43 protein-coding genes and 5 pseudogenes are annotated in these 50,594 nt (G+C 71.4%); 32 read left to right on the top strand and 16 right to left on the bottom strand.

What is annotated here, in order from left to right:
* The first annotated feature begins 8 nt into the window (after positions 1-8).
* Together J7E91_RS34400 and J7E91_RS34395 are read left to right on the top strand one after the other, a co-directional pair.
* Positions 9-1,076, top strand: coding sequence for an aminotransferase class I/II-fold pyridoxal phosphate-dependent enzyme (locus J7E91_RS34400; protein WP_251016699.1), 1,068 nt, complete (start codon positions 9-11; stop codon positions 1,074-1,076).
* A 38-nt stretch (positions 1,077-1,114) separates the two neighbouring features.
* On the top strand, positions 1,115-2,230 hold the full coding sequence (locus J7E91_RS34395; RefSeq protein WP_214911196.1) for an MBL fold metallo-hydrolase: 1,116 nt from the start codon (positions 1,115-1,117) through the stop codon (positions 2,228-2,230).
* Here the strand turns inward: J7E91_RS34395 and J7E91_RS34390 are convergent.
* Together J7E91_RS34390 and J7E91_RS34385 are read right to left on the bottom strand one after the other, a co-directional pair.
* A complete protein-coding gene (locus tag J7E91_RS34390) occupies positions 2,187-2,822 on the bottom strand; it encodes a DedA family protein (protein ID WP_374224825.1) in 636 nt (211 codons plus the stop codon). The genes J7E91_RS34395 and J7E91_RS34390 overlap by 44 nt on opposite strands.
* A gap of 41 nt (positions 2,823-2,863) precedes the next feature.
* Positions 2,864-3,643 carry an MBL fold metallo-hydrolase gene (locus J7E91_RS34385; RefSeq protein ID WP_214911194.1) on the bottom strand — a complete coding sequence of 260 codons (780 nt, stop codon included), beginning with the start codon at positions 3,641-3,643 and terminating at the stop codon, positions 2,864-2,866.
* A 218-nt stretch (positions 3,644-3,861) separates the two neighbouring features.
* Between J7E91_RS34385 and J7E91_RS34380 the strand changes: the two genes are divergently transcribed.
* The 4 genes from J7E91_RS34380 to J7E91_RS34365 all read left to right on the top strand — a co-directional run bounded on the left by J7E91_RS34380 (position 3,862) and on the right by J7E91_RS34365 (position 8,481).
* On the top strand, positions 3,862-4,266 hold the full coding sequence (locus J7E91_RS34380) for a hypothetical protein (protein WP_028813023.1): 405 nt from the start codon (positions 3,862-3,864) through the stop codon (positions 4,264-4,266).
* Between the two features lie 140 nt (positions 4,267-4,406).
* Positions 4,407-6,566 (top strand): alkaline phosphatase family protein, encoded by a 2,160-nt coding sequence (locus J7E91_RS34375; RefSeq protein WP_308377553.1) that lies wholly within the window; start codon positions 4,407-4,409, stop codon positions 6,564-6,566.
* Positions 6,567-6,634: 68 nt separating this feature from the next.
* Positions 6,635-8,011 (top strand): amino acid permease, encoded by a 1,377-nt coding sequence (locus J7E91_RS34370; protein ID WP_214911192.1) that lies wholly within the window; start codon positions 6,635-6,637, stop codon positions 8,009-8,011.
* A complete protein-coding gene (locus tag J7E91_RS34365) occupies positions 8,008-8,481 on the top strand; it encodes an NUDIX hydrolase (protein WP_214911190.1) in 474 nt (157 codons plus the stop codon). Before J7E91_RS34370 ends, J7E91_RS34365 begins: the two co-directional genes overlap by 4 nt.
* A gap of 70 nt (positions 8,482-8,551) precedes the next feature.
* On the opposite strand, the gene J7E91_RS34360 is transcribed toward J7E91_RS34365, so the two are convergent.
* The 4 genes from J7E91_RS34360 to J7E91_RS34345 form a co-directional block, all read right to left on the bottom strand.
* Positions 8,552-9,340 (bottom strand): amino acid ABC transporter ATP-binding protein, encoded by a 789-nt coding sequence (locus J7E91_RS34360; RefSeq protein WP_214911188.1) that lies wholly within the window; start codon positions 9,338-9,340, stop codon positions 8,552-8,554.
* Between the two features lie 10 nt (positions 9,341-9,350).
* Positions 9,351-10,181: an amino acid ABC transporter permease gene (locus tag J7E91_RS34355; RefSeq protein WP_214911186.1), complete on the bottom strand. Its 831-nt coding sequence runs from the start codon at positions 10,179-10,181 to the stop codon at positions 9,351-9,353.
* The gene (locus J7E91_RS34350; RefSeq protein ID WP_214911184.1) at positions 10,148-10,990 is read right to left on the bottom strand and encodes an ABC transporter substrate-binding protein; all 843 of its coding nucleotides are present in this window, start codon (positions 10,988-10,990) and stop codon (positions 10,148-10,150) included. Before J7E91_RS34350 ends, J7E91_RS34355 begins: the two co-directional genes overlap by 34 nt.
* A gap of 221 nt (positions 10,991-11,211) precedes the next feature.
* On the bottom strand, positions 11,212-11,505 hold the full coding sequence (locus J7E91_RS34345) for a hypothetical protein (RefSeq protein WP_214911182.1): 294 nt from the start codon (positions 11,503-11,505) through the stop codon (positions 11,212-11,214).
* Positions 11,506-11,737: 232 nt separating this feature from the next.
* On the opposite strand from J7E91_RS34345, the gene J7E91_RS34340 reads away from it, so the two are divergent.
* Positions 11,738-12,151 (top strand): hypothetical protein, encoded by a 414-nt coding sequence (locus J7E91_RS34340; protein ID WP_214911180.1) that lies wholly within the window; start codon positions 11,738-11,740, stop codon positions 12,149-12,151.
* Between the two features lie 12 nt (positions 12,152-12,163).
* On the opposite strand, the gene J7E91_RS34335 is transcribed toward J7E91_RS34340, so the two are convergent.
* Entirely contained in the window at positions 12,164-12,973 is an 810-nt protein-coding gene (locus J7E91_RS34335; RefSeq protein ID WP_214911178.1) for a helix-turn-helix domain-containing protein, read from the bottom strand.
* 114 nt (positions 12,974-13,087) lie between these two features.
* Between J7E91_RS34335 and J7E91_RS34330 the strand changes: the two genes are divergently transcribed.
* Positions 13,088-13,393 (top strand): 4a-hydroxytetrahydrobiopterin dehydratase, encoded by a 306-nt coding sequence (locus J7E91_RS34330; RefSeq protein WP_214911176.1) that lies wholly within the window; start codon positions 13,088-13,090, stop codon positions 13,391-13,393.
* A 76-nt stretch (positions 13,394-13,469) separates the two neighbouring features.
* On the opposite strand, the gene J7E91_RS34325 is transcribed toward J7E91_RS34330, so the two are convergent.
* Positions 13,470-13,952 carry a hypothetical protein gene (locus tag J7E91_RS34325; protein ID WP_214911174.1) on the bottom strand — a complete coding sequence of 161 codons (483 nt, stop codon included), beginning with the start codon at positions 13,950-13,952 and terminating at the stop codon, positions 13,470-13,472.
* 62 nt (positions 13,953-14,014) lie between these two features.
* On the opposite strand from J7E91_RS34325, the pseudogene J7E91_RS37185 reads away from it, so the two are divergent.
* From J7E91_RS37185 to J7E91_RS34315, 3 genes and pseudogenes are all read left to right on the top strand, one after another.
* Positions 14,015-14,293: pseudogene (locus J7E91_RS37185) on the top strand (helix-turn-helix transcriptional regulator); the annotation flags it as partial.
* A gap of 7 nt (positions 14,294-14,300) precedes the next feature.
* Positions 14,301-14,546 carry a WYL domain-containing protein gene (locus J7E91_RS37180; RefSeq protein WP_308377555.1) on the top strand — a complete coding sequence of 82 codons (246 nt, stop codon included), beginning with the start codon at positions 14,301-14,303 and terminating at the stop codon, positions 14,544-14,546.
* 94 nt (positions 14,547-14,640) lie between these two features.
* Positions 14,641-15,543, top strand: a complete 903-nt coding sequence (locus J7E91_RS34315) for a trans-aconitate 2-methyltransferase (protein WP_214911171.1) — start codon at positions 14,641-14,643, stop codon at positions 15,541-15,543.
* A 24-nt stretch (positions 15,544-15,567) separates the two neighbouring features.
* On the opposite strand, the gene J7E91_RS34310 is transcribed toward J7E91_RS34315, so the two are convergent.
* The 3 genes from J7E91_RS34310 to J7E91_RS34300 all read right to left on the bottom strand — a co-directional run bounded on the left by J7E91_RS34310 (position 15,568) and on the right by J7E91_RS34300 (position 18,935).
* Entirely contained in the window at positions 15,568-16,047 is a 480-nt protein-coding gene (locus J7E91_RS34310; RefSeq protein ID WP_214911169.1) for an RICIN domain-containing protein, read from the bottom strand.
* A gap of 144 nt (positions 16,048-16,191) precedes the next feature.
* Positions 16,192-17,028, bottom strand: coding sequence for an aldo/keto reductase (locus tag J7E91_RS34305; protein WP_214911168.1), 837 nt, complete (start codon positions 17,026-17,028; stop codon positions 16,192-16,194).
* Between the two features lie 107 nt (positions 17,029-17,135).
* Positions 17,136-18,935 (bottom strand): long-chain fatty acid--CoA ligase, encoded by a 1,800-nt coding sequence (locus J7E91_RS34300; protein ID WP_214911166.1) that lies wholly within the window; start codon positions 18,933-18,935, stop codon positions 17,136-17,138.
* Between the two features lie 280 nt (positions 18,936-19,215).
* On the opposite strand from J7E91_RS34300, the gene J7E91_RS34295 reads away from it, so the two are divergent.
* Positions 19,216-20,286 carry a bile acid:sodium symporter family protein gene (locus J7E91_RS34295; RefSeq protein ID WP_214911164.1) on the top strand — a complete coding sequence of 357 codons (1,071 nt, stop codon included), beginning with the start codon at positions 19,216-19,218 and terminating at the stop codon, positions 20,284-20,286.
* A gap of 118 nt (positions 20,287-20,404) precedes the next feature.
* Complete coding sequence (locus J7E91_RS34290) at positions 20,405-20,818, top strand: (2Fe-2S) ferredoxin domain-containing protein (RefSeq protein ID WP_214911162.1); 414 nt, start codon at positions 20,405-20,407, stop codon at positions 20,816-20,818.
* Between the two features lie 80 nt (positions 20,819-20,898).
* Here the strand turns inward: J7E91_RS34290 and fdhD are convergent, their stop codons facing one another.
* From fdhD to J7E91_RS37165, 5 genes and pseudogenes are all read right to left on the bottom strand, one after another.
* A complete protein-coding gene (gene fdhD, locus J7E91_RS34285) occupies positions 20,899-21,738 on the bottom strand; it encodes a formate dehydrogenase accessory sulfurtransferase FdhD (RefSeq protein WP_214911200.1) in 840 nt (279 codons plus the stop codon).
* A gap of 34 nt (positions 21,739-21,772) precedes the next feature.
* A pseudogene (locus J7E91_RS34280) lies at positions 21,773-22,407 on the bottom strand (2Fe-2S iron-sulfur cluster-binding protein).
* Positions 22,404-23,663 (bottom strand): annotated as a pseudogene (locus J7E91_RS34275) (NADH-quinone oxidoreductase subunit F); the annotation flags it as partial. The pseudogenes J7E91_RS34280 and J7E91_RS34275, both read right to left, overlap by 4 nt.
* 733 nt (positions 23,664-24,396) lie before the next feature.
* Entirely contained in the window at positions 24,397-25,206 is an 810-nt protein-coding gene (locus J7E91_RS37170) for a molybdopterin oxidoreductase family protein (RefSeq protein WP_374224824.1), read from the bottom strand.
* Positions 25,207-25,209: 3 nt separating this feature from the next.
* Positions 25,210-25,731: pseudogene (locus tag J7E91_RS37165) on the bottom strand (2-dehydropantoate 2-reductase); the annotation flags it as partial.
* Positions 25,732-25,946: 215 nt separating this feature from the next.
* On the opposite strand from J7E91_RS37165, the gene J7E91_RS34265 reads away from it, so the two are divergent.
* The 19 genes and pseudogenes from J7E91_RS34265 (at position 25,947) to J7E91_RS34175 (ending at position 50,577) form a co-directional block, all read left to right on the top strand.
* Positions 25,947-26,894: a beta-ketoacyl-ACP synthase III gene (locus tag J7E91_RS34265; RefSeq protein ID WP_214911158.1), complete on the top strand. Its 948-nt coding sequence runs from the start codon at positions 25,947-25,949 to the stop codon at positions 26,892-26,894.
* A gap of 137 nt (positions 26,895-27,031) precedes the next feature.
* Positions 27,032-27,712: a GntR family transcriptional regulator gene (locus tag J7E91_RS34260; RefSeq protein ID WP_214911156.1), complete on the top strand. Its 681-nt coding sequence runs from the start codon at positions 27,032-27,034 to the stop codon at positions 27,710-27,712.
* Between the two features lie 187 nt (positions 27,713-27,899).
* Entirely contained in the window at positions 27,900-29,081 is a 1,182-nt protein-coding gene (locus tag J7E91_RS34255; protein WP_214911154.1) for an ROK family transcriptional regulator, read from the top strand.
* A 125-nt stretch (positions 29,082-29,206) separates the two neighbouring features.
* Complete coding sequence (locus J7E91_RS34250) at positions 29,207-30,751, top strand: sugar ABC transporter ATP-binding protein (RefSeq protein ID WP_374224823.1); 1,545 nt, start codon at positions 29,207-29,209, stop codon at positions 30,749-30,751.
* Complete coding sequence (locus J7E91_RS34245; protein WP_214911150.1) at positions 30,748-31,794, top strand: ABC transporter permease; 1,047 nt, start codon at positions 30,748-30,750, stop codon at positions 31,792-31,794. The genes J7E91_RS34250 and J7E91_RS34245 overlap by 4 nt, the downstream gene beginning before the upstream one ends.
* A gap of 75 nt (positions 31,795-31,869) precedes the next feature.
* Positions 31,870-32,910: a substrate-binding domain-containing protein gene (locus J7E91_RS34240; protein WP_214911148.1), complete on the top strand. Its 1,041-nt coding sequence runs from the start codon at positions 31,870-31,872 to the stop codon at positions 32,908-32,910.
* 58 nt (positions 32,911-32,968) lie between these two features.
* Positions 32,969-34,234: a Gfo/Idh/MocA family protein gene (locus J7E91_RS34235; protein WP_214911146.1), complete on the top strand. Its 1,266-nt coding sequence runs from the start codon at positions 32,969-32,971 to the stop codon at positions 34,232-34,234.
* Between the two features lie 14 nt (positions 34,235-34,248).
* The gene (locus J7E91_RS34230) at positions 34,249-35,253 is read left to right on the top strand and encodes a sugar phosphate isomerase/epimerase (protein ID WP_214911144.1); all 1,005 of its coding nucleotides are present in this window, start codon (positions 34,249-34,251) and stop codon (positions 35,251-35,253) included.
* Positions 35,254-35,674: 421 nt separating this feature from the next.
* Positions 35,675-39,418 carry a ThuA domain-containing protein gene (locus J7E91_RS34225; RefSeq protein WP_214911142.1) on the top strand — a complete coding sequence of 1,248 codons (3,744 nt, stop codon included), beginning with the start codon at positions 35,675-35,677 and terminating at the stop codon, positions 39,416-39,418.
* Positions 39,419-39,536: 118 nt separating this feature from the next.
* Complete coding sequence (locus J7E91_RS34220) at positions 39,537-40,679, top strand: inositol-3-phosphate synthase (RefSeq protein WP_214911140.1); 1,143 nt, start codon at positions 39,537-39,539, stop codon at positions 40,677-40,679.
* Positions 40,676-41,977: a UbiA family prenyltransferase gene (locus tag J7E91_RS34215; RefSeq protein WP_214911137.1), complete on the top strand. Its 1,302-nt coding sequence runs from the start codon at positions 40,676-40,678 to the stop codon at positions 41,975-41,977. Before J7E91_RS34220 ends, J7E91_RS34215 begins: the two co-directional genes overlap by 4 nt.
* Positions 41,974-42,876 (top strand): sugar phosphate isomerase/epimerase, encoded by a 903-nt coding sequence (locus tag J7E91_RS34210; protein WP_214911135.1) that lies wholly within the window; start codon positions 41,974-41,976, stop codon positions 42,874-42,876. Before J7E91_RS34215 ends, J7E91_RS34210 begins: the two co-directional genes overlap by 4 nt.
* A complete protein-coding gene (locus tag J7E91_RS34205) occupies positions 42,870-43,658 on the top strand; it encodes an EboA domain-containing protein (protein WP_214911133.1) in 789 nt (262 codons plus the stop codon). Before J7E91_RS34210 ends, J7E91_RS34205 begins: the two co-directional genes overlap by 7 nt.
* Positions 43,658-44,509 carry a TatD family hydrolase gene (locus J7E91_RS34200; RefSeq protein WP_214911131.1) on the top strand — a complete coding sequence of 284 codons (852 nt, stop codon included), beginning with the start codon at positions 43,658-43,660 and terminating at the stop codon, positions 44,507-44,509. Before J7E91_RS34205 ends, J7E91_RS34200 begins: the two co-directional genes overlap by 1 nt.
* 17 nt (positions 44,510-44,526) lie before the next feature.
* Positions 44,527-45,735: a metabolite traffic protein EboE gene (gene eboE / locus J7E91_RS34195; protein WP_214911129.1), complete on the top strand. Its 1,209-nt coding sequence runs from the start codon at positions 44,527-44,529 to the stop codon at positions 45,733-45,735.
* Positions 45,732-47,150, top strand: a complete 1,419-nt coding sequence (locus J7E91_RS34190) for a nucleotide pyrophosphatase/phosphodiesterase family protein (RefSeq protein ID WP_214911127.1) — start codon at positions 45,732-45,734, stop codon at positions 47,148-47,150. The genes eboE and J7E91_RS34190 overlap by 4 nt, the downstream gene beginning before the upstream one ends.
* 42 nt (positions 47,151-47,192) lie before the next feature.
* Positions 47,193-48,221: a sugar phosphate isomerase/epimerase gene (locus J7E91_RS34185; RefSeq protein ID WP_214911125.1), complete on the top strand. Its 1,029-nt coding sequence runs from the start codon at positions 47,193-47,195 to the stop codon at positions 48,219-48,221.
* A 157-nt stretch (positions 48,222-48,378) separates the two neighbouring features.
* Positions 48,379-48,648 (top strand): annotated as a pseudogene (locus J7E91_RS34180) (succinate--CoA ligase subunit alpha); the annotation flags it as partial.
* A 387-nt stretch (positions 48,649-49,035) separates the two neighbouring features.
* Entirely contained in the window at positions 49,036-50,577 is a 1,542-nt protein-coding gene (locus tag J7E91_RS34175; RefSeq protein ID WP_214911123.1) for an aldehyde dehydrogenase family protein, read from the top strand.
* Positions 50,578-50,594 lie beyond the last annotated feature (17 nt).

Here is a 50,594-nt window from a genome sequence, read left to right as displayed (position 1 = left end):
GGCCGGCCCTGCGCGGGGCCGCCGCCGCGTACTGGTGGCGGCGCGGGCTGCACGTCGAGGCGCGCTGCGTGGCAGCCGCGTCCGGCGCCCAGCCGCTGCTGTTCGCGCTGATGGCGGCCGTCGGCGGCGACGTCCTGCTGCCGCGGCCCTGCCCCGCCTGGTGGGTGCCGCAGGCCACGATGCTCGGCCGGGCGGCCTACCACGTGCCCACGCCGGCCGAGTGCGGCGGCGTACCCGATCCGTTCGCGCTGCTGGAGACCGTACGACGGGTCCGTGACGAGGGTGGCGACCCGCGCCTCCTGCTGCTCTGCGTCCCCGACGACCCGACCGCCACCGTCGCCCCGCCCGAACTCGTGCACGAGGTCTGCGAGGCGGCGGTCTCCGAGGGCCTGCACATCATCAGCGACGAGACCTGGGGCGACACGCTGCACCGCCCCCAGGAGACGGTGTTCGTCAGCCCCGCCGAGATGTTCCCGGGTCAGGTGACCGTCCTCGCCGACCTGGCCGGGGCCTACACGCCGGCGAGCTGGCCCGCCGCCGTCGCCCGCTGTCCCCTCACCGGCCACGGCGCCGCACTGCACGCCAGGACCCTCGACCTGCTGACCGCGATCGGCGCCGTCGTCGCCGGGCCCGTCGCGGAGGCGGCGACGTACGCGCTCGGTGAGCCGGAGCCGGTGGCCGTCAGGCTCCGGACCGCCGCCGCGCTGCACGCGCGCGTGGCCGCCGCCGCGCACCGCGCGGTCCTCATCTCCGGCGCGCTCGCCCGCCCGCCCCAGGCCGGCCGCCACCTGTACGCCGACCTCGGGCCGCTGCGCGCCGGCCTCGCCGCCCGTGAGGTCACCGACTCGATGGAGCTGGAGGAGTACCTGAGCGCACGCCTCGACACCCCCGCTCCCGGCGGTCACCGGTTCGGCGACGAAATGGCCACGCTGCGCGTACGGATCGCGACCGCTCCGCTCCTCGGGGCAACCCCGGAGCAGCGTCTGGAGTCACTCACGTCGGCACAGCCACTGGAACTGCCGCATGTGGCCCGAGCGTTGAGCACGTTCACCCAGGCCTTCGACGAACTTCGCTGACCCCAACCCGGCTTACGCCACCGAACGGAGCCCCCTCGATGACGGAGACGCAAGTGACGCAGACCGAGCAGCAGACCGAGCGGCAGACCGTACGCTCCCTCGCCGGCCCCGGCACGCTCTCTCCGCCACGCCCCCTGGGTGAAATCCGCACCTGGCCCCGGTCGTTCGCCGACCGCCTCACCACCCCGCTCCCCGGCCTCAAGGCGTTCGCGAGACTCGCCCGCGAGGGCGCCCTGCGCCCGGGACCCGAAGGCCTCCGTGACATCGCGCTGGTGCCGTACGAGCCGGGCCCGCTGCCCGCCGTCGACACCTCCACCCTCGCCGTCACCTGGGCGGGTCACGCCAGTTGGGTCGTACGCATAGGCGGGCTCACGATCCTCACCGACCCCGTCTGGTCGCAGAAGATCCTCGGTACGCCCGCCCGCGTCACGCCCGTCGGCGTCCGCTGGGAGGATCTGCCGCAGATCGACGCCGTGGTCATCAGCCACAACCACTACGACCACCTGGACGCCCCCACCCTCAAGCGGCTTCCGCACGACACGCCGCTCTTCGTCCCGGCCGGCCTGGCCCGCTGGTGCCGGCGCCGCGGCTTCACCCGGGTCACCGAGCTCGACTGGTGGGAGGGCGCCGAACTGGGCGGGGTCCGCTTCGACTTCGTCCCCGCGCACCACTGGAGCAAGCGCTCCCTCACCGACACCTGCCGCTCCCTGTGGGGCGGTTGGGTACTCAGCGACCAACAGGGCTACGGACAGCGGGTGTACTTTGCGGGCGACACCGGCTACGGCCACTGGTTCAAGGAGATCGGCGCCCGCCACCCCGGCATCGACCTCGCGCTGCTCCCCGTCGGCGCGTACGACCCGCGCTGGTGGCTCAGCGACGTACACGCGGATCCGGAAGAGGCCGTGCAGGCGTGCGGGGACCTCGGCGCGGCGCGCATGGCGCCCATGCACTGGGGCACGTTCGTGCTCTCCGCCGAGCCGGTCCTGGAGCCGCTGACCCGGGTACGGGCGGCCTGGCAGCAGGCGGGCCGGGCGCGCGACCGGCTGTGGGACCTGCCGATCGGCGGCTCGCGCGTGCTGGAGCCCCTGACGGACCGGGCCGGTGGGCCCGCTAAGTACCCCGTAACCGGCGCCACACCGCCGGCGCCCCGCTGATGACCAGCGTCAGCGCCACCGCCGCGACCACGCCCTGCCACGGCTCGGGGAAGAGCGAGCCGCCAAGGATGCCGATGAGCTGGTACGCCGCCGCCCAGGCGAGACAGGCCGGTACGTCGCCCCGGGCGAACCGGCGCATCGGCATCCTCGACAGCAGGCACGCCACCATCACCGGGATCCGGCCGGCCGGGACGAGCCGGGAGAGCACCAGGACCTGTGACCGGTGCTCGTGGAGCTTGCTCCGTGCCTGCTCAAGGCGGTCGGGCGCGGCCCGGGCGCGCAGCGCCTCCAGCAGGCGCGAGCCGTTCTTCGAGCGGACCCCGCGCAGCCCGAGCCAGTACAGACCTGTGTCGCCCAGGAACGCGGCGGACGCCGCCAGTGCGAAGACGACGAGCAGCGCGAACGGGTCGCTGTGGTGAAAGGCCACCACGGCGGCCGTACTGACCAGCGCGCCCGTCGGTACCACCGGCACCAGTGATCCCAGCAGCACCAGCACGAACAGCGCCGGATAGCCGACCGCCTGCTGGGTCGACTCCGGGGGCACCTGGCTCACCTGCCCGACCTGTCCCACCAAGCCCACCACGCCCACCATGCCCCCCACGTCCCGCGCCGTCTCGATCAGACCGGCCTGGATCACCGGCGGCCCGCCGGCCGGACACTCTCGCCGTGCCGGAGCCGGTGCACCGCGACGTCCGGTGCGAGCCGCGCCGCCTGCCGCACGAACTCGTCGCCCGGCGAGTGGAACTCGTGCGGCCTGACCCCGTCCATCCCGATCGGCCAGTACGTCCCGTAATGCACCGGCACGGCCGCGCGCGGCGAGATCCGTGCGAGCGCCTGCGCCGCCCGCCGCGCGTCCAGATGCCCGTGCCCCAGGAAAGGACCCCAGCCGCCGACCGGCAGCAGAGCCACATCGACCGGCCCCACTGCGCCGGCCATGTCGTCGAAGAGCCCGGTGTCCCCGGCGAAGTACGTACGCGCCTCGCCGGTGACGACGTAGCCGAGCGCGGGGGCGTGGTGCGGCCCGAACGGCAGCCGCCGCCCGTCGTGCAGCGCCGGAACCGCCCGTACGACCACACCTTTCACCCGTACCTCGTCGCCCGGCTCCACTTCGGTGATGCGCAGCCCTTGCCCCGCGACCCTGCGCAGGGCGGGCACTGCCCGCGCCGCGCCGCGCGGCACGATCAGCGCGGTGCCGGGCGCGAGGCGGTCCAGCGAGGGCAGATGCAGATGGTCGCCGTGCAGGTGCGAGACGAGCACGGCGTCGGCCACGGCGGCCTCGGGCGGCGGCAGCGCACCGCGCCTGCGGCGCAGATGCGCGAGGCGCCGCGCGAAGAGGGGGTCGGTCAGCACCCGGGTCCCGGAGTCCGCGACGGTGCAGGTGGCATGCCCCCACCAGGTGATCTCCACCGCCACGAAAGGCCTCCTCGCCAGTCGTTACCAGTCCGCCGGTCCTCGCCGGGTCTCGCCGGTTCTCACCGGCGATGTGCCCGCTACGAGCGTAGACGGTGACGGCCGGGGGAGGGGAAGGGCAGCGCCACGACCGTGCACCGAGTGCGCCCAGTGCGCCTCCACCCCGTCGCGCGAGCGGAGTAGGGTCAGCGGCGACAGCTAGCGCCGCAGGGGGTCGCGTCATGGACGAGGTACGAGTGGCGGTCATCGCCAGTCTGACTCCACTTGAGGAGCTCGACAGCGACCCGTTCCTGGTGGACACGCGCAGTCAGCAGGCGATGTGCGCGCGCTGGGCCGCCGACAAGGGGTACGTCGTCACACGGCAGCTGCTCTGCTACGGCATGCGCCCCGACCACCGCGCGCTGTGGGCGGACGTCGAGGCGGGGGCGGTCGACCTGTTCGTCGCGCCCAACGAGCGCGTGCTCGCGCGGGCCCTGACCTCCGTGCGGGAATTCTCCGCGGAGTGCGAGCGCAAGGGCGTACGCCTGGAGACGGCCGGGCTCGACGAGCCCGCGTACAGCGCCGCGACGAAGGCCGGCGTGCACCGGAGACTGTCGATGCCGACGGCCGGTTATGACGGCTGCTGACCGCTTCTGAACTTCCCGGCGTTCTCCTGACCGCTGCAGCCGTCGATCACCAGGTGCGGGCCCGGGCAGTTCGTCCCGCTGTGCCACGCTGGAAAGCAAGCGGGCCCCAGGTACGGCCCGGGACGTGAGGTGGGGACGGCGTGGTCCGACGGCGATGGCGCAGCGCGGGCAGTGCCCTGCTGCGCGTGGTCACGGTATGGGCCGTGTCGACGCTCACGATGCTGGTGCTCGCCGGCATCCTGCCCGACTTCCAGCTCAGGGCCGACGACACCGACAGCATCACCCAGGTCGCGCTCACCGCCGTCTGGGGAGCGGGCGCGTTCGGTCTGCTCGGCGCGCTGGTCTGGCCCCTGGCCGTACGGGCGCTGCTGCTCGTACCGGCACTCGTCGTCGGCGTGCTCGCCTTCTTCCTCAACGGCTCGCTGCTGCTCGTCGCGCTCAGCCTCATACCCGACGGGCGCGGCGAGGCCGACCCCGAGACCGCGGTGGTCGTCGCCGCCGTCATGTCCGCCGTCGCCTCGGCGACCTCCGGAGCGCTCGCGGTACGCGACGACGACGCGTACCGGCGCAGGCTCTCCCGGCTCGCGCACCGCCGCGGCAGGCGCGGCGGCGACGACGGGCGCCACGGACTGCCCGGCACGCTCTTCCTGCAACTCGACGGCGTCGGCCACGACGTGCTGCTCCAGGCGGTCTCCGACGGGCTGATGCCGACCGTGGCGTCCTGGCTCGGCGGTGACGAACCCACGCACCGGCTGACCCCGTGGCGTACCGACTGGTCCAGCCAGACCGCCGCCAGCCAGCTCGGCATACTGCACGGCTCCAACCACGACATCCCCGCGTTCCGCTGGTACGAGAAGGAGGGCCGGGAGGTCGTCGTCTCCAGCCGCCCGGCCGGCGCGGCCCTGATGCAGCGCCGCGCGATCGCCCGCACCGGCGACGGCGGGCTGCTCACCTTCGACGGCGCGAGCCGCGGCAACCTCTTCAGCGGCGGCGCCGACCAGCTCGCCCTGGTCCTGTCGATCGCCGCCAGGCGCGGCAAATCCAACCGGTCCCGCGCCGGTTACTTCGCGTACTTCTCCGATCCGGCCAACGCCGTGCGCACCGCCATGTCCTTCGCCGCCGAAGTCGTCCGCGAGATCGGTCAGTCCACCCGCGCACGGCTGCGCGGCGACGGCCCGCGAGTGAAGCGCGGCGGCCTCTACCCCTTCATCCGGGCCTTCGCGACCGTCGTCCAGCGGGACATCGTGGTCGCCGCCGTCCTCGGCGACATGCTCGCCGGACGTACCGCCGTCTACGCCGACCTGGTCGCGTACGACGAAGTGGCGCACCACTCCGGACCGCACAGCACGGACGCGCTGAAGGTCCTGGAGCGGCTCGACCGGTCGCTGGAGCTGATCGCGAAGGTCGCCGAGCACGCCCCGCGCGCGTACCGGATCGTGCTCCTGTCCGACCACGGGCAGAGCCCGGGGGAGACCTTCCAGTCGGCGTACGGGCTCACCCTCGCCAACCTCGTCAGGGCCGGCTGCGGGCTGCCCGTCCCACGCCGCGCGGCACGCACCACCAGCGCGTCGGAGGCGCGCGACGCCGTACGGACCGCGCTGCACCGGCCGGTGCCCGACGACGAGGAGGAGCAGGAGCACCCGGAGCCCGGCACCGACCCGGTGGTGCTGGCCTCGGGCAATCTGGGACTGATCTCCTTCCCCGACGTGGCGGGCCGGGCGACGCGCGAGCAGATCGACCGCCACCACCCGGCGCTGCTGACGACGCTCGCCAATCACCCCGGAATCGGCTTCCTGCTCCTACGGAGCGAGGAGCACGGCGCGCTGGTGCTCGGGGCCGACGGCGCGGAACTGCGGCTGGACGGTGACGGCGAAAGCGGCGACGGCCGTACGGGCGACACGGGGCCGCTGGCGGCGTTCGGCGCGGGCGCCGCCGACGCCGTACGCAGAACCTCCGGCTTCCCCCACGTCGCCGATATCATGGTCAACTCCTGGCACGATCCCGAGACGGGCCGTGTGCACGCCTTCGAGGAGCAGATCGGCTCGCACGGCGGCCTCGGCGGCGAACAGGCCAGACCGTTCCTCATGTCGCCGTACACCCTCTCCGCACCCGTCTCCGACGGGCGGGAACTGGCGGGCGCGGAGCAGGTGCACCGGGTCCTGCGGCGGTGGCTGCGGGAGTGCCAGGGGCCGCAGGTGCCCATGATGGTGGGGGAGTCGGCGGAGGATTGGCGGCCGGAACCGGAAGCGGAAGGACCTTTTCCGGTCAGCGACGGTGCCGTACAGGATAAATCCGCCTGATTTGGAGCACCGTTCCCCGTACCAGAACATGGTCAGGTTTTGGTACGGAGAGAGGCACACACCACCCCATGACCACCCTGGCCACCCCACCCCCCGAGCTCACCGCGCCGGCCGGCGCCGACGCCCCCGGCAAGCACACCCGGCGCTTCGGCCTGCCTGTTGCGACCGCCCTGGTCATGGGCAACATCATCGGCGGCGGAATCTTCCTGCTGCCCGCCTCCGTCGCGCCCTTCGGCACCATCAGCCTCGTCGCCTTCGGCGTCCTGACCCTCGGCGCGATCGCACTCGCGCTGGTCTTCGGACGCCTCGCCGAGAAGCACCCGCGCACCGGCGGCCCGTACGTCTACGCCCGCGAGGCCTTCGGTGACTTCGCCGGCTTCCTCGCCGCCTGGAGCTACTGGATCACCACCTGGGTGTCCAACGCGGCGCTGGCCGTGGCCGCCGTCGGCTACCTGGACGTACTCCTCCCCGTCCACGGATCGCTCGCCGCCACGATCACGGCCGCGCTCGTCCTCCAGTGGCTGCCAGCGCTCGCCAACCTGGCCGGCACGCGGTACGTGGGCGCGGTCCAGCTCGTCTCGACGGTGCTGAAGTTCGCACCGTTGCTGCTCGTGGCCGTCGGCGGCCTCTTCTTCTTCGACGCGTCGAACCTCGGCCCGTTCCAGGCGAGCGACCAGGGGCCCTTCGGCGCGATCTCCGCCTCCGCGGCCATCCTGCTCTTCAGCTACCTCGGCGTGGAGTCCGCCGCCGTCAGCGCCGGCGAGGTCCGTGACCCGCGGCGCAACGTCGGCCGCGCCACGATCCTCGGCACGCTCGGTGCCGCGTTCATCTACCTGCTCGGCACGCTCGCGGTCTTCGGCACCGTCGCCCACGACAAGCTGGTCGGCTCGACCGCGCCCTTCTCCGACGCCGTGAACGCGATGTTCGGCGGCTCGTGGGGCGGCACCGCCGTCGCCTGCGCCGCACTGGTGTCCATGACCGGCGCGCTGAACGGCTGGACGCTGCTGAGCGCGCAGACGCCGTACGCGGCCGCCAAGGACGGCCTTTTCCCCGCGGTGTTCGCCACGAAGCGGCGCGGTGTGCCGACCGTGGGCGTCCTCGTCACGGCCGTCCTCGCCTCGCTCCTGACGGTCTACAACTACACGGCGGGTTCCGAGGGCGTCTTCGAGATCCTGGTCCTGGTCACCACCTTCACGGCGACGGTCCCCTACCTCCTGTCGACCGCCGCCCAGATCTACTTCCTGGCCTCGGGCCAGTCCGCCCGCGTCAGCCGCCCCCGCCTGCTCCGCGACGCGATCCTCGCGGCCCTGGCCTTCGGCTTCTCGATGTGGCTGGTGGCGGGCTCGGGCTACGCGGCGGTGTACCAGGGCGTGCTGTTCCTCTTCGCGGGCGTGCTGGTGTACGCGTGGATCGCGGCCCGCAAGACCAGGAGGCAGACAGCATGACGGCCACCGCCGAGCGCCCGGAGCGGGCCTTCCCCACCCCCAACGGCCTGACCGGCGTAGGCGTCATCGTCGTCGGCCCCGGCGACCGCGTCCTGCTCGGGCTCGGGCACGACGGCCGCTGGGAGCTGCCCGGCGGCAAGGTCGACGCCGGTGAGAGCTTCGAGGAGGCCGCCGTGCGCGAGCTGGCCGAGGAGACGTCCCTGCGCGCCGACGCGGCAGGCGTCCGCATCGTCGCCGTACTGATGGACGGCTTCCGCGGGGTCACCCGCGTCACGGCCGCCGCGGTGCTGGAGAGCGCCACGGGTACGGCGCGCGCCACTGAGCCGCACAAGATCGTGCGGTGGCAGTGGTTCGGTATGGACGACGTACCCAAGGACCTCTTCGTACCGTCGGCGTCCGTACTCCGCGCCTGGCGCCCGGACCTGGACCTCCCGGACGCCCCGGCGCACTGCTACCCGACGGCTCGCTGAACCGGATCCGCCCCGCCCCGGCTCCGGCCCTGCCATTCGGCCGCGAATGTCCGCCCGCCGCCCGCAGCGGTCAGCCGGCCGCGGGCCCGCCGACTTCGGAGCCGGGAGCCTCGGCGGCGGACGGGTCCAGGATGCGGTTGAGGAAGTCCCGCGTGCGCCGGTGCCGCGGATCGCCCACGACCTGCGCCGCCGGGCCCTCCTCGACGATCACGCCGTCGTCCATGAACACGACGCGGTCGGCGACCTCCCGGGCGAAGCTCATCTCATGGGTGACGACCATCATCGTCATGCCCTCCGAGGCGAGCACCCGCATCACCGCGAGTACGTCGCCGACGAGCTCCGGGTCGAGTGCGGACGTCGGCTCGTCGAAGAGCATCACCTCGGGCCCCATGGACAGCGCCCGCGCGATGGCGACCCGCTGCTGCTGCCCGCCGGACAGCTGCGCCGGGTAGGCGTCGGCCTTGTCGGCGAGACCGACCCGCTCCAGGTTCTCCCGGGCCACCTTGGCGGCCTCGGTCTTGCCCCGGCCGAGCACGCGCCGCTGGGGAAGGACGAGGTTCTCCGTCACGGTGACGTGCGGGAAGAGGTTGAACTGCTGGAAGACCATGCCGATCCGGCGGCGTACCGCGTCGATGTCGACCTCGATGTCGGTGACTTCCGTGCCGCCGACGAAGACCTGCCCCGAGCTGGGCTCCTCCAGCAGGTTCACGCAGCGCAGCAGCGTCGACTTGCCCGAGCCGGACGGCCCGATGACGCACACCACGTCACCGCGGGCGACGTCCAGGTCGATGCCGCGCAGGACGTGGTTGTCCCCGAACGACTTGTGCAGAGCGCGGATCTCGATCTCGGGCTGTGGCATCTGCTCGTCCTCACTTGGCCTTGTCGGCGCGGGCTTCCAGGCGGCGCACCACGAAGCTCAGCGGCACCGTCACGATCAGGTAGCACAGCCCCGCGACGAGGATCGGGGTGGAGTTGGCGGTCTGGCTGGCCAGGTCCCTGCCGAACTTGGTCAGTTCCCGCTCATTGAGGGTGATGCCGAGGAACAGCACCAGCGAGGAGTCCTTGAACAGCAGGACGAGTTCGTTGGTCAGCGGCGGGATGACGATGCGGAACGCCTGCGGGATGATCACCGACACCATCGCCCGGGCATGCGAGAAGCCCAGCGAACGGGCGGCCTCCATCTGCCCCTTGGGCACGGCCTGGATGCCGGCCCTGATGGTCTCGGCCATGTAGGCGGCGGCGACCAGCCCCAGACCCAGGGCGACCTTCCCGTACGTACCACCGGGAATCTCGGTCCCCGGGAACGCGAGCGGCACCGCGACGCCCACGAAGATGAGGATCAGCAGGGCGGGCAGACCGCGGAAGATCTCGATGTACACGCTCGCGACCCACCGGTACGGGGCCACGGACGACAGCCGCATGAGCGCGACGATCAGTCCGAGTACGAGCCCGAACGCGAAGCCGGAGAGCGTGTACACCACCGTGTTGCGCAGGGCGATGGTGATGATCTCCGGGAAGAGCTGCGCTACGAGGTCCTTCTGCGCGAACTGGTTCTGCAGCCGGTCCCAGTCGGCCAGCACACCGACCAGGACCAGGGCCGCCACGAAGAGGGCGTACTGGATGCCCTGCGAGATACGGCGCCGCTGCCGCCTGGAGAGGCGAGAGGTCACGACTGGACCTTGGGCATCGGTCCGATCCACCGCTCGTAGAGCTTCTTGTAGGTGCCGTCGGCCTTGGCGTCGGTGATGGCCTTGTCGATGGCCGCCTTCAGCTTGGTGTTGCCCTTCTTCACCGAGAACCCGTACTTCTCACCGGTCTCGATGTTCTGGCCGAGGACGAACGCGTCGGCGTTCGCCTTGTCCTTCAGCCATCCCTGCACGACGGGGTAGTCGATGACGACGGCGTCGACCTGTCCGGTGCGCAGTCCGTTCAGTACGGCGTCGGAACTCTCGAACGCCACCGGGTCGAAGCCCTTGCCGGTGGCGTAGCTCTCGCCGGTCGTCTCCGCCTGCGCGCCGAGCTTCTTCTTCTCGGACTTGACCTGGTCCAGCGTGGTGACGCCGCTCTTCTTCGTCGCGAGCAGTGCCTGGGTGGCGTCGAAGTACGGGACGGAGAAGTCGACGTTCTTCTTGCGCTCGTCGGTGATGGTCATACCGGCGGCGGCGAGGTCGCACTCGCCCGAGTTGAGAAACGCGCCGGTCTTGAAGTTCTCGAACGGCGTGTCGAGGATCTTCTGCTCGACCTTGAGGTTCTTGGCGACGAGATCGATGAGCGCCACGTCGAAACCGACGACCTTGCCGCCCTGCTCCGACTGGAAGGGCGGGTAGGGCAGATGCGTGCAGGTGGTGAGCTTGCCCTTCTCGACCACCGGTACGCCGCCGGCCGCCTCGCCAGGCCCTTCGTCGCCCGAGGAACAGCCCACGGCGAGGAACAGCCCGGCCGCGGCGGCGCCGGCGGTGGCGAGGGTACGGGTGCGGCGGGCGCGATGGCCCTTGGCCGTCCTGGACACGGTTGACCTCCATGGGGCGGGGCGGACGTCGGCGGGGGAACCGAGCCGTCAGCGGTGATCGTAAGCCAGTGACCCGGCCTTCGCGGAACCCTTCTCGGTGCCTGGACTGTGCCGCGTCCTATTCCCCTCCCGCCGGGTGTCATGCGCGTGGTGCGGCGACGGCACAACACAACGCCCTCCCCGATGGATTCGGGGCGGGCGACGGTGCGTGGAGGTACGGATCACATGTTGTTCTCGGCGTCGATGAGCTGCTGGATCCGCCGGTCGATCGCCGCGGCCTGGGCACGGGCGCGCTTTGCCGCCTCGCGCTCGCCCATCCGGTCCAGCTTGGCGGCCTTGGCCTTCAGCTCGGCGGACTGCTTACGCAGCTCTTCGATGTTGACGGTGATGCCGCCGCCGCGAGCGGCCATGGTCTGCTGGCCGGTGGCTGTGGCAGCGTGCGCCGGCAGAGCCGCGAAGAGAACGCCACCGGTCATCGCGGCGGTCACGGCAATCGTGGAAATACGTCGAAGCATAGGAGCTTCCCCCTGGTACAGGTCGGTCATTACCTGCAAGTAACTCTATACGAAATGGATCTTCAGTCGCAGCCGCGTTTCCGCCGGGCGCGGCAGCGGGGCATTACCCGCGAGGTAATCGACGCTCCCCCGCGAGCGCGGCATCGTTGCGGTTACCGGGGGCCGGGCGGCGCACTCCGCCCGGACCCCGGCCCCTTCCAGTCCGTACGACCTCGACGGAGGCTGATGCGTCATGTCCGCAACCCTGCTCGCCAACCTTTCCAGGACCACCGACCCGCAGACGACGCTGCGCCGCTTCCTCGCGCTCGACGCCGTGGTCACCACCACGAACGGGCTCGTGTACGTCGCCGCCTCCGGCCCCGTCGGACGGCTGCTCGGCGTCGGGTCCGGGCTGCTGTTCGGACTCGGGGTGTTCCTGGTGGTGTTCGGCGCCGGCGTCGGATACCTGGCCTCCCGGCGGGAGCCCGCCACCTTGCCCGTCAAGGCCGTCATCGAGGCGAACCTGGCGTGGGCCGTGGCCGGTCTCGTCGCGCTCGCGCTGTGGTTCTCGCCGACGACGGCCGGGACGGTCTGGATCCCGATGCAGGCCGCGACCGTCGCCGGCTTCGCCGCGCTGCAGTACCTCGCGCTGCGCGCCCGCGGCTGAGTGGCCGCCCGCTCAGGGGCCGAGCGACTGGAGGTACTTGACCGTCGCCGGGTCGGCCGGGAGGAACGTCTCGATGGCCAGCTCGGCGACCGTCACGTCCATGGGAGTGTTGAACGTCGAGATGGACGAAACAAAAGACAGCACGTGGCCGTCGTGCTCGACCTGGAGCGGCAGCGCGAAGTAGGGGTACGGCGCAGCCTCCGGCCCCGGCGCGTCTCCCGCCTCGCGCTCCGCCACGGGATAGCCCGCCACCTCGTCGTACACCGCACGCAGCGCATCCGACCTGACCAGCGCGATCTGGCGTTCCATCTGCGCCAGGAGATGCCCGCGCCACTCCCGCAGATTGCGGATCCGCGGCGCCAGCCCCTCCGGGTGGAGGGTGATGCGCATCGCGTTCAGCGGCGGCGTGAGGAGATGCTCGGGCAGGCCGTCGAGCAGCATCGTGATCCCCCGGTTCGCGGCGACCACGGTGTACGAACCGTCGACGACGAGGGCGGGGTACGGCTCGTATCCCGCCAGCAACTGCTCGATGCCCTCGCGCAGGGCGCCCAGCGCCGGATCGTCGAGCGGAGTCTCTGCGTACTGAGGGGCGTAACCCGCCGCCAGCAACAGGGCGTTGCGCTCCCGCACGGGTACGTCGAGGTGTTCGGCCAGGCGCAGCACCATCTCCTCGCTCGGACGCGACCTGCCCGTCTCGACGAAGCTGATGTGCCGGGCCGACGAACCGGCGCGCAGCGCCAGCTCCAGCTGGCTCAGCCGGCGCCGCTCACGCCAGCCGCGCAGCAGCGCGCCCACACCCTTGTCGACTGCGACCGTTGTCATGGGACAAGACGGTAACCGACATGCGGGTGCGCCGTCCGAGCGCCAATTCGGACCGGAAGGTGGGAGGCTGATCAGCAGCACCGGCAAACACCGCATCCTGGAGGGAGCTTCGCCATGGCCACTGAGCCGCTGTCGCAGAAGGAGATCGAGGACCGTCTCCGCGAACTCCCCGGCTGGTCGCTGGACGACAACCGGATCGCCCGTACGTACCGGCTCGGCACGCACTTCGCGGCCGCCGCACTGGTCGTCCACGTCGCCGGGATCCAGGACGAGCTGGACCACCACTCCGACCTGACGCTCGGTTACAACACCGTGGCGCTGGCCGTGAACACGCACAGCGCGGGAGGCGCCGTCACCGACCTCGACTTCGAGCTCGCCCGCCGGGTCGAGGACATCGCGCCGGGACACGGCGCGAGCTGAGGCCATCGCCGTCGGCGGAGAAGGCCTGCTCCCAGCGGGCCGTGGTGTCGCTGATGCCGGATGAAGCCGAAGTCGTTCATGAGCGGTCGCCCGTGGTGCCCTCGGGGAGGGTGTCGGCGATGTACGCGTCGAGATCGGGCGCGGCCGGGTCCGCGAGCATGTGCCGCACCCAGGCGTCGCGTTCGTGCAGGATCGGCGGCAGCTCCCAGACGCAGCCGATCCACGGGGAAGTCGTCTTGATGAAGTGGGTGGGGTCCAGGTCCGGGCAGCCCAGCGCGGGCTGGCCCGCCGCCGCGCCGCCGAAGTGCAGGACGTTGTCCCACACCCAGCTGTACGCGTTGAGGTACGCCCCGCTGTCCCCGCCGCGGTGCAGGACGACGAACGTCGCCGGCGGTGTGCCGTCGGGCTCGGGCAGCAGGCTGGGGAGGATCGCGTACGCGGCCTTCTCCACCTCGGGATCGATCCCGGCCGGGTCGGCGGTGACGTGGTAGCGCTTGATGCGGCGGCCGCCGATTTCGAGGGGCGGCGGCACCCGCAGCAGTTTCTCCGTAAAGGTCATGGCGGGAAGGTAGAGCCACTCCACTGACACCTTCTGTCAGTGGAGTGCGGCAGACTTCCGGCATGCGTGCGAGCCGCCTCGTCCAGATCCTGCTGCTGCTCCAGACCCGGGGCCGGATGACCGCTGCCCGGCTCGCGGAAGAGCTGGAGGTGTCGGTACGTACCGTGTACCGCGATGTCGAGGCTCTGCACGCCGCCGGTGTCCCGCTGTACGGCGACGCCGGGCACGCCGGCGGCTACCAACTCCTCGCGGGCTACCGGACCCGGCTCACCGGCCTCACCACCGACGAGGCCGAGGCGCTCTTCCTCTCGGGCATACCGGGGCCCGCCGCCGAACTCGGTCGTACGGATCTCACCGCGCGGCGCCGCCCGGCTCACCGGGGCTGCCGCCGAAGCCGTGGCGGCCACCGGCAGGCCCGAGCCGGCCGGCGACTGGATACGGGCCGTCCTGCCCATCGAGACCACCGAACACGCGCACGGCCAGTTCCTCGGACTCGGCGCGGAGGTCGAGGTGCTGGAACCGGCCGAGCTGCGCGACCGCCTGCGGGAGACGGTGCGCGACCTCGGCGCCCTCTACGCCACGGGCGCCCCCTGACCGGCCGGTGCTCCCCGGCCGTCCCACGCCCCGGCGGCTTGCTGGAATGGCAAGAAGGTTCGCCGGAAGAGCGGTCCGGCGAGAAGGTGGACACATGACCCACACCCACAGTGACAGCCAGACCAAGAGCCACCAGCACGGTCACCACGCCACCGACTTCGACTGGGACGCGCTCGGCACGCACCTGGAGCACGAGGCGGAGGTGCACCGTCCCGTGTACGAGCAGGCCGCGGCCTGGATCGCCGGGCGCTTCCGGGGTGCGCAGGGCGTACGCCGCGTCCTGGACATCGGCAGCGGCCCCGGACTCATCACCTGCATGCTCGCCGAGGCATTCCCGGACGCGGAGGTCGTGGCCGTCGACAGTACGCCCGCGCTCCTTGAGCGCGCGCGGGCGCGGGCGGAGCGGTCCGGTCTGGGGGAGAGAGTGCGTACCGTCGTCGCCGAAGTCCCCGACGAGCTCGGTTCCTTGGGCGAGGCCGACCTGGTGTGGGCCGCCAATTCCCTGCACCACGTCGGAGACCAGCGCGCCGCCCTCACCGGCTTCGCCGGGCTGCTGCGCCCCGGCGGAACGGTGGCGCTGTTCGAGGGCGGGCTGCCGGTGCGCCGCCTGCCCCGCGACATCGGGATCGGCAGGCCGGGACTGGAGGCGCGGCTGGAGGCCGTGTCGAGCGAGCGGTTCACGCAGATGCGGGAGGCGCTGCCCGGCGCGAAGCCGGAGGTGGAGGACTGGAGCGCGCTGCTGGCCGCCGCCGGTCTCACCCCTGGCGGCAGCCGCTCCTTCCTGCTCGACCTGCCGGCTCCGCTGTCGGGCGTCGCGCGCCACCTGGTCGTCGAAAGTTTCACGCGGCTGCGGGAGGTGTTCGCCGAGCACCTGACGGCCGACGACGCGGCGACGCTGGACCGGCTGCTGGACGCGCGGGACGAGGCCGGGCTGGCCCGGCGCCGCGACGTATTCCTGCTGCAGGCGCGCACAGTGCACATCGCGCACCGCGCCTGAGCGGCGGCCGGCCGGACGCCGCGCCTACGGAGTGATCACCGGCTCCAACTGCCACCACTGGCCGGGGGAGTCGGTGTCCTCCCACTGCCGCACATTCGCGCCGTCGTCCATGCTGCCCTCCGCGACTTCGAGCAGCAGCCCGCTGACGTAACTGATCAGCGTGACCGTGCCCGGCGCGTCCAGGTGCTGCTCGATGACCCACTCCTGGGCGCCGAAGTTGTTGGCCTTCCACTGCTGGACGTTGGCGCCGTTCTCGGTGGAGGCCCCGGCGACGTCGAGCCGCTTGCCGCTGGCGGCGTTCACCAGGTGGTACAGGCCGCCGCCGCTGTGCACGGCGGACACCTCCCACTGCTGCGCCGGAGCGCCGGTGTCCTTGCCCTGCTGGACGTTGGCACCGCTGCCCTTGTGGCCGCCGTACACCTCCAGGAGCAGGCCGCTGCCGACATTGCGCAGCCGGTACGGGCCTTCCTGGATGGCCTGCGGCTTCGGGGCGTCCCCGCTCATGTTCCGTACTCTTTCAGGCAGTTGGGGCATTGAGGGCTGCGGTCGGCGGCTGGCCGCGTTCGGGGCCGCGCACGGCGAACGGCGCCAACCGGATCGTACGCGAACCGGTTGGCGCCGCAGCGGTGACGCCTGTACCGCTCGGGCTCAGGCGCCGAAGTCGAAGGTCGCCGGGTCGGGGCCGAGACGCTTGCCCTCGTCGAGCGCGGCGAAGGCCGCCAGGTCGTCGGCGTCCAGCTCGAAGTCGAAAACGTCGAGGTTCTCCTCGATCCGGGACGGCGTCACGGACTTGGGGATCACGACGTTGCCGGTCTGGAGGTGCCAGCGCAGCACCGCCTGGGCCGGGGTCTTGCCGTGCTTGCGGGCCACGGCGACGACCGTCGGCACCTCGAGCAGCCCCTTGCCCTGGCCGAGCGGCGACCAGGCCTCGGTCGCGATGCCGTGCTGGGCGTGGAAGGCGCGCGAGGCCTCCTGCTGAAGCTGCGGGTGGAGCTCGATCTGGTTGACGGCCGGGACGACCGAGGTCTCGCCGATCAGACGCTCCAGGTGCTCCGGGAGGAAGTTGGAGACGCCGATCGCCCTGGCACGGCCGTCGGCGTAGATCTTCTCGAAGGCCTTGTACGTGTCCACGTACGCGTCCTTGGAGGGCAGCGGCCAGTGGATCAGGTACAGGTCGACGTAGTCCAGCCCCAGCTTCGCCAGCGAGTCGTCGAAGGCGCGCAGCGTGGAGTCGAACCCCTGCTCGGAATTCCAGAGCTTCGTCGTGACGAACAGCTCGTCGCGGGCGACACCGGAGGCGGCGATGGCCTTGCCCGTGCCCGTCTCGTTCTCGTAGATCGCGGCCGTGTCGATGGATCGGTACCCGGCCTGGATGGCTGTGCCTACCGCCTTCTCGGCCTCGTCGTCAGGCACCTGCCAGACGCCGAAACCGAGCTGGGGCATCTCGACGCCGTTGTTCAGGGTGAGGGAGGGGGCCTTGCTCACGAGCGATCGATCCTTACGTCGTCGGTTGGTACTCCCAGCGTCAACGATTACGGGGCTCCACGCATTCCCGCCGCATTCTCCGCATTACCTGATGTCCCATCAGCACGTCACCGGTACAGCGCGTCGACCTCCACCCGGTACGCCGTCTCGATCGCCTTGCGCTTGAGCTTGAGCGAGGGGGTCAGCAGCCCGTGCTCCTCGCTGAACTCGTGGGCCAGTATCCGGAACGTACGGATCGACTCCGCCTGCGAGACCAGCGTGTTCGCGGCCACCACCGCACGCCGTACCTCCATCTCCAGATCCGGGTCCCGCACCAGGTCGGCCGCGCTGAGCGGCGGCTTGTCGCGCATCTGGAGCCAGTGGTCCACGGCCTCCCGGTCGAGGGTGACGAGCGCCGCGATGTACGGCCTGTCATTGCCGACGACGAGGCACTGGGCCACCAGCGGATGCGACCGTACGCGCTCCTCGAGACCGGCCGGCGACACGCTCTTGCCGCCCGAGGTCACCAGGATCTCCTTCTTCCGCCCGGTGATCGTCAGATAGCCGTCCTCGTCCAGCGAGCCGATGTCCCCCGTGGCCAGCCAGCCGTCGCGCAGTACGGCGTCGGTGGACTTGGGGTCGTTCAGGTACCCGGCGAAGACCTGGCCGCCGCGCAGCCAGATCTCGCCGTCGTCGGCGATGTGCACGGTCGTACCGGGCAGGGGCTGCCCCACCGTGCCGAACCGGGTGCGCTCGGGCGGGTTGGCGGTCGCGGCCGCCGTCGACTCGGTGAGCCCGTACCCCTCGAAGATGGTCACGCCCGCGCCCGCGAAGAACAGGCCGAGCCGCCGCCCCATCGCCGAACCGCCGGACATCGCGTGCCGCACGCGCCCGCCCATGGCCTCGCGCACCTTCGCGTACACGGCCTTCTCGAAGAACTGGTGCTGGAGCCGCAGCGCGGCGGAAGGACCGGAGCCGGTGCCGAACGCCCGGTGCTCCTGCGCCTCGGCGTACCGCACCGCCACCTCGACGGCCTTGTCGAACGGGCCGGCCTTCCCGTCCGCCTCGGCCCTGCGCCGCGCGCCGCTGTAGACCTTCTCGAAGATGTACGGCACGGCCAGGATGAAGGTCGGCCGGAAAGCGACCAGGTCGGGCATCAGCGCGTGCGCCGCGAGCACCGGCTGGTGCCCGAGCTTGACGCGCCCCCGCACCGCCGCGACCTCGACCATCCGCCCGAAGACATGCGCGAGCGGCAGGAACAGCAGCGTCGCCGCCTCGTCGCCCGGCTTGGCACGGAACACCGATTCCCAGCGGGCCAGTACGGTGTCGGTCTCGTACATGAAGTTGGCGTGCGTGATCACACAGCCCCTGGGCCGCCCCGTGGTCCCCGACGTGTAGATCACGGTCGCCACGGAATCGGGCGTCACCGCCCGGCGGTGGCGGTGCACCACCTCGTCGTCGATATGCGCACCCGCCCGGACGAGTTCGGCCTCCGCGCCCGTGTCGAGCTGCCAGAGCCGCTTGAGCATCGGCAGCCGGTCGACGACCGAGCCGATGGTCATCGCATGGTCCTCGTGCTCGACCATGCAGGCGGTGACACCGGCGTCGTGCAGGGTCCAGAAGACCTGATCGGCGGAGGCCGTGGGATAAACCGGGACCGGCTGGGCCCCGACCGTCCACAACGCGAAGTCGAAGAGGGTCCACTCGTAGCGCGTACGGGACATGATCGCGACCCGGTCGCCGAACCGCACCCCGTGTGCCAGCAGCCCCTTGGCGACGGCCAGCACCTCGTCCCGGAACCGGCCCGCCGACACGTCGTGCCAGCACCCGTCCTCACCCTTGCGCCCGAGCACGACGCGGTGCGGATCCTCCTCCGCGTGATCGAAGACGACGTCCGCCAGCCCGCCGACCTGAGGCGCCGTCGCCATGGGTGGGACAGTGAACTCGCGCAATGACCTGCTCCTTGTGGCGCTCCGCACAGCGCCGTGACGCTACCCCAACCGAGGGTCACATGGGGAAGGCTCGGGCGCTCTTCTGACCGTGGAGTAAGTATGGTGTGGAAATCTCCACGGAATCTGTACGCCCGCTTCCCATTTCCCGTCCCGGGCCGTCCCGGATACCCGGCCGTGGCACCGGATTCCCGGTCGCCGGCAACAGGTGTGACCATGAACAGGGCCCGTACCGACCGAGAGCGAGCAAGTGGAGCAGATGAGCCGCCGCCGCACGTCGCAGTTCCAGTTCCCGTCCTGGCTGCCGGTCGATCCGTACATCCTGCTGCTCCTCGGGACGGTCGTCCTCGCGACCCTGCTGCCGGCGTCCGGCACGGCCGCCGAAGCAGTCGGCGGGGTCTCCACCGGAGCGGTCGCGCTGCTGTTCTTTCTGTACGGCGCCCGGCTCTCCACCCGCGAGGCGCTCGACGGACTGCGCCACTGGCGGCTGCACCTGACGGTCCTCATCTGTACGTTCGCGCTCTTCCCGCTGCTCGGTCTCGCGGCGAAGGGCCTCGTCCCGTACGTCCTCACGCCTGAGCTGTACGGCGGCCTCCTCTTCCTGTGCCTGGTCCCCTCGACCATCCAGTCCTCGATCGCCTTCACCTCGATCGCACGCGGCAACGTCCCGGCGGCGATCTGCGCGGGCTCCTTCTCCAGCCTCGTCGGTATCGTCCTCACCCCGCTGCTCGCGGCGCTGCTGATCGGCGGCGCCGCGGGCGGCTTTACCGCGGACTCGGTGCCGAGGATCGCCCTCCAGCTGCTGGTTCCGTTCGCCGCGGGCCAGCTGCTGCGCCGGTGGATCGGCGGGTTCCTGGTGCGGTACAAGAAGGCGCTGGGCTACGTCGACCGCGGTTCGATCCTGCTCGTCGTCTACACCGCGTTCAGCCACGGCGTGACCGAGGGCATCTGGCACCAGGTGAGCCCCGGCCGGCTCGGGGCGCTGGTGGCGGTGGAGGCGGTGCTGCTCGCGGCGATGCTGACGGTGAGCTGGTACGGGGCGAAGCGGCTCGGGTTCGACCGGGCGGACCGGATCGCGATCCAGTTCGCCGGGTCGAAGAAGTCGCTGGCGGCGGGGCTTCCCATGGCGAGCGTGCTGTTCGGGGCCGGGGCGGGCCTGGCCGTACTGCCGCTGATGCTGTTCCACCAGATGCAGCTGATGGTGTGCGCGGTGATCGCCAAACGGCGTTCGCGGGATGCGGGGCGGCCCTGCGGGGCTTTTCCCCTACCCGCCCCTTCCCGAACTGTGGCTCCGCCCCAGACCCCGGTCCTCAAGCGCCGGACGGGCTGAAAGGCTGCCGCAAGCGGCACTACCAAGCACCTCCGAGGTCTGGGGCTTGCCCCGGTTCGGGAAGGGGCGGGTAGGGGAAAAGGCAAGGCTCCGCCCCCGCGCCTGGCAAGATCGTCGAGTGACTTCCGCGATACGTCCCTTCGGGCCCCGTCCCTGCGCCCTCACCGTGTGCCGCGGCTGCTGCTGCGGCGATGCCCGCAAGAACCCCGGTACGGACCACGAAGGCCAGCTGCGCCGCCTGCGCGGCGCGGCCGCCGCCTCCGGCGGGCGGCTCGTCGTGCGTACCAGCGACTGCCTCGGCCCGTGCGGCCAGGCCAACGTCGTCGTTGTCCAGCCGTCCACCGAGGGCCGCCGCAGAGGCGGGCGCGCCGCCTGGGTCGGCTGGGCGCTGGACGACGACTGTACGGACGACATCCTGGCCTGGGTCGCGGCCGGCGGCCCCGGCGTCGCGCCACCACCGGCCACCCTCGCGCTCCAGTTCATCCCGCCCCCGGCGGAGGCCCGGCAGCGGGCCCGGCGCGGGCGGCGCTGACCGCGTCTCCACCCAGAGGCCCGGCCGGCGCAGGGGGCGCTCCCCGCCGGCCGGGCCCGTATCCGGTGTCGCGGGGCGCCTCAGACCCCGGAGTGCAGGGCGATGCGCTCGTCACCCGCGTACACGTTCATGTTCGGCCCGCGCAGGAACCCGACCAGCGTCAGACCCGTCTCGGCCGCCAGGTCCACAGCCAGCGAGGAAGGGGCCGAGACCGCCGCGAGGACCGGGATCCCGGCCATCACCGCCTTCTGCGCCAGCTCGAAGGACGCCCGCCCGGAGACCAGCAGCACCGCGCGGGCCAGCGGCAGACGGCCGTCCCGGAGCGCCCGGCCCACCAGCTTGTCGACCGCGTTGTGCCGGCCCACGTCCTCCCGTACGTCGAGCAGCTCACCCGCCTCCGAGAAGAGCGCGGCGGCGTGCAGACCCCCGGTCCTGTCGAACACCTGCTGCGCCGCCCGCAGCCGGTCGGGGAGGCCGGCGAGCAGCTCGGGCGTCAGACGGACCGGGGGAGTGTCGGCGATCGGAAAGCGGGCGGCGGTGCGTACCGCGTCGAGACTCGCCTTGCCGCACAGGCCGCACGACGACGTCGTATAGACGTTGCGTTCCAGGGTGATGTCGGGGACCGGGACGCCGGGCGCCAGCTTCACGTCCACCACGTTGTACGTGTTCGAGCCGTCCTCCTTGGCCCCCGCGCAGTACACGATCGACTGCACGTCATCGGCGGCGGCCAGCACCCCCTCGCTCACCAGGAACCCCGCCGCCAGCGCGAAGTCGTCGCCCGGCGTGCGCATCGTGATCGCGAGCGGCTTGCCGTTCAGCCGGATCTCCAGTGGCTCCTCGGCGACCAGCGTGTCCGGCCGGGCGCTCACCACCCCGTCCCTGACGCGGATGACGCGGCGGCGCTCGGTGACCCGTCCCATGGTGATCAGTCCCACTTCTTCGTGATCTTCATGATCAGCGCTGTTGTACGTGCTGGTAGCCGAACCGGCCCTTGATGCACAGGTTGCCGTGGGTCACCGGGTTGTCGTGCGGCGAGGTGACCTTGACGATCTCATTGTCCTGTACGTGCAGGGTGAGGTTGCAGCCGACGCCGCAGTACGCGCACACCGTGGTCGTCTCCGTCTGGGACTCCTCGTCCCAGGTCCCGGCCGCCCGCATGTCGAACTCCGACTTGAAGCTGAGTGCGCGACGCGGGCCGCGTCCGGGCCGAACCGTTCCGGCTTCGCCTCGTACTCCTTGATCCACTCGGCGGCGCGCGGTGTCGTGGAGAGGTCGGTGGACGAGGCGAGCAGCTCCAGCACGATCTTGCGGCTGTGGCGGGCGCGCTCGGTGTCCGTACGTACGACCATGTGGGGCTCGGCGCGGCGCGAGCAGGCCGGGGCGAGCGTACGGGCGCCTTCGACTTCGACGACGCAGAGGCGGCACGCGTTCTTGGGGGTGAGGGTGTCGCCCTGGCACAGGGTCGGGATGTCCTTGCCGGCGGGCCGGCAGGCGTCGAGGATCGTCGAGCCCTCGGGGACGCGGGTTTCCTGCCCGTCCAGGGTGAACTCGATGAGCCTGCGCGGTGGTTGAAGGGGAATCGCGGTCATTCGAAGGCTCCCAGGCGGTCGATGGCGGACTCGACGGCGTTCCAGGCGGTCTGTCCGAGACCGCAGATCGAGGCGTCCCGCATGGCCCCGCCGACCTCGCGCAGCAGCGCGATGTCGCCGGCGGCGGCAGCGCTCGTACGGTCCTTGATCCGGTGCAGTGCTTCCTCCTGGCGTACGGTCCCGACGCGGCAGGGCACGCACTGCCCGCACGACTCGTCGCGGAAGAACTCGGCGATGCGCAGGAGGATCGCGGGGAGTTCGACCGTGTCGTCGAGGACCAGGACGACTCCGGAGCCGAGGGTGGCGCCGGCGGCGCGCGTGCCTTCGAAGGTGAGCGGGATGTCGAGTTCGTCGGGGCGTACGAAGCCGCCGGCCGCGCCGCCGAGGAGGATGGCGCGCAGGGCGGGCGGCGGGCCCGCGAGTTCGAGGAGGTCGCGCAGCCGGGCGCCGAAGGGGAGTTCGTAGATGCCGGGGCGGTCGACGCTTCCCGACACGCAGAACAGTTTGGTCCCGGTGGACGACCCGGTGCCGGTACGGGCGTATGCCTCGGCCCCTTCCGTGAGGATCGGCAGCACGTTGACCAGCGTCTCGACGTTGTTGGCGGCGGTCGGCTTTCCGTTGAAGATCGCCGTCTCCTCGCCGCAGATGTACGCGCCCGCGCCGCGCCGGATCTCGATGTCGAAGGCGTAGCCGTGGCCGAGGACGTCCGGGCCGAGGAAACCGCGCAACCGGGCCTGGCCGATGGCATGGGTGAGGCGTTCGTACGCCCGCGGGTACTCACCGCGGAGGTACAGGTAACCCTGGTGGGCGCCGGTGGCGTACCCGGCGATGGTCATCGCCTCGACGAGGGCGTACGGATCACCCTCCATCAGCACCCGGTCCTTGAAGGTGCCGGGCTCGCTCTCGTCGGCGTTGCAGACCAGGTAGTGGGGGTGGTCGGGCCGGCGGGCCGTCGCCTCCCACTTCCGCCCGGTGGGGAACGCGGCACCGCCCCTTCCCACGAGCCCGGCGTCGAGTACCTCCCGGATCACCCCTGCCGGGCCGAGCGCGAAGGCGCGGCGCAGGGCGGTGTATCCGTCGGCGGCGCGGTAGCCGTCGAGGCTGTACGGGGCAACGCCGCCGATCCGCTTCAGGAGCACGAGGGCCGGGTCGCCGGCCTGGGGTACGGCGGCGGTAGCGGGAGGTTCGGGCGCGGCGCGCTCCGGGGCTCCTACGGCCGCGAGCACCGTTTCCACGGTGGCGGGGGCGAGTGCGGCGGCGGCGCGGGGACGGGGCGCGGCGGCCACTGTGCCGGTCCCGGCGGGGTGCGCCGCTCCTGTCCTGGCCACCTCGCCGTGTGGTTGCGGAGCCTCTCGTCCGGGCGCCGCAGCGCCGGGCCGTGCGGGCCCCGTGCCGGTCGCCGCAGTGCCGGGCTGCGCCGCCGCCGTCCCGACCGGTGTGGCGCCTGCGGCGGGCTCTTCCCCCACCCCGCCCCTTCCCGAAGCCAAGGGACTCCGCCCCCTGGAACCCCGGTCCTCAAGCGCCGGACGGGCTGGACTGGCGGGGCGTGCGGAGCTGCCGTGCCGACGGCTGGGCGCGCGCCCCGAACCGGCGCCCCCCTCCGGGGGTCTGGGGGCTTGCCCCCAGTTTCGGGAAGGGGCGGGTATGGGGAAAGAATCCGCCCCCGCCCCAGCCCCGGCGAACGGGGCTCCCCCGCCCTGGGGGCCCCGTCCCGGTCCGGGGTCGGGTCCGGACCCGAGCCAGGCCCCGCCCCCGTCCAGCGCACACGCCCCGCGCCCCCCTCCACCCCCGCCTGGAGCAACAACGCCGCCGGCGCCCGTTCGCACAGGCCCAGGCAGGGGCTCGGCTGTACGGACACGCCTGCCCGGGGTGCGTTCAGGCGCTCCTCCAGCGACTCGCGCACCGGCCCCGCGCCCCGTGCCGCGCAGGCCAGGAGCAGCTCGTCCACCGCCGCCCGTTCGTCGTCCGACGGCTTCGCCCCCGTGTATTTCACGTCCATGCCGGCACCTGCCTGTCGACGTCCCCGCGCAGATCCAGTTTCTCGATCCGGATGGCCGACGCCTTGAACTCCGCCGTCCCCGCGATCGGACAGTTCGCCTCGATCGTCAGCTGGTTGGTGTCGACCTCGTCGGGGAAATGCATCGTCATGAAGGCCAGCCCCGGCCGCAGCCCCGGATCGACCCACACCGGCGCGGTCACCGCGCCCCGCCGCGACGAGACCCGGACCTCCTCGCCCACCTCGACGCCGTACGCCGCCGCGTCCTCGGGACACAGCTCGATGTACTCGCCGCGCCGCAGCGGGGAAGCGCAACTCCCGCTCTGCACACCGGTGTTGTACGAGTCCAGCCGTCGCCCCGTCGTCAGCCGCAGCGGGTAGTCCTCGTCCGTCAGGTCGACCGGCGGGTCGTGGGCCACCAGGCCGAAGGGAGCGGCCGGGCCCCGCCGCTCCGGGTCCGTCTCCCACAGCCGCGCGTGCAGGAAGGTGGAAGGCAGGCGGTCCGTGTCGGGACACGGCCACTGCAACCCCTGGTGTTCCTCCAGACGGTCGTACGTCATGCCGTAGTGATCGGGGGAAAGGGCCCGCAGCTCGTTCCAGACCGCTTCCGAGTCGGCGAACTTCCAGGCGTGACCACCGTGACCCAGCCGTCCGGCCAGCGCGCAGATGATGTCGATGTCCTCGCGCGCCTCACCGGGCGGCTTCACCGCCGCCCGCACCCGCTGCACGCGCCGCTCACTGTTGGTCGTCGTACCGTCCGTCTCCGCCCACGCCGCCGTGGCGGGCAGGACCACGTCCGCCAGCTGCGAGACATCGCGCCCAGGCTCGCCGATCGAGAAGCGGGTGCCTTCCAGGTGCCGTACGACGCCGGGGGCCTCGATCTCGGTCGCGGCGTACACGACACACCCGATGGCGCGGGCCGGCGGCAGGGTCGCGCTGACGGTGCCCGCCGGGTCGACGCTCTCGATGCGGCGGCCCTCGTACGGTCCCGGCAGGCCGTGGAAGTACCACCAGGGGATGCCGTTCTGCGCGGCGATCACCGCCGTACGGTCGTGCAGGAGCGGGTGTACGAGAGGGCCCGAGCCCGCGTAGGAATTGGCCTTCAGGCCGAGGAAGACGTAGTCGACGGGCCCGACCTCGGCCGGGTCGTCGGTCGCGGCGGGCCGCGCGGTGAAGTGGCCGCGGGGGCTGAGCACCCGGACGCCGCCCTGGCGCATGGCCGTGAGGTGCGGGCCGCGGGCGATCAGATGGACCTCGGCGCCCGCGCGGTGGAGCGCGGCCCCGACATACGCGCCGATGGCTCCGGCGCCGACAACTGCGACTTTCACGGAGCTCTCCGATCGCTGAGGGACCGAGTGAGGGGGAGCGGGAAGGGTCGACAGAATATTGTCTACAGTATGCCTCGGGCCGGTCAAGGCCCGCCGTCGGCAGGAAGCTCCAAAGAGTCGGGGGCGAATCCTGTCGGTTGACGTGCCGTCGTACTGGTGAGTCACAAAGAAGACTGGACCGTTCCGACTGTCCGCAAAGAGGGGTGGAACCGCCAATGACCGGCTCACGAGTCGTCGCGCTCGGGCACTATCAGCCTGCCAAGGTGCTCACGAACGACGATCTGACGGCCATGGTCGACACCAGTGACGAGTGGATCACCAGCCGGGTCGGCATCAGGACCCGCCATGTCGCGGGCCCCGACGAGCCCGTGGACGAGCTGGCCGCGCACGCCGGAGCCAAGGCCCTCGCCTCCGCGGGTCTCACCCCTGCCGACATCGACCTCGTCCTGGTCGCCACTTCCACCGCGATCAACCGCTCCCCGAACATGGCCGCCCGCGTCGCCGCCCGCCTCGGCATGGGCTCGCCCGCGGTGATGGACCTCAACGTCGTCTGCTCGGGCTTCACGCACGCCCTCGCGACGGCCGACCACGCCGTACGGGCCGGATCCGCCACCCGCGCGCTGGTTATCGGCGCCGACAAGATGGCCGAGATCGCCGACTGGACCGACCGCACCACCTGCGTGCTCGTCGGCGACGGCGCGGGCGCCGCGGTCGTCGAGGCGTGCGCCGAGGACGCGGAGCCGGGGATCGGCCCGGTGCTCTGGGGCTCGGTGCCGGAGATGGGTCACGCCGTACGCATCGAGGGCACGCCCCCGCGCTTCGCCCAGGAGGGCCAGTCCGTCTACCGCTGGGCCACCACCCAGCTGCCGCCCATCGCGCGCAAGGTGTGTGAGCGGGCCGGCGTGACGCCCGAGGAGCTGGCGGCGGTCGTCCTGCACCAGGCGAACCTGCGGATCATCGAGCCCGTCGCGCAGAAGATCGGCGCGGTGAACGCGGTGATCGCCCGCGATGTCGTCGACTCGGGCAACACCTCGGCGGCCAGCATCCCGATGGCGCTGTCCAAGCTGGTCGAGCGCGGCGAGATCGAGTCCGGCGCGCCCGTGCTGCTCTTCGGTTTCGGCGGCAATCTCTCGTACGCGGGCCAGGTCATCCGCTGCCCCTGATCCGTCCCCTCCGCCATGAGTCCGGGCCCCGGCGCGACAGCACCGGGGCCCTTACCCGAACGCGATCAGTAGACTGTAGACGATAGCCAATCCACATGTCAGCGCTCGCCGATGTTTGCCCGAAGGGGGACACCGCGATGTTGTCCGCAGGACTGCCGCACGGGACCGTACCCAAGCTGGAGAGGCCCGGACCACTCCGTGAGCGCGTGTACGAGGCGCTGCTCGAACTCATCACGACCCGGGCCCTGCGGCCCGGCCGGCACCTGATCGAGAGCGAGCTCGCCGGACACCTCGGGGTCTCCAGGCAGCCGGTGCGTGAGGCGTTGCAGCGGCTCAACACGGAGGGGTGGGTCGATCTGCGGCCCGCGCAGGGCGCGTTCGTCCACGAGCCCACCGAGGAGGAGGCAGACCAGCTGCTCTCCGTACGTACCCTCCTTGAGGCGGAAGCGGCCAGGCTCGCCGCCGCCCACGCGGGTTCCGCCGGGATCGCCGCGCTCGAAGAGGTGTGCGCGCGGGGCGAGCAGGCTGTCGCGGACGACGACGTGGACCTCGCCGTGTCGCTCAACGCCCAGTTCCACGCCAAGGTCATGGAGCTGGCGGGCAATGTCGTCCTCACCGAACTGGCGGCGCAGGTCGGCCGGCGCGTCCGCTGGTACTACACGCCGGTCGCCCGGCAGCGCGGCAAGCAGTCCTGGATCGAGCACCGTGCGCTGATCGCGGCGATCGCGGACCGCGACGAGCAGCGCGCCACCGAGATCATGCGTGCCCACACGGAACACACCCGCACGACGTACCACGAGCGCGTGGCGCAAGGGTGATCGCGTACGGCCCCAAGGGAGGCTGAAGGCCGCTCAGTTGTGGACGGCTCCGGCTTTGTCCTCGGTGTGGAGAAAGTTGTAGTGGATTGCTGCGCAACTTCTTCCCACTTCCGGCAGCCGCTGCTACGTTCCCCTCCAAAGCCCGGCAGTGAACGGCCGATGAGGCAGGGAGGGGCACGTGAGACGGATGACGGCTCGACCCGCGAACGCGCATCAGGCGCGACTGCTCCGCCTGCTGCGCGACGGCGGGCCCAACTCCCGTGCCCAGCTCGGCGATCAGATCGATCTCTCCCGTTCCAAACTCGCCGTCGAGGTCGACCGGCTGCTCGACACCGGTCTGGTCGTCGCCGACGGCCTCGCCGCCTCGCGCGGCGGCCGCCGCTCGCACAACATCCGGCTCGCACCCGCCCTGCGTTTCCTGGGCATCGACATCGGCGCCACCTCGATCGACGTGGCCGTCACCAACGCGGAGTTGGAGGTACTCGGTCACCTCAACCACCCCATGGACGTACGGGAGGGCCCGGTCGCGGTCTTCGAGCAGGCCCTCGCCCTCGCCGCCAAGCTCAAGGCGTCCGGCCTCGCCGAGGGCTTCGACGGGGCCGGCATAGGTGTGCCGGGCCCGGTCCGCTTCCCGGAGGGTGTGCCGGTCGCGCCGCCGATCATGCCGGGCTGGGACGGTTTTCCCGTACGCGAGGCACTCAGCCAGGAACTGGGCTGCCCCGTCATGGTCGACAACGACGTGAACCTGATGGCGATGGGGGAGCAGCACGCGGGCGTCGCACGCTCGGTGGGCGACTTCCTCTGCGTCAAGATCGGCACCGGCATCGGCTGCGGCATCGTCGTCGGCGGCGAGGTCTACCGGGGTACGACCGGCAGCGCCGGCGACATCGGCCACATCCAGGTCGAACCGGACGGCCGCGCTTGCGCCTGCGGCAACAAGGGCTGCCTGGAAGCCCACTTCAGCGGCGCCGCGCTCGCCCGCGACGCCGAGGACGCGGCCCGCTCCGGCCGCTCACCGGAACTGGCCGCGCGGCTGGAAACGGCGGGACGGCTCACGGCCGCCGACGTCGCCGCGGCCGCCGCCGCCGGCGACGCCACCTCGCTCGACCTCATCCGCGAGGGCGGAAACCGTGTCGGCCAGGTCATCGCCGGACTCGTCAGCTTCTTCAACCCCGGGCTCGTGGTGATCGGCGGCGGGGTGACCGGCCTCGGCCACACCCTGCTCGCCAGCGTCCGTACCCAGGTCTACCGCCAGTCGCTGCCGCTCGCGACCGGCAACCTGCCCATCGTCCTGGGCGAGCTGGGGCCCGCCGCCGGCGTGATCGGCGCGGCCAGGCTCATCAGCGACCACCTGTTCTCGCCTGCCTGAGCCTCTGGCCGGCAAGTAATACGGCACCACCCCCGCTCTTTCGGCCGGGGGTCCGGGGGTTGTCCCCGGAACAGCACAGCGCCCTGCTCGCTCACCGGCCGCCGCACCAGCCGAGGGGAACCGTCATGGCACCACCACAAGCAGCCCCAGCCCCAGCCCCACCCCTTCTTCTCACGATGTCCGGCATCACCAAGTCCTTCCCCGGCGTCCGCGCCCTCGACGGCGTGGACCTGGAGGTCCAGGCGGGCGAGGTCCACTGCCTGCTCGGCCAGAACGGCGCCGGCAAGTCCACCCTCATCAAGGTCCTCGCCGGCGTGCACCAGCCCGACGGCGGCGAGATCACCTGGCAGGGCGGCGCGGTCACCCTCAAGTCGCCCATCGCCGCCATGCGACTCGGCATCGCCACCATCTACCAGGAACTCGACCTGGTGGAGGGCCTGTCGGTCGCCGAGAACATCTTCCTCGGCCACGAGCCGACCACCGCCGGCTTTGTCGTACGCGGCAGGGAGGCCCGCGCCTCCGCTACCGCCCTCCTCAAGCGGCTCGGTCACTCCGAGATCGACGCGGGCAGCCTGGTCGGCTCGCTGTCCGCCGCCCAGCAGCAGATCGTCTCCATGGCGCGGGCGCTCTCCCACGACGTACGCCTCATCGTGATGGACGAGCCGTCCGCCGCCCTCGACCCGGACGAGGTCGACAACCTCTTCCGGATCGTCGCGGGGCTCACCGCGGACGGCGTCGCCGTCGTCTACATCTCCCACCGGCTCGAAGAGATCCGCCGCATCGGCGACCGCGTGACCGTGCTCAAGGACGGACGCGCGGTCGCGGTCGGACTGCCCGCCAAGAGCACCCCGACGCGTGACGTCGTCGCGCTGATGACGGGCCGCGATGTCGAGTACGTCTTCCCCGGGCGACCCGCGGGTGACCCACCACGCGCCGAGCCCGTCCTACGGGTCGAAGGCCTCGCCAGGGAAGGGGAGTTCGCGCCTCTCGACCTCGACATCCGCCCCGGCGAGATCGTCGGCCTCGCCGGGCTCGTCGGCTCCGGGCGCTCGGAAGTCCTGGAGACGATCTACGGGGCGCGCAAGCCCACCGCCGGGCGCGTACTCATCGACGGGCGCCCCCTGCGCCCCGGCAGCGTCCGCGCCGCCGTCCGCGCCGGCATCGGGCTCGCCCCCGAAGAACGCAAGGCCCAGGGCCTGCTGATGCTCGAATCCGTCACCCGCAACGTGTCCGTGTCCACCCTGGCCCGCTTCTCGCGCGGCGGCTGGCTCGACCGTACGGCCGAACGCGAGGCCGCTCAGACCGCCACCCGCGAACTGTCGCTGCGCCCCGACAACCCCGACGCCCGCATCAGCACCCTGTCCGGCGGCAACCAGCAAAAAGCCGTACTCGCCCGCTGGCTGCTGCGCGGCTGCCGCGTCCTGCTGCTCGACGAGCCGACGCGCGGCGTCGACGTCGGGGCGCGCGCCGAGCTGTACGCCGTGATCCGCGGGCTGGCCGACGAAGGCCTCGCCGTTCTCCTCGTATCCAGCGAAGTCCCGGAAGTCCTGGGCCTCGCCGACCGGGTGCTGGTGCTCAGGGAGGGGCGCGTCGTCCACACGGCGCCCGCCCGGGAGCTCGACGAGCACCGCGTACTCGACCTCGTGATGGAAGGGAGCCCGACACCATGACGCAGCCTGCATCGCCGGCGCAGCGACAACAGCAGCAGGACGGACCCGTGGTCACCACCGCCAAGACGCCCACGCGGCAGTCGGCCTGGCACAGGCTCGGGCTGCGCCTCGACATGCGTAACCTGTCGTTGCTCGGCGTACTCGCCGTCCTCGTCGCGGTCGGCGGGCTCACCAAGCCCGAGCAGTTCCTGGACAGCAGCAACCTCCAGCTCGTCCTCACCCAGGCCTCCGTCATCGGCGTCGTCACCGTCGGCATGACCTTCGTCATCACCAGCGGCGGCATCGACCTCTCGGTCGGCGCGATCGTGGCGCTCGCCTCGGTGTGGGCGACGACGCTCGCGACCCAGGAGTACGGCTTCGCGGGCATCCTCTTCACGGCGGTGGTCGTCGGCCTCGCCTGCGGTCTCGTCAACGGGCTGCTCATCGCCTACGGCGGGATGGTGCCGTTCATCGCGACGCTCGCCATGCTGGCGTCGGCCCGCGGACTCGCCCTCCAGATCACCGACGGCAAGACGCAGATCGTCACCGTCAACTCCGTACTCGACCTCGGCATCCCGGACTCGTACGTCCTGGGCATACCGCCCCTCGTCCTCGTTTTCGCCGTCGTCACCGTAGTCGGCTGGCTGCTGCTCAACCGCACCACCTTCGGGCGGCGTACGGTCGCGGTCGGCGGCAACGCGGAAGCGGCCAGGCTCGCCGGCATCGACGTACGCCGACAGCGCCTCTACCTCTACCTGCTGTCCGGACTGTGCTGCGGAATCGCGGCCTTCCTCCTCATCGTCCTGTCAGGCTCGGGGCAGAACACCAACGGGAACCTGTACGAGCTCGACGCCATCGCCGCGGCCATCATCGGCGGGACGCTGCTCAGCGGCGGCCGGGGCACGATCGTCGGTTCCGTACTCGGTGTCCTGGTCTTCACCACGATCACCAACATCTTCGCGCTCAACAACCTGCAGAGCGACGTACAGCAGATCGCCAAGGGCGCGATCATCGTCGCCGCCGTACTGGTCCAGCGCCGCACAGCGCGCGACGGCGAGACCTGACCTCGTACCGCTTCTCCTCTCCCCTTTTTCTCCCCCTTTCTCCCGTAAGGCCTGACCTGAAGGGTTGGAACCGTCATGCCAGAAACCAGTCGCAGAGGACTGCTCTTCGGTACCGCGGCCGTGTCCGCCGGCGCCCTGCTCACCGCCTGCACCAGCAATGAACCCAAGACGAAGGGCACGGCCGCCGACAACCAACCGGCCGCCACCGATGACAAGCCGGGCAAGAAGGTCACCATCGGGTTCGCGGGCCCGCAGGCCGACCACGGGTGGCTCAACGCCATCAACGAGAACGCCAAGTCGCGCGCCGAGAAGTACTCCGAGGTGACCCTGGAGATCACCGAGGGATCCAACGACACCGCCGCGCAGATCGGCCAGGTCCAGACGCTGATCAACAAGAAGGTCGACGTACTGGTGATCCTGCCGGCCGACGGCAAGGCCCTCACCCAGGTCGGCCTCCAGGCGATGAAGGCCGGCATCCCCGTCATCAACCTGGACCGCATCTTCGCCTCGCCGCAGGCATACCGTTGCTGGATCGGCGGCGACAACTACGGCATGGGCCTCAACGCGGGCAACTACATCGGCGAGCAGCTCAAGGACAAGCCGAACGCCAAGGTGGTGGAGCTCGCGGGACTCGACAACCTGGAGCTCACCAAGCAGCGCAGCCAGGGCTTCGCGGATGCCCTCAAGAACTACCCCAATGTCAAGCGCGTAGCCCGCCAGGCCGCCGACTTCACCGTCGAGTCGGGCCAGGCCAAGATGGCGCAACTGCTCCAGGCGCAGAAGCAGTTCGACGCACTGTGGAACCACGACGACGACCAGGGCGTGGGCGCCCTGCGGGCCATCCAGCAGGCCGGGCGCGACGACTTCCTTATGGTCGGCGGGGCGGGTGCCAAGGCCGCGATGGACGCCATCAAGGCCGACAACAGTGTGCTGAAGGCCACCGTCCTCTACCCGCCGACCATGGCCGCCTCCGCCATCGACCTGGCCCGCGCGCTCGGCCAGGGCAAGGGCGTCGGTGGCATGGCGGAGCTGGAGATCCCGGCCTCGATCACCCTCTACTCGGCCGTCGTCACGAAGGACAACGTCGACGAGTACCTGCCGACGGGCTTCAGCTGACCGGGCCGCCCGCCCGCCCCCACCGTGCGAGTGACCAGTTCGACGAGGAGGAATCCGTATGGCCCTCAGGGAAGAGACGGAGACAGAGGCCGCCACCGGAGAAACGCCGGTCGGTGCTCCGGCCGGTGCGTCGCCACCGGCACTCGGTGTCGGCATGGTCGGATACGCGTTCATGGGAGCCGCCCACTCGCAGGGCTGGCGCACCGCGGGCCGCGTCTTCGACCTGCCGGCGCGGCCGGTTCTCGCGGCCGTCTGCGGACGCGACGGCAAGGCCGTACGCGCCGCGGCGGACAAGCACGGCTGGGCGGCGGCGGAGACCGACTGGCGCGACCTCATCGCCCGCGACGACGTGCACATCGTCGACATCTGCACCCCGGGGGACAGCCACGCGGAGATAGCGGTCGCCGCGCTCGACGCGGGCAAGCACGTGCTGTGCGAGAAGCCGCTGGCCAACTCGGTCGCCGAGGCGGAGGCCATGACGGCCGCCGCCGGGCGTGCCCGCGCGCGGGGGCAGGTGGCGATGGTGGGCTTCAACTATCGCCGGGTGCCCGCCATGACGTACGCCCGCCGGCTGATCGCGGAGGGCAGGCTCGGGGCGCTCAGGCACGTACGGGTCACCTATCTCCAGGACTGGCTCGTCGACCCGGACTTCCCGCTGACCTGGCGGCTGCAGCGGGAACACGCGGGCTCCGGTGCGCTCGGCGACCTGGGCGCGCACATCGTGGACCTCGCGCAGTACCTGGCGGGGGAGCCGCTGGTGGGAGTCTCGGCCATGACGGAGACGTTCGTACGGTCGAGGCCGCTGCCGGCGGGTGCGTCGGCCGGGCTTTCGGCGGGCGGGGGCGGCGCCGCCGAACGCGGTCCGGTCACCGTCGACGACTCGGCGCTCTTCACCGGGCGGCTGGCTTCGGGGGCTCTGGCCTCCTTCGAGGCGACGCGGATGGCGGCGGGCCGCAAGAACGCGCTCCGTATCGAACTCAATGGTGAGCGCGGCTCGCTGGCCTTCGACCTGGAGCGGCTGAACGAACTGTCCTTCCACGACCACACCGAGCCCGCCGCCTCTTCCGGCTTCCGGCGCATCCTGGTGACGGAGCCGGAGCATCCGTACCTGGAGGCGTGGTGGCCGCCCGGCCACGCCCTGGGGTACGAGCACACCTTCGTCCACCAGGCACGCGACCTGCTGCACGCCATCGCCACCGGCACCGACCCGGAGCCGTCCTTCGCGGACGGGCTGCAGGTGCAGCGGGTGCTGGCGGCGGTGGAGGAGAGCGCCGAGAAGAACGCGGTCTACACCCCCGTACTCCCCGCACCGCAGGCACTGTAGGAGGGCTGTCACGCATGCCACGACCATTCACACTCTTCACCGGCCAGTGGGCCGACCTGCCGCTGGAGGAGGTCTGCCGGCTGGCCCGCGACTTCGGCTACGACGGCCTGGAACTCGCCTGCTGGGGTGACCACTTCGAGGTCGACAAGGCGCTGGGCGACCCGGGCTATCTGGACGGTCGCCGGGCGCTGCTCGACAAGTACGGCCTGAAGTGCTGGGCGATCTCCAACCACCTGGTCGGCCAGGCCGTCTGCGACGCGCCGATCGACGAGCGTCACCAGGCGATTCTGCCGTCGCGGATCTGGGGCGACGGCGAGCCCGAGGGCGTACGGCAGCGGGCCGGGGCCGAGATGGCGGACACGGCCAGGGCGGCGGCGGCCTTCGGTGTCCGTACGGTCATCGGCTTCACCGGGTCTTCGATCTGGCACCTGGTGGCGATGTTTCCGCCCGTGCCGCCGCACATGATCGAGCGCGGTTACGAGGACTTCGCCGAGCGCTGGAACCCGGTCCTGGACGTCTTTGACGCGGAGGGCGTGCGTTTCGCGCACGAAGTACACCCGAGTGAGATCGCGTACGACTACTGGACGACGCAGCGGGCGCTGGAGGCGGTGGGGCACCGGCCGGCCTTCGGGCTGAACTTCGACCCGAGCCACTTCGTCTGGCAGGACCTGGACCCGGTCGGCTTCCTCTACGACTTCCGCGACCGGATCTACCACGTCGACTGCAAGGAGGCCCGCAAGCGCCTCGACGGGCGCAACGGCCGGCTCGGCTCGCACCTGCCGTGGGGGGATCCGCGGCGCGGCTGGGACTTCGTGTCGGCCGGACACGGGGACGTTCCGTGGGAGGACGTATTCCGGATGCTGCGCTCGATCGGGTACGAGGGGCCGGTGTCGGTGGAGTGGGAGGACGCGGGAATGGACCGCCTGACGGGCGCGCCCGAAGCCCTTGCCACGCTGAAGCGCTACGACTTCGACCCCCCGACGGCGTCGTTCGACGCGGCGTTCGGGGGCGCGGACTAGACCCTGGGGCGCTGCCCCCGCGCTGCGGCAAAATCCAGCCCGTCCGGCGTTTGAGGACACGCCCGTAGGGCGTCCGGGGTCTGGGGACTGCCCCCCCCGCGGCGGAGCCGCAAAATGTCACAGCGGGAAGGGGCGGGTAGGGGAAAGCCCCCGCAGGGCGGCCCGGCGTAACGCACCGCCGCCGGGGCGGTCCCCGCTGCCCCCGGCCGCTTTGTCCTGCGGCGGGAGAAAGTTCAACTTACCCGCCGCGCAAGGTCTTTCCGTTCCAGACGAACGCGGCTACCGTCCCTGAGGTGTACAGGACATGAGTCCGGTTCCGGCATGACGGCGCATCCCGGTTCCGGTTCCCCTCATCACAGAGCTTCCCCGCCCGGCACCGGTGCAGGACGAGCACCGCCCGGCCCACTCCCGGAGGACACTCGTGCACAGGAAACGGCTCAGAGCCGGATCGGCCCGAAAGACCCTCGCGCTCCTCACCGGCAGCCTCCTGGCCGCCACCTCACTCGTACTCACCCCCACCCTCTCCACAGCCGCCGAGAAGCCGGCACCGGGCAGCGGCGCGGACCCCTCCGCCGCCACCGAAGCCGTCGCCGCCGAGGACTTCCAGCAGGTCACCCTCGCCAAGGGCGAGCCCGAGACGGGCGAGCCCATGTCGCTCGCCGTGCTCCCCGACCGCAGCGTCCTGCACACCTCGCGCGACGGCGAGCTCCGCATGACCGACGCCGCCGGCAACACCCGCGTCGTCGGCAGCATCCCGGTCTACTCGCACGACGAAGAGGGCCTCCAGGGCATCGGCATCGACCCGGAGTTCAGCGAGAACCGGCGGATCTACCTCTACTACGCGCCCCCGATGGACACCCCGGCAGGCGACGCCCCCAACGAGGGCTCCGCCGCCGACTTCGCGAAGTACGACGGCGTCAACCGGCTCTCACGCTTCGTACTCAAGGCCGACGGCACGCTCGACAACGCCAGCGAGAAGAAGATCCTCGACGTACCCGCCACCCGTGGCATCTGCTGCCACGTCGGCGGCGACATCGACTTCGACGCGCAGGGCAACCTCTACCTGTCGACCGGCGACGACTCCAACCCCTTTGCCTCCGACGGCTTCACCCCCATCGACGAACGCCCGAACCGCAACCCGGCGTACGACGCACGCCGCACCTCCGGCAACACGAACGATCTGCGCGGGAAGATCCTCCGTATCAAGGTGAACGACGACGGCTCGTACGCGGTTCCCGAGGGCAACCTCTTCGCCCCCGGCACCGCCAGGACGCGCCCCGAGATCTACGCCATGGGCTTCCGCAACCCCTTCCGCTTCAGCGTCGACAAGCCCACCGGCGTGCTGTACGTCGGCGACTACGGCCCCGACGCCGGCGCCGCCGACCCCAAGCGCGGCCCGGCCGGACAGGTCGAGTTCGCCCGCGTCACCAAGCCCGGCAACTTCGGCTGGCCCTTCTGCACCGGCAAGAACGACGCCTACGTGGACTACGACTTCGCGACGAAGGAGTCCGGCGCCAAGTTCGACTGCGCCGCCCCGAAGAACACCTCGCCGCACAACACCGGCCTGACCGACCTGCCGCCCTCCGAGGAGGCCTGGATCCCGTACGACGGCGGATCGCTCCCGGAGTTCGGCACCGGCTCGGAGTCCCCGATGGGCGGCCCCGTCTACCGGTACGACGCGAACCTCGACTCCCCGGTGAAGTTCCCCGAGGCGTACGACGGCGACTTCTTCGCCGGCGAGTTCGGCCGGCGCTGGATCAAGCGCATCGAGCACGACGCGAACGGCGCCGTACAGTCCATCAACCCCGTGCCGTGGACCGGCACCCAGGTCATGGACTCGGCCTTCGGCCCCGACGGCGCGCTGTACGTCCTGGACTACGGCACCGCCTGGTTCGGCGGCAACGAGCACTCCGGTCTCTACCGCATCGAGAACGCCACCAGCGGCCACTCGCCCGTCGCGGAAGCCGCGGCCGACAAGACGTCCGGCCAGGCGCCCCTGCGCGTGAAGTTCTCCTCCGCCGGGACGGCCGACTCCGACGGCGACGCCCTGAAGTACTCCTGGACCTTCGGCGACGGTGGTACGTCGACGGCGGCCAACCCCACCTACACGTACAAGAAGAACGGCACGTACACCGCGACCGTCACCGCCAAGGACACCACCGGGCGGACCGGTTCGGCGAGCGTGCGGATCGTCGTCGGCAACACCGCGCCCAAGGTGACACTCGAACTGCCCGGTGACGGCCGGCTCTTCACCTTCGGTGACGAGGTGCCGTTCAAGGTGAAGGTCACCGACGCGGAGGACAGCATCGTCGACTGCTCGAAGGTCAAGGTGTCCCACTTCCTCGGCCACGACAGCCACGGCCACAAGATCACCGAGGCGTTCGGCTGCAGCGGCACCATCAAGACCATCGCGGACGGCGAACACGACCCGAACGCCAACATTTTCGGGGCCTTCGACGCCGAGTACACCGACAAGGGCGCCGGCGGCCAGGCTCCGCTGACCACCCACGACCAGGCCGTCACACAGCCCAAGCACCGCCAGGCCGAGCACTACTCCAGCCAGAGCGGCACAGCACCACAGAGCAAGCCGACCGCGCACGGCGGCAAGACCGTCGGTGACATCCACAACGGTGACTGGATCGCCTTCAAGCCCTACCGGGTCGGCGACGCCACCTCCCTCACCGCGCGCGTCTCGTCGGGCGGAGCGGGCGGCACGCTGGAAGTACGAACCGGATCGCCCGACGGCAAGCTCATCGGCTCCACCGTCGTCCCCGTCACCGGCGGCTGGGACGTCTTCCAGGACATCACCACCACCATCAAACGGCCCCCGGCCGGGACCACCACCCTCTACCTCCTCTTCAAGGGCGGCGCCGGAGCCCTCTACGACATCGACGACTTCACCTTCTCCACGGCGAAGGGCGACGCCACCCCCAAGAAGCGGGTCCTGGTCTTCTCCAAGACCGCCGGCTTCCGCCACGACTCCATCGCGGCGGGCATCACCGCCCTCAAGGAACTCGGCGCGCAGCGCGGCCTCGCCGTGGACGCCACCGAGGAAGCGAAGCAGTTCACACCCGAGAACCTCGCGCGCTACGACGCGGTCGTCTTCCTCTCCACGACCGGTGACGTCCTGAACGCCAACCAGCAGACGGTCTTCGAGCAGTACGTCGCCGACGGCGGCGGCTACCTGGGCATCCACGCCGCGGCCGACACCGAGTACGACTGGAAGTTCTACGGCGGACTCGTCGGCGCGTACTTCCACTCGCACCCGCAGATCCAGAAGGCGACCGTGCGCGTCGAGGACCACGACCACCCCGCCACCGCGCACCTGGACAGCGGCTGGGAGCGCACCGACGAGTGGTACAACTACCGCACCAACCCGCGTGAGCAGGCCCGCGTCCTGGCCACCCTCGACGAGACCAGCTACACCGGCGGCACCATGAAGGGCGACCACCCGATCGCCTGGTGCCAGCCGTACGAGGGCGGGCGGTCCTTCTACACCGGCGGCGGACACACCAAGGACTCGTACGCCGAACCGGCTTTCCGCAAGCACCTGCTGGGCGGAATGCTCTACGCCACCGGGATCGCCAAGGCCGACTGCAAGCCCTCGAAGGGATACCGGTCGATCTTCAACGGCGAGACCCTGGAAGGGTGGAAGCAGGCGGGTCCCGGCTCCTTCGAGATCAAGGACGACCGCACGCTGAACTCCGTCGGCGGCATGGGCCTGCTCTGGTACCAGGCCAAGGAGCTCAAGTCGTACTCCCTGAAGCTCGACTGGAAGATGGCCGGTGACGACAACTCCGGGATCTTCGTGGGCTTCCCGGCCTCCGGCGACCCGTGGTCGGCCGTCAGCAAGGGGTACGAGATCCAGATCGACGCGACGGACGCCCCCGACCGCACCACCGGGTCCGTGTACGGCTTCAAGGCGGCGAACATCGCCGCGCGGGACGCCGCGCTCAACCCGCCCGGGGAGTGGAACTCGTACGAGATACGGGTCGAGGGAGAACGGCTCCGCGTCTTCCTCAACGGCGTGAAGATCAACGACTTCACGAACACCGACCCGGCGCGCAGCCTGGCCCAGGGCCACATCGGCATCCAGAACCACGGCGCCGACGACCAGGTCTCCTTCCGCAACATCAAGGTCAAGGAGCTGCCCGCGGGCTCCTAGACCGACCAGCGGTACCGCCAGGACCGGCGGCGGGCGGGAGCACGCCGAGCCCCCGCCCGCCGTCTTCTGGACCTCCCCATCTCTCCAGCTATCCATCTCTCCGGCAGGGAGGCAGCCCGTGACCACCACCCCATCCGAAGGCACTACGGCGCACACGGCACGGACCGGCGTGTGGTTCGTCGGAGCACGCGGTTCGGTCGCCACGACCGCCGTCGCGGGCTGCGCGGCACTCACCGCGGGCCTGCACGCGGCGGACGGCATGGTCACCGAGACACCGCCGTTCGCGGGGAGCGGCCTGGCGCCGCTCTCCTCGCTCGTCTTCGGCGGGCACGACACGGTGAGCTGCCCCCTGCCCAAACGGGCCGAGGAGCTGGAGGCCGGCGGCGTCCTGCCGCACGGCCTGTCCTCGGCCGTACGCAGCGAACTGGCGGCGGCGGACCAGGAGATCAGGACCGGCGGCCCGCTGCCCGGCGACACGCGCGGTGAGGAGGAGCTCATCGGCACGTTCGCCGCGCACCTGCTGGACTTCGCGCGCCGGCGACGCCTCGACCGCGTCGTGGTCGTCAACGTCGCCTCGACGGAACCCGCGCCGACCGACTCCCAGTCGTCCCTCCCGCCCAGCTCGCTCTACGCGGCGGCGGCACTGCGGGCCGGCAGCCCGTACGTCAACTTCACCCCCTCCACCGGGCTGCGCGCGCCCGCCCTCCAGGACGCCCTCGCGGCCAGCGGCCTTCCCCACGCGGGACGCGACGGCAAGACGGGCCAGACGCTGCTCCGTTCCGTACTCGCCCCGATGTTCGTGCAGCGCGCTCTGTCCGTACGGGCATGGTCGGGCACGAATCTGCTCGGCGGCGGGGACGGGGCAGCGCTGGCCGACCCGGCCGCCGCGGCGGCCAAGAACGCGGGCAAGAACCGCGTCCTGGCCGACACCCTCGGCACGCTGCCGCAGGGCGACGTCCACATCGACGACGTACCGGCGCTCGGCGAGTGGAAGACGGCCTGGGACCACATCGCCTTCGCCGGGTTCCTCGGCTCCCGGATGACCCTCCAGACGACCTGGCAGGGCTGCGACTCGGCACTCGCCGCGCCGCTGGTCCTCGATCTGGCCCGGCTGCTGGCCCGCGCCCACGAGGTGGGCATCTCGGGGCCGCTGCCGGAGCTGGGCTTCTACTTCAAGGACCCGGACGGCGGCCCGGCGGCGCTGGCGGAACAGTACGAGGCGCTGCTGGCCTTCGGGGCCCGCCTGCGGGAGGCCCGATGACGGCGGGTGCTCGCCGCCTTGCCGCGTGGGCGGAACTCCTGCGGGTCTCCGCCCTGTTCACCGTCCCGGGCGACGCGGTGGCGGGCGCGGCGTCCATCGGCGTACGCCCGAACCGGGGCACGGCGCTGGCCGTCGGAGCCTCCCTGTGCCTGTACGAGGCGGGCATGGCCCTGAACGACTGGGCGGACCGCGCCGAGGACGCGGTGGACCGCCCGCACCGCCCGATCCCGTCCGGCCGCATCTCCCCGGGCGCGGCCCTGGCGGCATCGGGCGCGCTGACGGCGGCAGGCCTGGCCCTTGCCGCGGGGGCGGGACGCCGGGCGCTGGGGGTGGCCACTGGTCTGGCCGCCACGATCTGGGCGTACGACCTGCACGTGAAGCACACCGCGGCGGCGCCCGCGGCGATGGCCACGGCCCGGGCCCTGGACCTGCTCCTGGGGGCGACGGCGACGGCGACGGCGACGCGGGCCGAGGCGCGGGCGGAGCGTTTCGTTCCCCACCCCGCCCCTTCCCGGAGGCCTCACACACCGGCCGGGCTGGATGTGGCTGAAATCGCTACGCCCGGCGCGGCTGGAATTCAGCCGCGCGGCTGCCCGGAGCAGCCTCCCCTGGCACATCCGGCCCGCCCGGCGTTCGAGGACCGGGGTCCGGGGCAGAGCCCCTCACGCGGCGGAGCCGCAAAATGTCACAGTGGGAAGGGGCGGGTAGGGGAAGTGCTCCGCAGGACACGCCCGGACCTGGCGGTGGCCGTCGCTCGTGCACCCGGTGTGCGCGACGCACTGGCCGCCGCAGGCATGCTCGGCGCGCACACCTACGCCGTCACGGCGGTCTCGCGCCGCGAAACGCAGGGCGGCTCGACGGCGGCGCCACTGGCCGCGCTCGCGGCAGCCGCCGTACTGGCCACGCTGGCCGCCCGCAAGCACCCTGCTCGCCGGCATCCTGGCCGTCATCGCCTGCTGGCTGCGCGGCCTGACCGCCGGGGCCTGGCGCGCAGCACGCTGCGGAGCCGCGAATTGCCGTCCGCCCCCCACAAGGCGATCCGCGTCGCCACGCGCCTGGCGACCCCCGCCACCCTCGCGGCCATCGCCTACTTCCGCACCGCGGCCAAGCCCCTCCTCCACGCCACGCTCAACCCCTCCCCGCCGCTCACCCAGCGCGCCGTGGGTGGCGGGATCCGGGCCATGATCCCGCTGCAGGCCGCGCTCGCCGCCCGCAGCGGTGCGGTCGGGGCCGGGGCGGCGCTCATGGGGCTCGTACCCATCGCCCGGAAGCTGTCGCGAAAGGTGAGCCCCACATGACCGGCACCCCCGTCTCTACGCCCATCCGCTTCGGTTACGGCACCAACGGCCTCACCGACCTCCGTCTGGACGACGCCCTGGCCCTCCTCGCCGACCTCGGCTACGACGGTGTCGGCCTGACTCTCGACCACATGCACCTCGACCCCCGAGCTCCCGATCTCGCCGCCCGCACCCGTCAGGTGGGTCGCAGGCTGTCGCAGCTCGGCCTGGACGTGACCATCGAGACCGGCGCACGGTACGTCCTCGATCCGCGCCGCAAGCACGGCCCGTCCCTGCTCGACCCGGACCCGGCAGGCCGCGCCATCCGAGCCGAACTGCTCGTCACGGCGGTACGCGTCGCCGCCGAGCTGGGTGCCCACGCCGTGCACTGCTTCAGCGGCATCACCCCGGACGGCACTTCGCCCGACACCGCCTGGCAGCGGCTGACGGAGTCACTCGCTCCCGTCATCGACGCCGCAGCAACCGCCGGCGTTCCGCTCGCCGTCGAGCCGGAACCCGGCCACCTCCTCTCCACCCTCGCCGACTTCCACCACCTGCGCCGCATCCTCGGCGACCCGTCTCCCCTCGGCCTCACCCTCGACATCGGTCACTGCCAGTGCCTGGAACAGTCCTCGCCCGCCGACTGCGTACGCGAGGCCGCACCCTGGCTGCGGCACGTCCAGATCGAGGACATGCGTCGCGGCGTACACGAGCATCTGCCGTTCGGCGACGGTGAGATCGACTTCCCACCCGTCCTGGACGCACTCGCGGCCACCGGCTACCGGGGGCTGACGGTCGTCGAACTTCCCCGCCACTCGCACGCGGGCCCCGACCTGGCCGAACGGTCCCTCGACTTCCTGCGCAAGGCACTGCCCAGCGAACCGGACACCCTTCTCCCGGCAGGAGGCGCACGATGCTGACCGAGCTGACCAACGGCGCACCGCCCTCCGCTCTTCAGGCCGCACTCGAAGAGCAGCTCTCCGGCGCGGACCGTGCCTGGCTGCACGAGGCCCTGGCCGAAGCGGAAGCCGAAGCGGGTGCCAAGTCGCCCGAGCCGGTGGACCGTAACCGAGCCCAGTGGTCCATGCCCACCTGGGAGATCCGCTTCGCCGAAGCCGGCCGCCACTGCCACCCGGCCCGAGGCACCGCCCAGGCAGACCCAGCCACCCCAGCCACCCCATCCACCACAGCCGCCCCGGACGCCCAGGACCTCGCCGACGCCGCCCGCGTCCTCCTCCTGCACGCCGTACGAGCCGACCTCGACACCACCGCCCGCCTCTATTCCCACGGCACCGCCGCCGAACGTCGTGCGGTGCTGCTCGCACTGCCGCACCTGAGCGCCGTAACCACGCCCGCCGGTTCCGCGCTCCCGCTCGTCGAAGACGCCCTGCGCACCAACGACACACGCCTCGTCGCCGCCGCCGTCGGCCCGTACGCGACCGAGCACCTCGACCAGCACGCCTGGCGCCACGCCGTGCTCAAGTGCCTGTTCACCGGCGTACCGGTCGACGCCATCGACGGACTGTCCCGGCGCGCCCGGGCCGACAGCGAACTGGCCCGGATGCTCCGCGACTACGCCGCAGAGCGCACGGCCGCAGGCCGCCCCGTACCGGACGATCTCCACCGCGTCCTCGCCCTCACGGCCCGCCCGGACACGACAGCGCGCGTCGAGATCACGGCCGCGCCCACAGAGGAGTCCTGATGCGCATCTTCGACCCCCACATCCACATGACCTCCCGGACCACGGACGACTACGAGGCGATGTACGCCGCCGGAGTGCGCGCCGTCGTCGAGCCCTCCTTCTGGCTGGGCCAGCCCCGCACCTCGCCCGCCAGCTTCTTCGACTACTTCGACGCACTCCTCGGCTGGGAGCCCTTCCGCGCCTCCCAGTACGGCATCGCCCACCACTGCACGCTCGCCCTCAACCCCAAAGAGGCGAACGACCCCCGCTGCACCCCCGTTCTCGACGCGCTTCCCCGCTACCTCGTCAAGGACTCCGTCGTCGCCGTCGGCGAGATCGGCTACGACTCCATGACGCCCGCCGAGGACACCGCCCTAGCCGCCCAGCTCCAGCTCGCCGCCGACCACGGACTGCCCGCCCTCGTCCACACCCCGCACCGCGACAAGCTCGCCGGTCTCCACCGCACCGTCGACGTCATCCGTGAATCGAACCTCCCCCCGGACCGCGTACTCCTCGATCACCTCAACGAGACAACCGTAAAGGCCGCCACTGACAGCGGCTGCTGGCTCGGCTTCTCCATCTACCCCGACACCAAGATGGACGAGGACCGCATGGTCGCCGTCATCAAGGACCACGGAACCGAGAAAGTGCTGGTCAACTCCGCCGCCGACTGGGGAAAGAGCGACCCGCTCAAGACCCGCAAAGTCGGCGACGCCCTCCTCGCCGCCGGCTTCACCGAGGACGACGTCGACCAGGTCCTGTGGCGAAACCCCGTCGCCTTCTACGGCCTCAGCGGCCGCCTCCGGCTCGACGTGCCCGACGCCCCGGAGCCGCTCCACGAAGGCAACTCCATCCTCCGCGGCGGCGAATGAGGGGGAGGACAGCCACCATGCGCTTCCGCCACCCCGACGGTTCCACCGTCCATCTCGCGTACTGCACCAACGTCCACCCCGCCGAGACCCTCGACGGTGTACTCGCCCAGCTCCGCGACCACTGCGAGCCCGTACGCAGACGCCTCGGCCGGGACCGCCTCGGCATCGGCCTGTGGCTCGCGAAGGACGCCGCGCACGCGCTGATCACCGACCCGGCGGCCCTGCGCGGCCTGCGCGCCGAACTGGACCGGCGCGGCCTCGAAGTCGTCACCCTCAACGGCTTCCCGTACGAAGGGTTCGGCGCCGAAGAGGTCAAGTACCGCGTGTACCGGCCCGACTGGACCGAGCCCGCGCGGCTGGAGCACACCACCGACCTCGCCCACCTTCTCGCCGCGCTGCTCCCCGACGATGTCACCGAAGGCACCATCTCCACCCTCCCCATCGCCTGGCGCACCTCCTTCGACGCGGCCGCCGCCGAGACGGCCCGCGCGGCCCTCGCCACGCTCGCCGAACGCCTCGACGCGCTGGAGGAGCTCACCGGCAAGTCCATTCGCATCGGCCTCGAACCCGAGCCGGGCTGCACCGTCGAGACCACCGCCGACGCCATCGGCCCGCTCACCACCCTGGCCGCTCCGCGCATCGGCATCTGCGTCGACACCTGCCACCTCGCCACCTCCTTCGAGGACCCGGCGACCGCCCTCGACGCGCTCACCGCCGCCGGCGTCACCATCCCCAAGGCGCAGCTCTCCGCCGCCCTGCACGCCGAACACCCCCACCTCCCCGAAGTACGCGAAGCCCTCGCCGCCTTCGCCGAACCCCGCTTCCTCCACCAGACCCGCACCCTTCCCCAAGCTCTCGAACAGCCTCGAGCAGGGGAGACCCCATTCAGCGCGGGCCTGCGCGGCACCGACGACCTCTACGAGGCCCTCACCGGAGCAGTGCTCCCCGACGGTGCCCCCTGGCGCGCCCACTTCCACGTCCCCCTGCACGCTCCGCCCGCCCCACCGCTCACCTCCACCCTCTCCGTACTCCAGGACGCGCTCTCCCGCCTGGTCGGCGGCACCGAGCCGCTCACCCGCCACCTGGAGGTCGAGACGTACACCTGGCAGGCACTGCCACCCGAGTCGCGCCCGCGCAACCGCACCCAGCTCGCCCACGGAATCGCCGCCGAACTCACCCTCGCCCGCGACCTCCTGGTCGATCTCGGCCTCAAGGAGCTGCCGTGACAGAGACAGGGACCACCAGCACAGGCCCCACCCCCAAACCCACCCCCACCCCCCTCCTCGTCCTGGACGTCGTAGGCCTCACCCCCCAGCTACTCGCCCACATGCCGAACCTCAAGCGGCTCGCCCAGTCCGGCTCCCAGGCACCCCTCGGCACCGTCCTGCCCGCCGTCACCTGCGCCGCCCAGTCGACCTTCCTCACCGGCACCACCCCCGCCGAACACGGCATCGTCGGCAACGGCTGGTACTTCCGCGACCTCGGCGAAGTCCTCCTCTGGCGGCAGCACAACGGCCTCGTCTCCGGCGACAAGATCTGGGACGCCGCCCGCCGCGCCCACCCCGGCTACACCGTCGCCAACATCTGCTGGTGGTACGCCATGGGCGCCGACACCGACTTCACCGTCACCCCACGCCCCGTCTACTACGCCGACGGCCGCAAGGAACCCGACTGCTACACCCGGCCCCCGTCCCTCCACGACGAACTCACCGACACATTCGGTACGTTCCCCCTCTTCCACTTCTGGGGCCCCGGCGCCGACATCGTCTCCTCCCGGTGGATCATCGACGCGACCCGCCACATCCTGCGCACGCGCCACCCCGACCTGGCCCTGTGCTACCTCCCGCACCTCGACTACGACCTCCAGCGTTACGGCCCCGACGACCCCCGCGCCTACCGCGCCGCCGCCGACCTCGACGCCGCCGTCGCCCCGCTGCTCGACGACGCCAAGGCCGAGGGCCGTACCGTCGTGGCGCTCTCCGAGTACGGCATCACCCGGGTCTCGCGCGCCGTCGACATCAACCGGGCCCTGCGCCGCGCCGGGCTCGTCGAGGTCCACACCCAGGACGGCATGGAGTACCTCGACCCCATGACGTCACGGGCGTTCGCGGTCGCGGACCACCAGCTCGCCCACGTCTACGTACGCCGCCCGGAGGATCTCGAAGCCGCCCGCGCGGCTCTCGCGGACCTCCCCGGCCTCGCGGAACTCCTCGATGACGAGGGCAAGAAGAGCCACGGACTCGACCACCCCCGCTCCGGCGAACTGGTCGCCGTGGCGGAACCCGACGCGTGGTTCACGTACTACTACTGGCTCGACGACGCGAAGGCCCCCGACTTCGCCCAGCTCGTCGAGATCCACCGCAAGCCCGGCTACGACCCCGTCGAGCTCTTCATGGACCCCCTCGATCCGTACGTACGCGTCAAGGCCGCCAAAGCCCTCGCCCGCAAGAAGCTCGGCATGCGCTACCGCATGGCGGTCGTGCCCCTCGACCCGTCACCTATTCGCGGCAGCCACGGCCGCCTCCCCGAGCGCGACGAAGAAGGTCCGCTCATCCTGTGCTCCACCCCCCGCGCCCTCGACGGCCGCGTCGCGGCCACCGATGTGAAAGCCCTGCTCCTTCATCTTGCCGGACTGCACTGACAACCGGATGCACTGACAAAGGGAGTTCCACCCGTGCGACCCATGAGCCGCAAGACCAGCACCGACCCCGAACTCACCCACAAGCTCTCCAGGCGCGGCATGCTCGGCGTAGCCGCCGGCGCCACCGCCGCAGCCCTCCTCGGGGCGACGGCACCCACCGCGGCGGCCCAGAGCGCGGGCCGCGGCCGTCCCGTCCTTCCCCCCGGCCGCCTCGGCATCCAGCTCTACTCCCTCCGCGACAAGGTCTCGACCCTCGGCTTCGCCAAGGTCTTCGCCGAGCTGGAGCGATTCGGTTACGACGAGGTCGAGTACGCCGGTTACACCCAGGGCTCCGCGGGCCCCATCTCCCTCGCCCAGCTCCGCCGGCTCACCCGCGACCACGGCCTGCGCGGCATAGGCAGCCACGTCGGCTACTACTCCGACGGCAACCCGGGCGCGTACACCTTCGCCCAGAACCTCACCAAGGTTCTCGACGACGCCCAGGCCCTCGGCCTCAAGCACATCGGCACGGCATCAGGACCGTGGCGTTACGGCGCCACCGTCGACGGCTGGAAGCGCGCCGCCCAGGACTTCAACACGTACGGCGCGGCGGCCAAGGCGCGCGGCATGAAGTTCTACCAGCACAACCACGCCGAGGAGTTCTCCTTCGCGACCGACAAGCCCGACGTCCGCCTCTACGACGTACTCCTCGCCGAGACCGACCCCGAACTGGTCTACCTGGAGATGGACATCTACTGGGCGTACGCCGCCCAGTTCCGCTTCGGCAAGCGCGTCGACGGCACCCCGGCCCCCTTCGACCCCCTCGACTACGTACTGAAGCAGCCCGACCGTTACCCGCTCTTCCACGTGAAGGACGGCGAACACGACGCATCCGCCCGCGACGGCTACCGGATGGTGGACGTCGGGGACGGAGACATCGACTACAAACGCTTCATCTCGGCGGTCTCGAAGACCCGCGGCGGGCGCCGCGACCACCACTGGCAGGCGGAACACGACAACCCGGCCGAGTCGTTCGCCTTCGCCCGCAAGTCGAGCGCGCACTTGCACTCACTGCGCGAGAAGGACTGCTGAGAGCGGAGCAGAGCAAAGCAGCAGCAGTCAGATCGCGTCGCGGCTGATCGGCTGCGGGTTCGGCTTGATGTGCCGGGCCCGCGGCCGTCCCGGCGGATGCAGGAAGATCGCGATGAAGCCGGCGAACAGGGAAATCGAGCCCGCAAGAACGAAGGCCACCGAACTCATCATCCTGATAGGGGAGATCGGCGGCGACGCGGAAGAACGAGCGGTGCAGTACATCGCGGACCGGGTCACCAAACCAGTGATCGGCTACATCGCCGGCTTCACCGCCCCCGAGGGCAGGACGATGGGCCACGCGGGAGCGATCGTCTCGGGATCGTCGGGCACGGCGGAGGCGAAGAAGCAGGCGCTCGAAGCGGCGGGTGTGCGGGTCGGCTCGACCCCGTCCGAGACGGCGCGGCTCGCGTTGACCCAACTCGCGTGACCTCTAGCACACTTGGCGTCCCGGTGATACCGCCGACCAGTCGGCATCACTACCGTCCAACCAGGCCCGCCCCCAGGGCGTGGCCGACGGATCTGTTTTTCCCTACCCGCCCCTTCCCGAACTGGGGGGCAAGCCCTCAGACCCCCGGACGCCCTCCGGGCGTGTCCTCAAACGCCGGACGGGCTGAATGTTTACCGCAGCCCGGGCGGCTCGTTGTCGCCGAACGGCGTTTGAGGAGCGGGGTCTGGGGCGGCGCCCCACGCGGCGGAGCCGCGCAATGTCACGGCCGGGAAGGGGCGGGTAGGGAAAATGCCCCGCCGTGCACGCCCACGTGCAGGCGGACCGCCCCGCCACTCAGCCCCGCCCCACACAGAGCGGAGAGAACAGATGGCACCCACCCTCACCCTCAAGCCCGGCACCGCATGGTCCGACGCCTGGCAGCGTTGCCAGGCCGTCGCCCCCGAGGCCTTCCGCGACGACCGCGTGCTCAACCTCTGGGCGTCCGTCTGGAAGGCCGACGGTCGCGCACTCCCCGCCACCTCACCTATCGACGACAGCCCCATCGCGGGCCCGCCGCGCCTGGACGCCCTCACCGCCGGCCAGGCCGTACGCGCGTCCCTCGACCAGCACCGAGCCTGGCGCCACGTCCCGTTGCCCGAGCGCCGCGCCCGCGTAGCCGCCACGCTCGACGCCCTCACCGAGCACCGCGAACTGCTCGCTCTCCTCCTCGTCTGGGAGATAGGCAAGCCGTGGCGCCTCGCCCAGGCCGACGTCGACCGCGCGATCGACGGCGTGCGCTGGTACGTCGACGGCATCAAGCCCATGCTCGCCGACCGCGCCCCCCTCTCCGGCCCGGTGTCGAACATCGCCAGCTGGAACTACCCGATGTCCGTCCTGGTCCACGCCATGCTGGTGCAGGCCCTGGCCGGAAACGCGGTCATAGCCAAGACCCCGACCGACGGCGGCGTCGCCTGCCTGACTCTCGCTTCCGCACTGGCGGCCCGCGAAGGAATCCCCGTCACCCTCCTCAGCGGCAGCGGCAGCGAACTCTCGTCGTCCCTGGTCCGCTCCCCGGAGATCGGCTGCGTCTCCTTCGTAGGAGGCCGCGACACGGGCGCCCGTATCGCCACCGCCGTGGCCGACCTCGGCAAGCGCCACATCCTCGAACAGGAGGGCCTGAACACCTGGGGCATCTGGAACTACACGGACTGGCCCACCCTGACCTCCCTCATCCCCAAGCTCTTCGACTACGGCAAGCAGCGCTGCACCGCCTATCCCCGCTTCGTCGTCCAGCGGACCCTGTTCGACGAGTTCCTGGCGGCGTACCTCCCCGCCGTACGCTCCATCCGCACCGGCCATCCCCTCGCCGTCGAGCACCCCGAAGACCCGCTCCCCACCCTTGACTTCGGACCGCTGATCAACGCGGCCAAGGCCAAGGAACTGGCAGACCAGGTCGGCGAGGCCATCGACCGCGGCGCGGTCCCGCTCCACCGCGGCTCGCTCGCCGACGCCCGTTTCCTCCCCGGCCAGGACACCAACGCCTACCTGCCGCCGGTCACCCTCCTGAACCCGCCCCCATCGTCCCCCCTCCACCACGCGGAGCCGTTCGGCCCGGTGGACACGATCGTCCTGGTCGACACGGAGGCGGAACTCCTCGCCGCGATGAACGCCTCCAACGGAGCCCTGGTGGCGACGCTTTCCACCGACGACCCGTCGACGTATGAACGGCTGGCACCCCAGATCCGTTCCTTCAAGGTCGGTCATGGCAAGCCCCGTTCGCGAGGCGACCGCGACGAACTCTTCGGCGGCTTCGGCGCGTCGTGGCGAGGCGCGTTCGTAGGCGGAGAACTCCTGATCCGATCGGTCACCGAGGGCCCGAAGGACGAACGCCTGCCGGGCAACTTCCCCGACTACCACCTGATGCCCTAGAAGACTCATGAAGATCT

The organism is Streptomyces sp. ISL-99, assembly GCF_018614005.1.
Taxonomy (GTDB): domain Bacteria; phylum Actinomycetota; class Actinomycetes; order Streptomycetales; family Streptomycetaceae; genus Streptomyces; species Streptomyces flavidovirens.
This window is presented reverse-complemented; position numbering and strand designations above follow the sequence as displayed.

What these genes read in the sequence shown, in the direction of transcription:
- J7E91_RS34395 (WP_214911196.1), top strand. Translation starts at nt 1,115, where the DNA reads ATGACGGAGACGCAAGTGACGCAGACCGAGCAGCAGACCGAGCGGCAG.
- J7E91_RS34390 (WP_374224825.1), bottom strand. Translation starts at nt 2,822, where the DNA reads ATGGTGGGCGTGGTGGGCTTGGTGGGACAGGTCGGGCAGGTGAGCCAG.
- J7E91_RS34380 (WP_028813023.1), top strand. Translation starts at nt 3,862, where the DNA reads ATGGACGAGGTACGAGTGGCGGTCATCGCCAGTCTGACTCCACTTGAG.
- J7E91_RS34370 (WP_214911192.1), top strand. Translation starts at nt 6,635, where the DNA reads ATGACCACCCTGGCCACCCCACCCCCCGAGCTCACCGCGCCGGCCGGC.
- J7E91_RS34365 (WP_214911190.1), top strand. Translation starts at nt 8,008, where the DNA reads ATGACGGCCACCGCCGAGCGCCCGGAGCGGGCCTTCCCCACCCCCAAC.
- J7E91_RS34360 (WP_214911188.1), bottom strand. Translation starts at nt 9,340, where the DNA reads ATGCCACAGCCCGAGATCGAGATCCGCGCTCTGCACAAGTCGTTCGGG.
- J7E91_RS34345 (WP_214911182.1), bottom strand. Translation starts at nt 11,505, where the DNA reads ATGCTTCGACGTATTTCCACGATTGCCGTGACCGCCGCGATGACCGGT.
- J7E91_RS34340 (WP_214911180.1), top strand. Translation starts at nt 11,738, where the DNA reads ATGTCCGCAACCCTGCTCGCCAACCTTTCCAGGACCACCGACCCGCAG.
- J7E91_RS34335 (WP_214911178.1), bottom strand. Translation starts at nt 12,973, where the DNA reads ATGACAACGGTCGCAGTCGACAAGGGTGTGGGCGCGCTGCTGCGCGGC.
- J7E91_RS34330 (WP_214911176.1), top strand. Translation starts at nt 13,088, where the DNA reads ATGGCCACTGAGCCGCTGTCGCAGAAGGAGATCGAGGACCGTCTCCGC.
- J7E91_RS34325 (WP_214911174.1), bottom strand. Translation starts at nt 13,952, where the DNA reads ATGACCTTTACGGAGAAACTGCTGCGGGTGCCGCCGCCCCTCGAAATC.
- J7E91_RS34315 (WP_214911171.1), top strand. Translation starts at nt 14,641, where the DNA reads ATGACCCACACCCACAGTGACAGCCAGACCAAGAGCCACCAGCACGGT.
- J7E91_RS34310 (WP_214911169.1), bottom strand. Translation starts at nt 16,047, where the DNA reads ATGAGCGGGGACGCCCCGAAGCCGCAGGCCATCCAGGAAGGCCCGTAC.
- J7E91_RS34300 (WP_214911166.1), bottom strand. Translation starts at nt 18,935, where the DNA reads ATGGCGACGGCGCCTCAGGTCGGCGGGCTGGCGGACGTCGTCTTCGAT.
- J7E91_RS34295 (WP_214911164.1), top strand. Translation starts at nt 19,216, where the DNA reads ATGAGCCGCCGCCGCACGTCGCAGTTCCAGTTCCCGTCCTGGCTGCCG.
- fdhD (WP_214911200.1), bottom strand. Translation starts at nt 21,738, where the DNA reads ATGGGACGGGTCACCGAGCGCCGCCGCGTCATCCGCGTCAGGGACGGG.
- J7E91_RS34265 (WP_214911158.1), top strand. Translation starts at nt 25,947, where the DNA reads ATGACCGGCTCACGAGTCGTCGCGCTCGGGCACTATCAGCCTGCCAAG.
- J7E91_RS34260 (WP_214911156.1), top strand. Translation starts at nt 27,032, where the DNA reads ATGTTGTCCGCAGGACTGCCGCACGGGACCGTACCCAAGCTGGAGAGG.
- J7E91_RS34255 (WP_214911154.1), top strand. Translation starts at nt 27,900, where the DNA reads ATGACGGCTCGACCCGCGAACGCGCATCAGGCGCGACTGCTCCGCCTG.
- J7E91_RS34250 (WP_374224823.1), top strand. Translation starts at nt 29,207, where the DNA reads ATGGCACCACCACAAGCAGCCCCAGCCCCAGCCCCACCCCTTCTTCTC.
- J7E91_RS34245 (WP_214911150.1), top strand. Translation starts at nt 30,748, where the DNA reads ATGACGCAGCCTGCATCGCCGGCGCAGCGACAACAGCAGCAGGACGGA.
- J7E91_RS34240 (WP_214911148.1), top strand. Translation starts at nt 31,870, where the DNA reads ATGCCAGAAACCAGTCGCAGAGGACTGCTCTTCGGTACCGCGGCCGTG.
- J7E91_RS34235 (WP_214911146.1), top strand. Translation starts at nt 32,969, where the DNA reads ATGGCCCTCAGGGAAGAGACGGAGACAGAGGCCGCCACCGGAGAAACG.
- J7E91_RS34230 (WP_214911144.1), top strand. Translation starts at nt 34,249, where the DNA reads ATGCCACGACCATTCACACTCTTCACCGGCCAGTGGGCCGACCTGCCG.
- J7E91_RS34215 (WP_214911137.1), top strand. Translation starts at nt 40,676, where the DNA reads ATGACGGCGGGTGCTCGCCGCCTTGCCGCGTGGGCGGAACTCCTGCGG.
- J7E91_RS34210 (WP_214911135.1), top strand. Translation starts at nt 41,974, where the DNA reads ATGACCGGCACCCCCGTCTCTACGCCCATCCGCTTCGGTTACGGCACC.
- J7E91_RS34205 (WP_214911133.1), top strand. Translation starts at nt 42,870, where the DNA reads ATGCTGACCGAGCTGACCAACGGCGCACCGCCCTCCGCTCTTCAGGCC.
- J7E91_RS34200 (WP_214911131.1), top strand. Translation starts at nt 43,658, where the DNA reads ATGCGCATCTTCGACCCCCACATCCACATGACCTCCCGGACCACGGAC.
- eboE (WP_214911129.1), top strand. Translation starts at nt 44,527, where the DNA reads ATGCGCTTCCGCCACCCCGACGGTTCCACCGTCCATCTCGCGTACTGC.
- J7E91_RS34185 (WP_214911125.1), top strand. Translation starts at nt 47,193, where the DNA reads ATGAGCCGCAAGACCAGCACCGACCCCGAACTCACCCACAAGCTCTCC.
- J7E91_RS34175 (WP_214911123.1), top strand. Translation starts at nt 49,036, where the DNA reads ATGGCACCCACCCTCACCCTCAAGCCCGGCACCGCATGGTCCGACGCC.